31 protein-coding genes and 1 riboswitch are annotated in these 42,352 nt (G+C 72.7%); of the genes, 23 read left to right on the top strand and 8 right to left on the bottom strand.

The window, feature by feature from the left end; all coding sequences use genetic code 11:
* Positions 1-185: 185 nt before the first annotated feature.
* The 6 genes from ABVB68_RS21415 (at position 186) to ABVB68_RS21390 (ending at position 9,562) form a co-directional block, all read left to right on the top strand.
* Positions 186-2,126, top strand: coding sequence for a glycogen debranching N-terminal domain-containing protein (locus ABVB68_RS21415; protein ID WP_353602770.1), 1,941 nt, complete (start codon positions 186-188; stop codon positions 2,124-2,126).
* Between the two features lie 151 nt (positions 2,127-2,277).
* Positions 2,278-3,036, top strand: coding sequence for an NUDIX hydrolase (locus tag ABVB68_RS21410; protein WP_353602703.1), 759 nt, complete (start codon positions 2,278-2,280; stop codon positions 3,034-3,036).
* A 162-nt stretch (positions 3,037-3,198) separates the two neighbouring features.
* Complete coding sequence (locus ABVB68_RS21405) at positions 3,199-5,562, top strand: ABC transporter ATP-binding protein (RefSeq protein ID WP_353602702.1); 2,364 nt, start codon at positions 3,199-3,201, stop codon at positions 5,560-5,562.
* A gap of 162 nt (positions 5,563-5,724) precedes the next feature.
* The gene (locus ABVB68_RS21400; RefSeq protein ID WP_353602701.1) at positions 5,725-6,612 is read left to right on the top strand and encodes a FadR/GntR family transcriptional regulator; all 888 of its coding nucleotides are present in this window, start codon (positions 5,725-5,727) and stop codon (positions 6,610-6,612) included.
* 456 nt (positions 6,613-7,068) lie between these two features.
* Positions 7,069-8,610 carry an RNA polymerase sigma factor gene (locus ABVB68_RS21395; protein ID WP_353602700.1) on the top strand — a complete coding sequence of 514 codons (1,542 nt, stop codon included), beginning with the start codon at positions 7,069-7,071 and terminating at the stop codon, positions 8,608-8,610.
* Positions 8,611-8,731: 121 nt separating this feature from the next.
* Entirely contained in the window at positions 8,732-9,562 is an 831-nt protein-coding gene (locus tag ABVB68_RS21390; RefSeq protein ID WP_353602699.1) for a serine protease, read from the top strand.
* Positions 9,563-9,694: 132 nt separating this feature from the next.
* Here the strand turns inward: ABVB68_RS21390 and ABVB68_RS21385 are convergent, their stop codons facing one another.
* On the bottom strand, positions 9,695-9,922 hold the full coding sequence (locus ABVB68_RS21385; protein WP_353602698.1) for a DUF7455 domain-containing protein: 228 nt from the start codon (positions 9,920-9,922) through the stop codon (positions 9,695-9,697).
* A 442-nt stretch (positions 9,923-10,364) separates the two neighbouring features.
* Between ABVB68_RS21385 and ABVB68_RS21380 the strand changes: the two genes are divergently transcribed.
* The 6 genes from ABVB68_RS21380 (at position 10,365) to ABVB68_RS21355 (ending at position 17,490) form a co-directional block, all read left to right on the top strand.
* Entirely contained in the window at positions 10,365-12,488 is a 2,124-nt protein-coding gene (locus ABVB68_RS21380; protein WP_353602697.1) for a DNA gyrase/topoisomerase IV subunit B, read from the top strand.
* 449 nt (positions 12,489-12,937) lie between these two features.
* Positions 12,938-13,459: a DUF1453 domain-containing protein gene (locus tag ABVB68_RS21375; RefSeq protein WP_353602696.1), complete on the top strand. Its 522-nt coding sequence runs from the start codon at positions 12,938-12,940 to the stop codon at positions 13,457-13,459.
* Complete coding sequence (locus ABVB68_RS21370; RefSeq protein WP_353602695.1) at positions 13,456-14,607, top strand: sensor histidine kinase; 1,152 nt, start codon at positions 13,456-13,458, stop codon at positions 14,605-14,607. Before ABVB68_RS21375 ends, ABVB68_RS21370 begins: the two co-directional genes overlap by 4 nt.
* Positions 14,604-15,287, top strand: a complete 684-nt coding sequence (locus tag ABVB68_RS21365; RefSeq protein WP_353602694.1) for a response regulator transcription factor — start codon at positions 14,604-14,606, stop codon at positions 15,285-15,287. The genes ABVB68_RS21370 and ABVB68_RS21365 overlap by 4 nt, the downstream gene beginning before the upstream one ends.
* Before the next feature lie 68 nt (positions 15,288-15,355).
* On the top strand, positions 15,356-15,901 hold the full coding sequence (locus ABVB68_RS21360) for a DUF485 domain-containing protein (RefSeq protein ID WP_353602693.1): 546 nt from the start codon (positions 15,356-15,358) through the stop codon (positions 15,899-15,901).
* Positions 15,898-17,490 carry a monocarboxylic acid transporter gene (locus ABVB68_RS21355; RefSeq protein ID WP_353602692.1) on the top strand — a complete coding sequence of 531 codons (1,593 nt, stop codon included), beginning with the start codon at positions 15,898-15,900 and terminating at the stop codon, positions 17,488-17,490. The genes ABVB68_RS21360 and ABVB68_RS21355 overlap by 4 nt, the downstream gene beginning before the upstream one ends.
* Positions 17,491-17,647: 157 nt before the next feature.
* On the opposite strand, the gene ABVB68_RS21350 is transcribed toward ABVB68_RS21355, so the two are convergent.
* The 4 genes from ABVB68_RS21350 to ABVB68_RS21335 form a co-directional block, all read right to left on the bottom strand.
* On the bottom strand, positions 17,648-18,328 hold the full coding sequence (locus ABVB68_RS21350; RefSeq protein ID WP_353602691.1) for a response regulator: 681 nt from the start codon (positions 18,326-18,328) through the stop codon (positions 17,648-17,650).
* On the bottom strand, positions 18,325-20,022 hold the full coding sequence (locus ABVB68_RS21345) for an ATP-binding protein (RefSeq protein WP_353602690.1): 1,698 nt from the start codon (positions 20,020-20,022) through the stop codon (positions 18,325-18,327). Before ABVB68_RS21345 ends, ABVB68_RS21350 begins: the two co-directional genes overlap by 4 nt.
* 338 nt (positions 20,023-20,360) lie before the next feature.
* On the bottom strand, positions 20,361-21,302 hold the full coding sequence (locus ABVB68_RS21340; protein WP_353602689.1) for a ferredoxin family protein: 942 nt from the start codon (positions 21,300-21,302) through the stop codon (positions 20,361-20,363).
* 178 nt (positions 21,303-21,480) lie between these two features.
* The gene (locus ABVB68_RS21335) at positions 21,481-22,737 is read right to left on the bottom strand and encodes a citrate synthase (protein ID WP_353602688.1); all 1,257 of its coding nucleotides are present in this window, start codon (positions 22,735-22,737) and stop codon (positions 21,481-21,483) included.
* Between the two features lie 110 nt (positions 22,738-22,847).
* Here ABVB68_RS21335 and ABVB68_RS21330 point away from each other — a divergent pair, with 110 nt between their 5' ends.
* Positions 22,848-24,014 (top strand): citrate synthase/methylcitrate synthase, encoded by a 1,167-nt coding sequence (locus ABVB68_RS21330; RefSeq protein ID WP_353602687.1) that lies wholly within the window; start codon positions 22,848-22,850, stop codon positions 24,012-24,014.
* A 236-nt stretch (positions 24,015-24,250) separates the two neighbouring features.
* Positions 24,251-25,435 (top strand): CobW family GTP-binding protein, encoded by a 1,185-nt coding sequence (locus ABVB68_RS21325; protein WP_353602686.1) that lies wholly within the window; start codon positions 24,251-24,253, stop codon positions 25,433-25,435.
* A gap of 265 nt (positions 25,436-25,700) precedes the next feature.
* Here the strand turns inward: ABVB68_RS21325 and ABVB68_RS21320 are convergent, their stop codons facing one another.
* Entirely contained in the window at positions 25,701-28,160 is a 2,460-nt protein-coding gene (locus ABVB68_RS21320) for a DNA gyrase/topoisomerase IV subunit A (protein WP_353602685.1), read from the bottom strand.
* Between the two features lie 319 nt (positions 28,161-28,479).
* Between ABVB68_RS21320 and ABVB68_RS21315 the strand changes: the two genes are divergently transcribed.
* The 4 genes from ABVB68_RS21315 to ABVB68_RS21300 all read left to right on the top strand — a co-directional run bounded on the left by ABVB68_RS21315 (position 28,480) and on the right by ABVB68_RS21300 (position 33,407).
* Positions 28,480-29,874, top strand: coding sequence for a M16 family metallopeptidase (locus ABVB68_RS21315; RefSeq protein ID WP_353602684.1), 1,395 nt, complete (start codon positions 28,480-28,482; stop codon positions 29,872-29,874).
* A complete protein-coding gene (locus ABVB68_RS21310) occupies positions 29,871-31,259 on the top strand; it encodes a M16 family metallopeptidase (protein WP_353602683.1) in 1,389 nt (462 codons plus the stop codon). The genes ABVB68_RS21315 and ABVB68_RS21310 overlap by 4 nt, the downstream gene beginning before the upstream one ends.
* A 226-nt stretch (positions 31,260-31,485) precedes the next feature.
* Positions 31,486-31,645, top strand: a riboswitch (cyclic di-AMP (ydaO/yuaA leader).
* 12 nt (positions 31,646-31,657) lie between these two features.
* Positions 31,658-32,413 carry a M23 family metallopeptidase gene (locus tag ABVB68_RS21305; RefSeq protein WP_353602682.1) on the top strand — a complete coding sequence of 252 codons (756 nt, stop codon included), beginning with the start codon at positions 31,658-31,660 and terminating at the stop codon, positions 32,411-32,413.
* A 307-nt stretch (positions 32,414-32,720) separates the two neighbouring features.
* On the top strand, positions 32,721-33,407 hold the full coding sequence (locus ABVB68_RS21300) for a GntR family transcriptional regulator (protein ID WP_353602681.1): 687 nt from the start codon (positions 32,721-32,723) through the stop codon (positions 33,405-33,407).
* 356 nt (positions 33,408-33,763) lie between these two features.
* On the opposite strand, the gene ABVB68_RS21295 is transcribed toward ABVB68_RS21300, so the two are convergent.
* Entirely contained in the window at positions 33,764-34,045 is a 282-nt protein-coding gene (locus tag ABVB68_RS21295; RefSeq protein WP_353602680.1) for an HPr family phosphocarrier protein, read from the bottom strand.
* A 176-nt stretch (positions 34,046-34,221) separates the two neighbouring features.
* Between ABVB68_RS21295 and ABVB68_RS21290 the strand changes: the two genes are divergently transcribed.
* Genes ABVB68_RS21290 through ABVB68_RS21275 form a run of 4 tightly spaced genes read left to right on the top strand, consistent with a single transcriptional unit; the run spans position 34,222 to position 40,004 of the window.
* Entirely contained in the window at positions 34,222-37,476 is a 3,255-nt protein-coding gene (locus ABVB68_RS21290; protein WP_353602679.1) for a bifunctional acetate--CoA ligase family protein/GNAT family N-acetyltransferase, read from the top strand.
* 41 nt (positions 37,477-37,517) lie between these two features.
* A complete protein-coding gene (locus ABVB68_RS21285) occupies positions 37,518-38,105 on the top strand; it encodes a DUF5998 family protein (protein ID WP_353602678.1) in 588 nt (195 codons plus the stop codon).
* Positions 38,105-39,295 carry an alkaline phosphatase family protein gene (locus ABVB68_RS21280; protein WP_353602677.1) on the top strand — a complete coding sequence of 397 codons (1,191 nt, stop codon included), beginning with the start codon at positions 38,105-38,107 and terminating at the stop codon, positions 39,293-39,295. The genes ABVB68_RS21285 and ABVB68_RS21280 overlap by 1 nt, the downstream gene beginning before the upstream one ends.
* Positions 39,296-39,353: 58 nt before the next feature.
* Positions 39,354-40,004 carry a thymidine kinase gene (locus ABVB68_RS21275; protein WP_353602676.1) on the top strand — a complete coding sequence of 217 codons (651 nt, stop codon included), beginning with the start codon at positions 39,354-39,356 and terminating at the stop codon, positions 40,002-40,004.
* Positions 40,005-40,274: 270 nt separating this feature from the next.
* Here ABVB68_RS21275 and ABVB68_RS21270 read toward each other — a convergent pair whose 3' ends face one another.
* Positions 40,275-41,066 carry a VOC family protein gene (locus tag ABVB68_RS21270; RefSeq protein ID WP_353602675.1) on the bottom strand — a complete coding sequence of 264 codons (792 nt, stop codon included), beginning with the start codon at positions 41,064-41,066 and terminating at the stop codon, positions 40,275-40,277.
* A 319-nt stretch (positions 41,067-41,385) separates the two neighbouring features.
* Between ABVB68_RS21270 and ABVB68_RS21265 the strand changes: the two genes are divergently transcribed.
* Complete coding sequence (locus ABVB68_RS21265; protein ID WP_353602674.1) at positions 41,386-42,237, top strand: sulfurtransferase; 852 nt, start codon at positions 41,386-41,388, stop codon at positions 42,235-42,237.
* Positions 42,238-42,352: the final 115 nt, after the last annotated feature.

The following is a 42,352-nucleotide window of genomic DNA, read 5'->3' as shown; positions in this document are numbered from 1 at the left end:
AGCCCACGTATGCGGTGCCCGAGCGGCAACCCGCGAACCCCGCGGCCGCACGACAACCCACGCACCCGGCGCCCGGCCGGCAACCCATCCGCACCCCGCCCGGACGACAACCCACCCACACCCCGCCTGGCTGGCAACCCGCGCACACCCCGCCGGGACGACAACCCGCCCACACCCCGTCCGGGCTGCCCGCCGCGCACAACGCGCTGATCTGTGTCGCCCTGCCCGGCCTCGCCGTCTCCAGTGAGCTGGGGCAACTGTCCGGCCGGGGGCTGGACGGCTTCTACCGAGGCGGCAGGCGGTTGCTCTCGCGGTGCCAGGTCAGGGTGGCCGGCCGTGAGCCGCTTGCAGTGCAGGCCCGGATGACCGCGGCCGACAGCGCCCGCTTCGTGGGCACGCTGCGCCTCTCCCCGGCGGCGGGACCGGATCCGGACGTGGTCGTCGAGCGGACGCGTTGCGCCGACGGGACCGAACGGATCACGTTCCGCAACGCCGCCCTGCGCCCCCTGCGTCTGCCCGTCGAAGTCGCCCTCGGCACGGACCTCGCGGAGCTCGGAGCCATCGCATCCGGCGCGGCGGGCCCCGAACTCCCGGCCACCGTCCGTGACTCGGGCCTGCGCTGGACCACGCCGGGCGCCGCGGCCTGCGTCACCGCCGACCCGCCACCCGCCGACGCCCTGGCGTCCGCCGGACTGCTGCGCTGGGAACTCGACCTGCCACCGAGCGGGACGGCGGTCGTGGAGCTGCGGGTACGGGCCGACGGAGCGGCTCCACTGCGGGCGGTCGGGCATGCCGCGACCCATCCGCTCGCCCCCGCCCGGGCGGCCGGCGACGATCCCCGGGTGGCCCCTCTGCTGGAGACGGCCGTCGCCGACCTCCAGGCACTGCTCCTGCGCGACCCCGCGCACCCCTCGGACACCTACCTCGCGGCGGGCGCGCCTTGGCGCTGCGGCATGGCCCCCGCCGACGCCCTCGCCGCCGCCCGCATGGCGCTGCCCCTGGGCACCCGCCTCGCCGCGGGCACCCTGCGGGCCCTGGCCCGCACTCAGCTGCCGGGGCCCGGCCCCCGCAGCGGCATGATCCCCGGACCGCGACGCGACGCAGGCCCCCTCCTTCCGCCGGGCTGCACGGGAACCGAGGCCACACTGCTCTTCCCCGTCCTGCTCGCCGAGGCCCGCCGATGGGGTCTCCCCGAGCAGGAGATGCAGGAGCTGCTGCCCGCGGCCGAACGCTGCCTGACCTGGCTGCGCACCACCGTCGGCGACGGCACCTACCTTCCCGATCCGCAGCCCGCGGGGCCGGCCCGGTGCGAGACGCAGGCCCACGCACATCGCGCGGCGCTGCTGGGGGCCGACCTCCTCGACGCGTACGCCCGCCCGGGCGCCACGGAGCTGCGGGAGTGGGCGGCCGCCCTGCGGTCCGCCTTCCGGACCGGCTTCTGGATCGACGATCCCGGCGGCGGCCGCCCCGCCGCGGCGCTGGCACCGGACGGCCGCCCCGTGCCGCACCTGGGCTCGGCCGCGGTCCACCTGCTCGACACCGGGCTGCTCGGCTCCGGCCGGCTCGCCCCGGGCCTGCTGGACAAGGTGCAGACCGAACACCTCGCCAGGTTGCTCGGCGGCCCCGCCATGGACGCGGGCTGGGGGCTGCGTGGCCTCGGCAGCAAAGAGGCGGCGTACAACCCGTTCGGCCACCGGACCGGAGCCGTCCGAGTCCACGAGAGTGCGCTCGCCGTCGCCGGACTGGCCGCCGCCGGATACGAGAGAGAGGCGGCCGGCCTGCTGCAGGGGCTGCTGGAGGCGGCGGCGCACTTCGACCACCGGCTGCCCGAGATGTTCGGCGGTGAACAGCGCTCCGTCGGCAAAGCGCCCCTGCCCCACCCGGCGGCCTGCCGCCCGGCAGCCACCGCAGCGGCCTCCGTGATCCTGATGCTCACCGCGATCGCCGGTGTCCGCCCCGACGCCCCCGCCGGCACCGTCACCCTGCGCCCGGTGAGCGGTGCGCCGCTCGGTGAACTGGGGCTGACCGGGCTGCGCGTGGCGGGCGCCCCGTTCGCCGTGCGGATCAGCCGGCTGGGACTGGCCATGGTCGAGGAGGCCGCGGCCGGCCTGCAACTGGGGGTGTGAGCCCCGGCGCCGGGGCGTGTGACCCCGTACGACGCGACCGGCACGGCGAGCGGGAGCCGGCTCCCGCTTCGTTCGGGAACGAGGCGGAGGCACGACCTGCGCGACCGGCGAAGGGAGTGTTTATCGTCAGGCAGACGACTATGATCGCCGCATGCCCTACGACCCGTCAGCGTTTCCGCCCTTCGCCGTGACCGTGGACCTGGTCGTGCTGACCGTGCGCCGCCATGCCCTGTGCGCGCTGGCGGTACGCCGGGGCGAGCCTCCCTTCCAGGGACGCTGGGCGCTGCCCGGCGGTTTCGTACGGGCCGACGAGGATCTGTCCCAGGCGGCGGCACGCGAGCTGGCCGAGGAGACGGGGCTGCGTGCCCACGATCCCTCGGCCCCGGCCCAGGACAACGGAGCTCACCTGGAGCAACTCGCCACCTACGGCGACCCCGAGCGGGACCCGCGCATGCGGGTGGTCAGCGTCGCGCATCTCGCGCTCGCGCCCGACCTGCCCGCACCACGCGCGGGCGGCGATGCCAGCAACGCGCGCTGGGTGCCGGTGGAGGAACTGCTCGAGAAGGGCGGGTACGGCCGCGACGGCGAGCCGGTGGCGCCGCTGGCGTTCGACCACGCCCAGATCCTCGCCGACGGGGTGGAGCGGGCCCGGTCCAAGATCGAGTACTCGTCGCTGGCCACCGCGTTCTGCCCGTCCGAGTTCACCGTCGGAGAGCTGCGCCGGGTCTACGAGGCGGTGTGGGGTGTGGCCCTCGACCCGCGCAACTTCCACCGCAAGGTGACCGGGACTCCCGGATTCCTGGTCCCCACGGGAGGTACGACCACCCGCCAGGGTGGCCGGCCGGCCCAGCTCTTCCGGGCCGGCGGAGCCACCTTGCTCAACCCTCCGATGCTGCGCCCCGAGGTCTGAGCCGCCGCGCGGCCGGCCGCCGGTAGCCAGGTCGAACCGGCCGTGAGAGCCGAGCCCAGGATCAGTCGAACGGCGGACACGGACGGGGCTCCGCGCGCCGCACATGGCGACAGAACGCGCTATACACCAAAAAATGGGACATAGCGCGCTATCTTGCTGCAGGTGATCCAGGCCTTCGGACTGACCAGCAACGCCCGCAAGGCGCACCCGCCCGCCATCGACGACGTCTCCTTCGAAGCGCGCGCGGGGCACGTCACCGCGCTCCTCGGCGGGGCCGGCGCGGGCAAGACGACGGCGCTCAGACTGATGCTCGAGCTGCAACCGGGCCGTGGCGTCACCTACTTCAAGGGGCGGCCCCTGCACCGGATCGCCCACCCCGCGCGCGAGGTCGGCGTGCTCCTCGGCGACGTGCCAGGGCATCCGGCCCGCTCCGTCCGCGGTCATCTGCGGATGCTGTGCGCGGCGTCGGGGCTGCCCGCCCGGCGCGCCGACGAGGTCCTCGAGGTGGTCGGCCTGGTCAGCCTCCGCGAGGAACGCCTCGACACGCTGTCGTGCGGCGTGGACCGCAGACTCGGCCTGGCCTGCGCCCTCCTGCCCGACCCGCACACGCTCGTCCTGGACGAACCCACCGACGGGCTCTCCGCCCGTGAGGCGCAGTGGCTGCACGAGATGCTGCGCGCGCACGCCCGCCAGGGCGGAACCGTGCTCTTCACCACGGCCGACCCCAAGGAGGCCGCGCGCACGGCCGACCGCGTCGTCACCCTCGACGGCGGCAGGCTCGTCGCGGACCAGGACGCCAAGGAGTTCGCCCGCACCCGGTTGCGCCCGCGGGTCGCCGTCCGCAGCCCCCACGCGGCGCGCCTGGCGGCCCTGCTCACCAAGGAGGCCCGCACCGCCCGCCGATCCGTGGAGGTCGTACGGGAAGGCGGCAACCGCCTCTCGGTGTACGGCAGCACGACCGCCGACGTCGGCGAGACGGCGTTTCGCAACGGCATCCTCATCCACCAACTTGCCGACGAAGTCGGCGACATGGGTCCCGGTGCCGAACCCGGCGGCGGCGCGGGAGCCGACGGCGTGCGGTCGGCTCGGCGCGAACCGGTCGCCTCCCACTCGTCCGTGGCCTCTCAGGAACCGCCGGTCGCGCAGGCCGGTCCGGCGGAGCGGAAGTCCGCGCGATCCGGCTCGTCGTCGGCCGACCGGCAGAGCGCGAGCCTCGGCGCACCGGTGACGGATGCGGACGACGCGGAATCCTCCCGGGCCGCGCGGCCGGGTCGTGCGGACACCTCCCCGGCGGCAGCGAAAGCGGTTGCTGTCCGGGGGGCTGCGCAGGGCGGCCGCGGCGAGAGGCCATCGGCCGGGGAAGGCCCCGGCCGCGCGCCGGGGCCGGAGCAGCCGGAGGCCACGTCCGCCACCTCGGCGCAGGCCGGGGAGGTCGCCCCCGGCGGTGGGAAAGCGGTGCACGACGCCGGCGGCCCCGGCGGGGCGGCCTCGGCCAGGGCGGCCACGGCGGCCGGCCTCGACGGGTCCGCCGACGCGACGACCGCGTCGGACACCGGCCGGGCCGGGGCCGCGGCGCCCTCGGAGTCACAGGCCGGCAGGAACGGCGTGGCGGCGGGCGTCCTCGCCACCCGCACCCGACTCCCCGGCGCCAGGAACGGCACCGGCAAGCCCCGAGCCGGCCACGCCGTACGTCCCGAAGGTGCGCGCGCGCCCGATACGCTCTCCCCCCTCCCACCCCCGATCTCCGTCCTCCCCGCCCCCGCCCCGCTCCGCCCCCTGCGTTACGAGATCCGGCGCGCCTCCGGCGTCGGTACCGGCTTCTTCACATGCGGGGCCGCGCTGGTGGTGTCCGTGCTCATGGCCGTGGTGCTGGCGCGGCTCGGCCACACTCCGCACGAACGGCTGTTCGCCGCATGGCCGCGGGAACTGCCGCTGCCGCCCGCGGCGCTCGCGGCGGGACTGCTCGGGGCGCTGGCCTTCGGGGACGAGTTCCGCCACCCCGCCCTGGCGGCGGACCGCGGTACCGTGCCCCGCCGGCTGGGGCTGCTGACCGCGAAACTGCTCGTCTCCGGAGCCACCGCGCTGCTGCTCGCCTTCCTCACCGTGGGCTGCGACGCCGAAGTGCTCTATCTCGTCTACGGACGGGAGCTGACGCAAGTTCCCGCGGACTGGCTCTCTCTCGCCGCGAGTTGGTTCGCACTGGTGGTCGGCTGCGCCTGGGCGGGTGTGCTGGCGGCCGGGGTGTTCCGGTCCACGACGGCGGGTCTGGCCGCGGTCCTCGCCGTACCCGTTCTCGTCGTACCGCTCGTACACCAGGCGCTGCGGGGTTCGGGTGTGCGGATGGCGGCGGGGTTCCCGATGCGGATGCGGGAACTGCTGTTGCTGCAGTGGCCCTTCGGAGGAGAGCGCTATCTGGTCGCGGCGGTGCGGGTGTTCGCTCAACCCATGGGCGCCGCACTGGCGTTGGCGCTGACGGGACTGCTCTGCGCCTATCTGTCCACGACCCTGCGCACCCGGATCCGATGACGACCGTCCGAGCGCTTCCGGTCTCTCGGTGCGCACAACTCCCCACGGAAAGCACATTTCTTTCCGATAAGGCGTCAATTGCGATGTGGTGAGCGATCACCCTTTCGTGTGCTTTTCACCAAAGACCTCAAGGGAGTTGGAGACGACGCCGACAAAGGATCCGTGAGTACCCTTGCGCACACCATGATGACCGCCGCCCGCCCCGCAGACTCAGGTCTGACCGGCCCGGGCGATCTCGACCGCTACCACTACGCCGAGGCCCCGATGGCCGACCGCGTCGGAGCGCCCTCCTGGGAGGGCACGGAGCCGGAGCTGGGCCGCGTCGGCCGGCGCGCCACGGGCAGCCGCGGGCGCGGGCTGCACGGACAACTCGTCCAGCAGCTGGGGCAGATGATCGTCTCCGGCGACCTGGGCGCGGACCGCCCGCTGGTGCCCGAGGAGATCGGCCAGCGGTTCGAGGTCTCCCGTACCGTCGTCCGCGAGTCCCTCCGGGTGCTCGAGGCCAAGGGCCTGGTCAGTGCCCGCCCGAACGTCGGCACGCGCGTGCGTCCCGTCAGTGACTGGAACCTTCTCGATCCGGACATCATCGAGTGGCGCGCCTTCGGACCGCAACGCGACGACCAGCGCCGCGAGCTCAGCGAGCTGCGCTGGACGATCGAGCCGCTCGCCGCCCGCCTCGCCGCCGGGCACGGACGCGAGGAGGTGCAGCAGCGTCTGAGCGACATGGTCGAGATCATGAGCCACTCCATGGCGCAGGGTGACGCCCTGACCTATTCACGCGCCGACAACGAGTTCCACGGTCTCCTCATCCAGATCGCCGGCAACCGCATGCTGGAACACCTCTCCGGGATCGTCTCGGCGGCCCTCCAGGTCTCGGGCGGTCCGGTCACCGGCTGCGACCGGCCCAACGAGGCGTCTCTCGCGCACCACGCGCGGATCGTGGACGCCCTCGGCACCGGGGACGGCGCGGCGGCGGAGTCGGCCATGCGCCAGCTGCTCACCGTCCACCCCGAGGTGGAGCGCGTGGTCCCCGCCCCGCGCGAGCACTGACCCGTGACGAGGCGGCGCGGTCGCCGGTGTGCGGCGTCCCCGTGGTTCTCGTAGCCGCACCGGACCGGTTCTCGAGGCCGCACCGGCCCCGGGTACCGGACCACGCCGGACCCGCAGGATTCCCTGGAGTCCGGCGGGTCCGGCGGTGCGACGGGCCGCCAGGGTGCTGTTCACTGGCCGGGTGTGCGTCACCGGAGTCCCGGTCTGCCCATCTCTGACCGTTTTTGAACGCTTACGGGGTGTGACTCGGGCCACGCAGATTGGGCGTAACGCTCGCCGGAACAGTGCGATGACCTAAGAGGTGACAGCCGCGGAGGGAATACGGGCGCCATGACAGGCGCTGTGCATTCTCCCCGGCGCCGCCCGTGCCGTCGGCCCATCCCCAGGTCGGTGGTCGGCTCCTGTCCGCAGTGGACGGTGCCGGAAGCCGTTTTCCAACGTTCCGAGAGGTTGTTCGTGTCGGCCAGCACATCCCGTACGCTCCCGCCGGAGATCGCCGAGTCCGTCTCTGTCATGGCGCTCATTGAGCGGGGAAAGGCTGAGGGGCAGATCGCCGGCGACGATGTGCGTCGGGCCTTCGAAGCTGACCAGATTCCGGCCACTCAGTGGAAGAACGTACTGCGCAGCCTCAACCAGATCCTTGAGGAAGAGGGTGTGACGCTGATGGTCAGTGCCGCAGAGCCCAAGCGCACCCGAAAGAGCGTCGCAGCGAAGAGCCCCGCGAAGCGCACCGCCACCAAGACGGTCGCGGCGAAGACGGTGACCACCAGGAAGGCCACCGCCACCACGGCCGCTCCGACCGCGCCCGCCGCCCCGGACGATGCCGATCCCGCCGAGGAAGCCGCGCCCGCGAAGAAGGCAGCCGCCAAGAAGGCGACCGCCAAGAAGACCGTCGCGAAGAAGACCGTCGCGAAGAAGACGGCCGCCAAGAAGACGACGGGCAAGAAGGACGACGGCGAGATCCCCGAGGAAGAGGTCCTCGAGGACACCAAGGTCGCCGACGAGCCCGAGGGTGCCGAGAGCGCCGGCTTCGTCCTGTCCGACGAGGACGAGGACGACGCGCCCGCGCAGCAGGTCGCCGCCGCCGGCGCCACCGCCGACCCGGTCAAGGACTACCTGAAGCAGATCGGCAAGGTCCCCCTGCTCAACGCCGAGCAGGAGGTCGAGCTGGCCAAGCGCATCGAGGCGGGCCTGTTCGCCGAGGACAAGCTGGCCAACGCCGACAAGCTCGCCCCGAAGCTCAAGCGCGAGCTGGAGATCATCGCCGAGGACGGCCGCCGCGCCAAGAACCACCTCCTGGAGGCCAACCTCCGACTGGTGGTCTCCCTGGCCAAGCGCTACACGGGCCGCGGCATGCTCTTCCTGGACCTCATCCAGGAGGGCAACCTCGGTCTGATCCGCGCGGTGGAGAAGTTCGACTACACCAAGGGCTACAAGTTCTCCACGTACGCCACCTGGTGGATCCGTCAGGCGATCACCCGCGCCATGGCCGACCAGGCCCGCACCATCCGTATCCCGGTGCACATGGTCGAGGTCATCAACAAGCTCGCGCGCGTGCAGCGCCAGATGCTCCAGGACCTGGGCCGCGAGCCCACCCCGGAGGAGCTGGCCAAGGAACTCGACATGACCCCGGAGAAGGTCATCGAGGTCCAGAAGTACGGCCGCGAGCCCATCTCGCTGCACACTCCGCTGGGCGAGGACGGCGACAGCGAGTTCGGTGACCTCATCGAGGACTCCGAGGCCGTCGTCCCCGCCGACGCCGTCAGCTTCACCCTCCTACAGGAGCAGCTGCACTCCGTGCTGGACACCTTGTCCGAGCGCGAGGCGGGCGTCGTCTCCATGCGGTTCGGCCTGACCGACGGTCAGCCGAAGACCCTCGACGAGATCGGCAAGGTGTACGGCGTGACGCGCGAGCGCATCCGCCAGATCGAGTCGAAGACCATGTCGAAGCTGCGTCACCCGTCGCGTTCGCAGGTGCTGCGCGACTACCTCGACTAGGTCGCGGCCCTACGACGGCGAAGGCCCGGTCCCCCTCGCGGGAGCCGGGCCTTCGTGCTGCGCGCGAGGACGTGCTGGATGACTCTGGGTATTCCGGAAAAACTCAGAGTAAGGACCTTGCATGCGTGGTTCCGTTGTCCGGGCACTGATCCGGCCGTTGGCCCTGGCGGCCACGATGACCGTCATACCCCTGATGGGCGCGGCGCCGGCTGCCGCCGACGGCGTGGTGGTCGGGGGGTTCCCCATCGAGATTTCGCAGGCTCCGTGGACGGTGGCGCTGTCCAGTCGTGACCGGTTCGGAGGTACGCGGGCGGGCCAGTTCTGCGGCGGTGTGGCGATCGCGCGCACCGTGGTGCTCACCGCGGCCCATTGCATGGCCGACGAGGTCCTGGGCGCCCCGCCGGACCGCGTGCGCGACCTCAAGGTCATCACGGGCCGTACGGACCTGCTGGCGGACGAGGGGGAGGAGGTCGCCGTCCGCGATGTCCGGGTCAACCCCGGGTACGAGAGCGCGACCAACTCCGGCGACTTCGCCGTGCTCACCCTCGCCGGGGAACTGCCGCAGACCGCGGTCGTCGCCATGGCGGGCCCGGGTGACCCGGCCTATACACCGGGCACGGAGGCCCTGGTCTCGGGCTGGGGCGACACCTCCGGCGGGGGCGCCTACCCGCGCCGGCTGGGGGCGGCCCGCCTGCACGTCCTGTCCGACGATCTCTGTTCCCGCGCCTATCCGGGGGGACCGGACGGCACCTACCGCGCCGACACGATGCTCTGCGCCGGAGAGGCCGCCGGAGGTCCGGACGCCTGTCAGGGCGACAGCGGCGGCCCGCTGGTGGCCGGCGGGCGGCTGATCGGGCTGGTGTCGTGGGGGAGTGGCTGCGGACGGCCGGGAAGCCCCGGTGTCTACACGCGCGTCTCGGAGGTCGTGCGGGCGCTGCAGCCGGGCGCTTGAGGGCCCGTGGAGGCCGTACAGCCGCGCCTGAGGCCCCGCACGCGGGCATGAGCACGGGCGGCCGCTCCTTGGGAGGGAGCGGCCGCCCGTTCACCGGCCTGTGCCGGGGCTGGCTCGTCGTGTGTGCGAGATTCAGCGCTCTTCTTCAGCGGTGTTCGGTGCGGAGGTCAGCCGCTCCGTCTCGTCCTGTATCTCAGCGGCGATCTTCTTGAGTTCCGGCTCGAACTTGCGACCGTGGTGGGCGCAGAAGAGCAGTTCTCCGCCGCTGAGCAGGACCACGCGCAGGTATGCCTGGGCGCCGCAGCGGTCGCAGCGATCGGCGGCCGTCAGTGGGCTCGCGGGGGTCAGAACAGTAGTCACGTCGCCTCTTCTCTAGCTCGACGAGCTGTCGTACCAGGGTCAACATCCAACCAGCCCGAAAACGTTCCCGCTCGTGGCTTTTCCTCGAAAAAATCTTTCGGGGCGGCTGTCTGCTGCCGGTTGGCGGCGAATGTGCCGTAGTGCGTATTCGGTGTGCTTACGGGTTCGCGCTCTTTTGGGGGTCTTCGTCCTCCCCGGCTGGCTTGCCGGTTGTTCATGAGGACGTGCCCGGAGCCTAATTGGTTCATGCCTCCAAGGGAACGTGATGTGTACTTCACCCCATCGAGGGATCGAACAGATATGCGAGACTGGATTAGGGTGGGTTCCCGACGAGGGTGGCGTTACACCGGCTCTACCAGGCCTCGGTACCCTCTGAGCGGCGACCGAAGCCGACCCCTTACCCAGAAGGGGGCCATCTGAAATTCAGCGAGGAGCGAACCGCGTGACCGCCGATACGTCCGTGCCGTCCACAGCGCTGCTGGCAGGAGCAGACCGGGACGGTTCCAACTACACCGCGCGGCACCTGCTCGTCCTCGAGGGCCTCGAAGCCGTGCGCAAACGCCCTGGCATGTACATCGGCTCGACCGACAGTCGCGGCCTGATGCACTGCCTGTGGGAGATCATCGACAACTCCGTGGACGAGGCCCTCGGCGGCTACTGCGACCACATCGAGGTGGTCCTCCACGACGACGGCTCCGTCGAGGTGCGGGACAACGGCCGCGGCATCCCCGTGGACGTGGAGCCCAAGACCGGGCTGTCCGGCGTGGAGGTCGTCATGACCAAGCTCCACGCCGGCGGTAAGTTCGGCGGCGGCTCCTACGCCGCCTCCGGCGGTCTGCACGGCGTGGGTGCCTCCGTGGTGAACGCCCTCTCCGCCCGCCTCGACGTGGAGGTGGACCGCGGAGGGCATGTGCACGCCATCAGCTTCCGGCGTGGCGTCCCTGGCGCCTTCGCGGGTGCCGGCCCGGACGCCAGGTTCGAGGCCAAGAGCGGCATGCGCAAGACGAAGAAGATCCCCAAGACGCGCAGCGGCACACGCGTGCGGTACTGGGCCGACCGGCAGATCTTCCTCAAGGACGCCAAGCTCTCGCTGGAGAACCTGCACCAGCGGGCCCGCCAGACCGCCTTCCTGGTGCCCGGCCTGACCATCGTCGTCCGTGACGAGCTCGGACTCGGTGAGGGCGGCAGCAAGGGCGAGGAGTCCTTCCGCTTCGACGGCGGCATCAGCGAGTTCTGCGAGTACCTGGCGAACGACAAGCCGGTCTGCGACGTCGTCCGCTTCTCCGGCCAGGGCAGTTTCAAGGAGACCGTCCCGGTCCTGGACGAGCACGGCCAGATGTCGCCCAAGGAGGTCACCCGAGAGCTGGGCGTCGACATCGCGCTGCGCTGGGGCACGGGCTACGACACCACGGTCCGGTCCTTCGTCAACATCATCTCCACGCCCAAGGGCGGCACCCACGTCGCCGGCTTCGAGCAGGCCCTCACCCAGACGATGAACGACGTCCTGCGCGCCAAGAAGATGCTGCGCGTGGCCGAGGACAACATCGTCAAGGACGACGCCCTCGAGGGCCTCACCGCCGTCGTCACCGTGCGACTGGCCGAGCCGCAGTTCGAGGGGCAGACCAAGGAGGTCCTCGGCACCTCGGCCGCCCGTCGCATCGTGAACGGCGTGGTCACCCGGGAACTGAAGGCGTTCCTGACCGCCACGAAGCGTGACGCCGCGGCCCAGGCCCGGGTCGTCATGGAGAAGGTGGTGGCAGCCGCCCGTACCCGTGTCGCGGCCCGCCAGCACAAGGACGCCCAGCGGCGGAAGACCGCTCTGGAGTCCTCCTCCCTGCCGGCCAAGCTGGCCGACTGCCGCAGCGACGACGTCGACCGCAGCGAGCTGTTCATCGTCGAGGGCGACTCCGCGCTCGGCACGGCCAAGCTGGCCCGGAACTCCGAGTTCCAGGCACTGCTCCCGATCCGCGGCAAGATCCTCAACGTGCAGCGGTCCTCGGTGACCGACATGCTGAAGAACGTCGAGTGCGGCGCGATCATCCAGGTCATAGGAGCGGGCTCGGGCCGCACCTTCGACATCGAGCAGGCCCGCTACGGCAAGATCATCATGATGACGGACGCCGATGTGGACGGCTCCCACATCCGCTGTCTGCTGCTCACGCTGTTCCAGCGCTACATGCGGCCCATGGTCGAGGCCGGTCGTGTCTTCGCCGCGGTGCCGCCGCTGCACCGCATCGAGATCGTCCAGCCGAAGAAGGGCCAGGACAAGTACGTCTACACGTACTCCGACCGTGAGCTGCGGGAGAAGCTGATGGAGTTCCAGAGCCAGGGCATCCGGTACAAGGACTCGATCCAGCGCTACAAGGGTCTCGGCGAGATGGACGCCGACCAGCTGGCCGAGACGACGATGGATCCGCGCCACCGCACGCTGCGCCGCATCAACCTCTCCGACCTGGAGGCCGCCGAGCAGGTCTTCGACCTGCTGATGGGCAACGACGTGGCACCGCGCAAGGAGTTCATCTCCGGCTCGGCGGCGACGCTGGACCGCTCGCGCATCGACGCGTAGCCGCTCGCGCCGGCCTTCGGCCGATCGGGGCCGCCCCAGGGCGGTCCCGATCGCCGACGCCCTTGCTTACAGCGGGCCGGAGCGGCGGCCGCACCCGAACAGCCGGCGTCGATCCGTACGGCGGCCGGGTTCAGATGGGGACGATCTCGTCCCGGCGGGCCGCCTGCCTCTCTCCGAGCGGCCACTTGCCCCTTCGAGTGGCCACTTGCCCCTTCGAGTGGGCGGCCTGCCACCTGGGACCGACCCACCGCTTCGCGCCGGGACGGGTGCGACCCGTCCCAGCCCACCCTCCGATCTCTGGGTATCCACCCCCGGGTGGAGACCCACCGCTTCAGGGATCCACCCGTGATCCACCTCCGAGCCGATCCCCTGACCTGGCAATCTCCGTAACTTCGAAGGCGTCGGCAGTACTCGCTTCCGGCACCACCTTCTCGCTCACGGAGGCTCTGATGTCCGGGTTCGTCAACGCGCTCATGATCGTGGCCGTCGCCGGCGTCGTGATCGTGCGGCAGTTCCGTGCACGCCCGATCACCACGGACCGGCGCTGGTGGCTGGTGCCCGTGATCCTCAGCGTCGTCGCCCTGCGTGAGCCCGGCCTCCTCGACACCCACCACCGCACCGAATCCGTCGTACTGCTCGGCGCCGAGCTGCTCATAGGCCTGGCCATCGGTGCCGGATGGGCCCTGACCACCCGCGTCTGGACGGCCGCCGACGGCGTCGTGTGGACCAAGAGCACCAAGGCGAGCGGCGCCGTGTGGGCCGGCGGCATCGTCCTGAGGGCCGGTGCCTTCGCCGTCGGCGCCTGGCTCGGCCTGCACCAGGACAGCGCCGGCCTGATGCTCGGCCTCGCCGGCACCCTGCTGGTCCGCGGCGCCATCCTGACTCTGCGGGCGCAGTCCCTCGGCTCCGCGGGCCGTCCCGTCGCGGCGTACGGTGCCGGCAACGGCCCGGCGTGGAAGGAGAGCGTGTGACCGAGAACGCGTGGACATGCTGGCCCTCGCGCGAGGCCCTCGGCCGCCAGGCGGTCACCCGGCCCCGGCGGGTGCTCGCCTGGACCGTCAGGCTCTCGGCGCTCGCGGTGCTGCTGTGGGGCGCGTTCGGCCACCGGCAGGTCGGGATCTGGGGAGCGCTCGCGGCGGTAGCGGGAGTCGTCGTCACCGCTCTCGCCGCCTGGGCCGTCTTCCGGACGACCTACGAGCACCGGCTGCTGCCGTCCCTGGCGCTCATGGGCGTGCTCCTGGCCATCGCGGTCGCCGCCCAGGCCACAGGGTTCCGGATCGCCGCTCTCGTGATCTTCTGCGCCTGTGGGGTCAGCGCACTGCAGAGATTCCCGCTCGCCGCGGCCGGCCCGCTGGCAGCGATCGCGCTGGCCGCGTACTGCGCGTTCAACAACGACGCCTGGCTGACCACGGCCGTCACCGTCGCCGGCATGGCGCTCGCCGGCTATGTGCTGCGCCTGGACGCGGAGGCACGCGGCAGCGCCCAGCGGCTGCTCGCCCAAGAGCGGGCCGCACTGGCCGCCGAGGCCGAGTCCGCGGCTCTGACCGAGCGGGCACGGATCGCCCGCGAGATCCACGACGTGCTCGCCCACAGCCTCTCGGCGCAGCTCGTGCACCTGGAGGCGGCCCGGTTGCTGATCGAGAACGGCGCCGAGCGCGAGCGGATCCTGGAGCGGGTGGTGGCCGCCCGCGGCATGGCCCGCGACGGCCTCGCCGAGACCCGGCAGGCCCTGTCCGCTCTGCGGGGAGAGCTGACCCCGCTGGAGGACTTCCTCACCGAGCTCGTCAGCCCAGGGGGCAACGCGGAGGTCACCGTCACGGGTGAGCGCAGACCCCTGCCGGCCGAGGCGTCCCAGGCCGTACGCCGGGTCGCGCAGGAGGCGCTGACGAACGTCCGCAAGCACGCCCAGGGCGCGAAGGTGCTCCTGCGACTCGACTACGGCGAGCACGAAGTGACGCTCGACGTACGGGACTCGGGGGGTTCACCGGGCGAACTCACCGGCTCCGGAGGCGGGTACGGTCTGCTGGGTATGCGTGAGCGCGCCGAACTGCTCGGCGGTTCGCTGGACGCGGGACCGGACGAGGAGGGGTTCGTGGTGACGCTGAAGGTGCCCGTATGACGCAGACGGAAGGGGAGAAGAAGCCGGCGCGGGTGCTGGTCGTGGACGACCAGACCGTGGTCCGCGAAGGCATCGTGATGCTGCTGGGCCTGCTGCCCGGGGTGGAGGTCGTCGGTGCCGCGGGCGATGGCGAGGAGGCGGTGCGGCTGGTCGCGGAAGTCGCCCCGGACGTCGTCCTGATGGATCTCAGGATGCCCCGCTGCGACGGCGTGGAGGCCACCCGGCGAATTCGGGCCCAGTACCCCGGCACCCAGGTCGTGGTGCTGACCACGTATGCGGACGACGAATCGCTGTTCCCCGCGCTGCAGGCCGGGGCGCGGGGGTATCTGACCAAGGACGCCGGCGGCGACGAGATCGTACGCGCGGTGGAGAGCGTGCTGTCGGGACACGCGGGGCTGTCGCCGAGCATCCAGCGCCGCTTGCTCGAGCGGCTCTCGCAGCCCGACCCGGAACCGGTGGCCGCCGAGGCACCCGACGGGCTGACCGCGCGCGAGACCGAGGTCCTGGTGCTCATCGCCGAAGGCCTCACCAACCAGGAGATCGCCCGCAGGCTGCACGTCTCCACCGCGACCGTGAAGACCCACATCAACAACCTGTTCGCCAAGACAGGCCTCAAGGACCGGGCCCAGGCGGTGCGTTACGCCTACGGCAAGGGCCTGGTGCGACCGCCCGCGCGCTGAGTCACCTGATGGGATGAAGACCCGGGGAAGAAGAGTCAGGGAAGTTCCCGATCTGTCCATCCTTGGGCATGCAGTCAAGCAACGATCGTGCCCACGGAGTCGGGGACGGTCCCGAGAGCTCCCCCGAGCAACGGGAAGAGCACGGCGCGGCCGCCCGCGACGTGAGGTACGAGGACCCCTGGTACGACGCCCTGGCCACCGGCTGGGGCGAACCGGACGGCATCGGCAGGCCCGTGGCCGTGCCGTCCGCTCGTCGGGAGCAGAGCGTCACGGGGCTGCGCGCCCGTGACGTCTGCCTCGAGGTGCAGCGCAGCGAGGCTTTCCAGGAAGTGCGGGGCAGGTACCGGCGGTTCGTGGTGCCCGGTGTCATCGCTTTCCTCGCCTGGTACGTGGGATACGTGGTCATGGCGACGACCGCGCCCGGGCTCATGGCCCACCCCGTGGCGGGCGCGGTGAACGTCGGGATGCTCGCGGGGCTCGGACAGTTCCTCAGCACCTTCCTGCTCACCTGGGCCTACTCCAGGCATGCCCGGTTGCGCCGGGACCGCGCGGCGCTGGAACTGCGCTGGGACACCCAGGAACTGACCCGCGGCGTACAGGGAGGTGCCTCGTGACGGGCGGCCATCAGACTCTCGCCCTGCTGCTGTTCAGCGGCTTCGTGGCGATCACCCTGGGCATCACGACCTGGGTGAGCCGCAAGCGGCACGGTTCGGCGGAGGAGTTCTACGCGGGGGGCCGGCTGTTCTCCCCTATAGAGAATGGTTTTGCCATCTCGGGCGACTACATGTCGGCCGCCTCCTTCCTCGGGGTTCCGGGGCTCATCGCGCTGAACGGGTACGACGGGCTGCTGTATGTGGTGGGCTTCTTCGTGGCGTGGCTGGTCGTGCTGTTCCTGGTGGCCGAACTGGTCCGCAACTGCGGGAGGTTCACGCTGGCCGACGTGGTGGCGGCGCGGATGAGCGAACGCCCGGTGCGGATCGCCGCGGGAACCTCCTCGGTCACGGTGTCCGTTCTGTATCTGGTGGCGCAGATGGTCGGCGCGGGCAGCCTGGTGGCGCTGCTGCTGGGGCGGTCGAGCGGCGCGGCCCAGGCCTGGATGGTCATCGGGGTCGGCGCGCTCATGGTGATCTATGTGACGTTGGGGGGAATGCGCGCCACCACCTGGATCCAGATCGTGAAAGGGGTCCTGCTGCTCTGCGGGACGGTCGCGCTGACCGTTCTCGTCCTGGTCCGCTTCCACGGGGACTTCGACCGGTTGCTGATCACGGCCGCGGAGCGCAGCGGTGAGGGGAAGGCGTTCCTGGCCCCGGGCCTCAAATACGGCGGGAACTGGACGGCCCGCCTCGACTTCATCAGCCTCGGGCTCGCCCTGGTGCTGGGCACGGCGGGGCTGCCGCACATCCTGTCCCGCTTCTACACGGTGCCCACGGCGCGGGCCGCACGCCGGTCCGTGGTGTGGTCCATCGGCCTGATCGGCGGTTTCTACCTGATGACGATCGTCCTCGGCTTCGGAGCGGCGGCCGTGGTGGGTCCGGCGGCCGTGCGCGGTTCGAACGCGGCGGGGAACACGGCCGTCCCTCTCCTCGCCCTCGATCTGGGCGGTGGAGCGGGCTCCACCGGTGGAACCGTTCTGTTCGCTGTGGTGGCCGCCGTCGCCTTCGCCACCATCCTCGCGGTGGTCGCGGGCATCACGCTCGCCTCCTCCGCCTCGGTGGCCCACGACCTGTACGCGTCGCTGCGCCGGCCTGACCGCAAGGCACGCAGCGAGGTGGCGGTGGCGCGCTTCGCGGCGGTCGGTATCGGCGTCGTTGCGATCGCGCTCGGTCTGCTGGCCCGCGATCTGAACGTCGCCTTCCTCGTCGGTCTCGCCTTCGCGGCCGCCGCCTCGGCGAATCTGCCGGTGCTGCTCTACTCGCTGTTCTGGGGCGGCTTCACCACGCGCGGCGCGGTGTGGGCCGTGTACGGCGGACTGGTTCCCGCGCTCGGGCTCGTGCTGCTGTCCCCGGTGGTGTCCGGCAGCCCGGGTTCGCTCTTCCCGGACGTCGACTTCCAGTACTTCCCGTTGCAGAACCCGGGCATCGTCTCCATCCCGCTCGGCTTCCTGGCCGGCTGGCTGGGCACGGTCACCTCGGACGAGGTCGCGGACGAGGCCAAGTTCGCCGAGACCGAGGTGCGGTCGCTGACCGGGGCGGGAGCGGTGTAGCCGGGCACCGGTGCGACTGCGGCGCGCCCGCGGTGTGGCGGTGCTCCGGCCGGCCGGTGCCGCCGTAGGTCCAGGGTGAGCCGGAGGCGGCCGCCCGAGGTGCGGGCGCCGCCTGTTCCACGGCCCTACCGGCGTTGCCGTGGGCGCGGTCGTCCGGTCAGCCGCGGGTGGCCCACAGGTAACGGTGTTCCGGGCGGCCCGCGTCGCCGTACTTCAGAGTCAGCCGGGCCCGTCCCGTGCGCTCCAGCAGCTTGAGATAGCGCTGGGCGGTCTGCCGGCTCACTCCGGTCCGCTCGGCGATCTCCTGGGCGGACAGCGCGCCTTCGGCCTTCATCAGCGCCTGGCGCACCAGTTCGGCAGTGGTGGGGGAGTGCCCCTTCGGCAGCCCCGGCTCCGACGGGGCGGACAGGGCGCCGAAGATGCGGTCCACCTGCGCCTGTTCGGCCTCTCCACCGCCGTCCAGGGTTCGCCGCAGTTCTGCGTACGCCTCCAGCTTCGCCCGCAGCCCGGCGAAGGCGAACGGTTTCACCAGGTACTGCAGCGCCCCGTGCCGCATGGCGGCCTGGACGGTCGTCACGTCCCGCGCCGCGGTCACCATGATCACGTCGGTCTGGTGGCCGCGCCGGCGCATCTCCCGTACCACCGCAAGGCCCGTGCCGTCGGGCAGATAGTGGTCCATCAGCACCAGGTCGAGCCGGGGCAGGGCTTCCACCTGGCGCAGCGCCTGCGCCGCGTCGTGGGCCTCGCCGGCCACGTGGAACCCGGGCACCTTCTCGACGTAGGCGGCGTTGACCCGGGCCACCCGGGTGTCGTCGTCGACGACCAGGACCTCGATCACCGTGTCTCCTCCTGTGCGGTGGCCGCACTGTTCGTGGCGGCCGTACCGGACTCGGCGTGCCGGTGCCGTGCCGGTTCCAGATCGGGCTCGGTCAACGCCTCGGGCAGGATCACGGTGAACTCCGCACCGCCCCCGTCCGCCGCGTCCACGCGCGCGCTACCGCCCTGCCGTTCGGCGAGCCGGCGCACCAGGGAGAGCCCGATGCCGCGCTTGCCGTGCGCAGGCGGCTTCTTGGTGGACCACCCCTCCGTGAAGATCAGCTCCCGCTGGTCCGCGGGGATGCCGGGGCCGGTGTCGCGCACGCGCAGGGCGACCGTACGGCCCTCGGTGCGCAACTCGACCTCCACGCGCGCGTGCGGGGTGCCGGCGACCGCGTCGAGGGCGTTGTCCACGAGGTTGCCGACGACCGTGACCAGACCCCGCGGGTCGATCAGCCGGTCCGGGAGGCCGGTCCGCTCCGACACCCACAGGGCGACCTGGCGCTCGGCGGCGACGGTCGCCTTGCCCACCAGCAGCGCGGCCAGCAGCGGGTCGTGGATCCTCTCGGTGACCTGCTCGGCGGTGACCCGGTGGTCGCCGACCACTTCGCCCACGAACTCCACCGCGTCGTCGTACATCTCCAGTTCCAGCAGTCCGAGCAGCGTGTGCATGCGGTTGGCGTGTTCGTGGTCCTGGGCGCGCAGCGCGTCGATCAGCCCGCGCGTGGAGTCCAGTTCCCGCCCCAGCTGTTCCAGTTCGGTGCGGTCGCGCAGCGTCGCCACGGCGCCGCCGTCGTCGGTGGGCATGCGGTTGGCGACCAGGACGCGCTGGCCGCGCACGGTGAGCAGATCGGTGCCGGCCACCCGGCCGGCCAGGACGTCCGTCGTACGGCCCGCGCCGAGCGCCTCGTCGGGGGTCTGCCCGAGCGCCTCGTCGCCGATGCCGAGCAGCCGCCGGGCCTCGTCGTTGAGCAGCCGGACGCGGCCGCCGCGGTCGAGGGCCACCACGCCCTCCCGGATGCCGTGCAGCATCGCCTCGCGTTCCGCGAGCAGTGCCGAGATGTCGGAGAACGCCAGGTCCCGGGTCTGCCGCTGGACCCTGCGGGAGATCAGCCAGGCGGCCAGGGCGCCCACCGCGAGGGCGCCGCCCGCGTAGGCGAACAGCCCCGGGATCGCGCTGATCAGCCGCGCCCGCACACTGTCGTAGGCGATGCCGACCGAGACCGCCCCGACGATGCGGTGGCCGGCGTCGTACAGCGGTACCTTGCCGCGCGCCGAGCGCCCGAGGGTGCCCCTGTCGATCTCCATGACCTCCTCGCCGGCCAGGGCGTCGGTGGGGTCGGTGGAGACGCGCCGGCCGATCTCCGAGGCCGTGGGATGCGACCAGCGCACCCAGTTGCGGTCCAGCACCACGACGTACTCGGCGTGCGTGGCCCGCCGGATCCGCTCCGCCTCCCGCTGCACCGGGCCGTCCCCGGTCGGCCGGGTGGTGCGGACGCCCTCGGCGATCTGCGGGTCCTGGGCGGTGGTCGCGGCGATGGCGAGCGCGCGCCGCATGGCCTCCTGGTCCAGCTGCTTGCTCAGCGGCGCGAGGAACAGGCCGGTCGCGAGCACCGCGACCCCCGCCGCGATCGCCACCTGCATCAGCAGCACCTGCGAGAACGCCCGTCGCGGCAGACGGAGGCGCAGACGGCGGGCGGGGGAGGTGGGGCGCATGCCCCCGACGGTACGTGTCCAGGACCGACGCGCCCCAGGGGTGTGGTGTGGATCTCCTGACCGGGTTCCCGGGGGAACGGCGACTCCTCCAGGCGGGGCCTGAAACCCGTCTCGGCGGACTCGGCCCGGACCGCCGTTCCAGCCGGCCGGCTCCGTCGGCCGCGGTTCGCGCGCGTGCGAACGCCGCTCCCTCTGCCGCAGTCCATACGCTGCGAACGCCGCTGCCTGTGCCGCAGTTCATACGCTGCGAACGCCGCTGCGCCGACCGCCTCTCCCGCCTGCGAACGGTGCTCAGCCGGCCCTGCCGTCCGGCCCACCGCGCGGAGCACCGACGCCGCTCAGCCGGCCAACGCCGTCGGCCGCACCTCGCGCACCGCCAGCACGTCCATCCGCGCGGGCGCCCCCAGCACCGTCGCGCCGCAGCTCTCCGGGCGGGGCGGCAGCGACGCCACCTGGGCCACGGTGACCCGCCAGCGCCGGCCGTCGGTGTGTCCGACGGTGACCTCCCAGCGCGGGGCCGCTCCGTCGGTCCGCAGGACGTTCAGCACGCCCGCCCGGTGTTCGCCCGCGGCCGACCGGACGGCCAGTTCTGCCGCCTGGCCGGGCCGGTCCCAGGCGGAGCACCCGCGGCACCCCTCGACGACCACCCGGCCCTCCTGGACGCCGTGCAGGGCCTCCTTGACGGTGTGCGCCTCGGCGCGGCCGTATGCATAGCCGTACGGCAGGACGAGCACCGTCGGGGAGAAGCGATGTCCACCCAGATGGGTGACCTCCCAGACACCGCGCACCCCGGAGGTGATCAGCTCCGCGGCGAGGGGGCGGCCCAGCAGGGCGCAGCAGCGGTCGCGCTTGCCGTTGGTGCACACGAGCGCGAGCGGGTCGCCGCGGTGCGGGCGGCCACCCAGCGCCGAGCCGAAGGAACGGTGGTCGCCCGCGCCGAGGGCGGCGAAGTCGAGTTCGAGCAGCCGCCGCGGGTCGCGGGTGCTGGCGCTGTGCAGCCACACCCGTCCCGGAACCGTGTGGGCGGCGTACACCTGCCGGATCGCGGGCGTGCCCGGGTCGGCGTGGCGCCCGGGGTGCCGGATGAGCGCTACCCGGACGCCGGTTCCCTCCGCCGCCGCCTCCAGGGCGCGGCCCAGTACGGGGTCCAGGTGGCTCGAGGTGAGCGCCCTGGCACCCCACGGTCCGGGCTGTTCCAGCAGCAGCCATGTCGTCGCCGTGGCGGCGGTACCGAGGACCGGCTCGTCGAGGCCTCGGGAAACGGTGGCACACCTACTCACAGAGGTGAGCCTAACCTGAGTCGCCCCAGGGCGACTTCCGGCCGTGCCGTGTCCCTGTGCGCCCCGCCCCGTCACGATCGCTGCTCCGTTCCGCTCCGCCCTGCCATATCTGTCACGTCCTGATCCGCCTGCTACATCCTGCTCCGTTCTGCCCGGCCCTTGTCCGTCCTGCTCCGCCCTACTCCGGCAGGGGCTGCGGCGGCCGCGGACCGACGTAGTGACCGCTGGGCCGCATCCGCAGCGGCCGCTCGCCGTACTCCTCCAGGGCGTGCGCGATCCAGCCCGCCGTCCGGGCGACGGCGAAGATCGTCTCGCCCGCCGTGGCCGGCATCCCGCAGGAGGCGGTGAACACCGCGAGGGCCAGGTCGACGTTGGCGTGCAGGGGGGTGTGCCGTGCGGTCGTGGCCACGACGTCTCGGGCGGCGAGCAGCGCGGGCTCCGCGCGCGGGACGTGTTCCAACAGGTCGAAGAGCACGCGCGCGCGGGGATCCTCGCCGGGGTAGAGGCGGTGCCCGAGACCGGGGACGCGGCGGCCGGCGCGGAGTTCGTCGGCGATCACCGGAACCGCCGTGCCCTGGTCGAGCACGTCGAGCAGCATGCGGTGGGCCAGTCCGCTGGCGGCGCCGTGCAGCGGGCCCTCCAGGACGCCCAGACCGGCCGAGACGGCGGCGTAGGCGTGCGCGCGTGCCGAGGCGGCGACGCGGACGGCGAGGGTGGAGGCGGCCAGGTCGTGGTCGGCGAGCAGGCCCAGCGCGGTGTCCAGGACGCGCAGGGAGGCCTCGTCGGCGGGACGGCCGGTCAGCCGGCCCCACAGGCGGTGGGCCAGCGGGCCGTCGTCCCGGTGACCGTGCCGGGCCGGCGGCAGCGCCGCGACGAGCGTGGGGATGAGGAGGCGCGCCGTGTTCAGCACGGTCTCCTCGGACAGGTCGAAGCGCAGCGGGTCCTCGGCCGCCGCGGCGATCGCCGCCACCCGCAGGCGGTCGGCCGGGGAGGCGTGCTCGGACAGGGCGTCCACCGCGCGCCGGGCGACCCGGACGGTGGTCCCGGGCGCCGTGAACGTCACGCCCGGCGTCAGCCGGCCCGTCCACAGCCACTCCGCGACCTCTTCGTAGGAGTGCCGGGTGGCCAGTTCCACGGCGTCGACGCCGCGGAAGAAGTACCGGTCCTTCTCGATCAGCGTGATGCGGGTCCGTACCGACAGGTCGCTCCCGGAGCCCGGGCCTCCGGCGGCCTCGCGCCGGTTGCGCCGGGCGAGGGCCTCCACCTCCTTGGCCTCGAAGGTGCTGGCCCGGCCACCGGGCTCGCGTCTGCTGCTGAGCAGGCCGCGACTCACGTACGCGTAGACCGTCTCGGGCTTCACGCCGAGCACCTCGGCGGTCTCCTTGGTCGTCAGCCGCCCCCCGGGGCGGCCGGGCAGAGGTTCGTGATCGCGCATGGGGTCACCGTAGCCGTCTCTGCACAGCTTGATGGCTGAATGTTGATCGAATCAATATTGACAGGAAAAGAGTCAAGCATGGACAGTCTGATCAAGTCAGGGAGGACAACATGGCCATCAACAGGACCGCCCCGCCCCTCATCGACGCTCCGCGCGGTCTCGCCGGCGTCGTCGTCGCCGAGACCCGCATCGGTGACGTCCGGGGAACCGAGGGCTTCTACCACTACCGCCAGTACTCGGCCGTCGAACTCGCCCGGACCCGCGGCTTCGAGGACGTCTGGCACCTCCTGGTCCACGGGGAACTGCCGGACGCGCGGCGCGGCGCCGCGTTCGCCGCCGAGACCGCGGCGCTGCGGAGACTCCCCGGGGACGTGCGCGCGGCGCTGCCGGTCATCGCCGCGGCCGGCCGGGTCTCCGGCCCGCTGGCCGGGCTGCGCACCGCCCTGTCGCTGCTGGGCGCGGCACGGGGACTGCGTCCGGTCTACGACATCGACGCGGGCCGGCGCCGGGACGACACCGTGGCCGTCTGCGCCGTCGTGCCCACGCTGCTCACCGCACTGCACCGGCTCGGGCAGGGCCTCGATCCGGTCGAGCCGCGCGAGGACCTCTCCCACGCGGCCAACTACCTGTACATGTTGACGGGTTCGGAACCGGATCCGCGCCGGGCGCGTGCGGTCGAGCAATACCTCATCTCCACCATTGATCACGGATTCAATGCGTCAACCTTCACGGCGCGGGTCATCGCGTCCACGGGGGCCGACGTCGCGGCCTGCCTGGCCGGCGCGGTCGGCGCACTGTCCGGACCGCTGCACGGGGGCGCTCCCAGCCGGGCCCTCGACACCCTGGACGCGATCGGCACGCCGGACCGGATCGATCCCTGGATCCGGGAACGCGTGCTCGCCGGGGACCGGATCATGGGCTTCGGGCACGCCGTCTACCGCACCGAGGACCCCCGTTCGCGGATGCTGCGGGAGACGGCCCAGGCCTTCGGCGGTCCGCGCGTGGACTTCGCCATGGAGGTCGAGCGCCGGGTCGAGGCGATACTCGCCGAACTGAAGCCCGGCCGCGAACTCCACACGAACGTGGAGTTCTACGCCGGTGTGGTCATGGAACTGTGCGGTCTGCCCCGGGAGATGTTCACTCCCACCTTCGCGGCCGCACGGGTGGTGGGCTGGAGCGCCAACATCCTGGAGCAGGCGGCCGACCCCAAGATCATTCGCCCCGTGGCCCGCTATGTGGGGCCCGAGCCGCCGGTCGCGGTACCCGTTACCGGGTGACGGCTCGTGCCACGGCGTGGTCCCTCGCGGGGATTACGGCGATCACGGGGATCACGGGGTTCCGGGGGACCTGGGCGGCCCAGGGGGATGCGGGCCGCGTGGCGGTGGCCGGAGCAGCGCGGCACCGGCCGCTCTTATGCTGGTCGTGTAGTCGATCCCCCGCCCCTGCGCCGGGCCCGAGCCGGCCGGCGCCGCGGAGGGGGATCCGTGTGGAACCGCAGGAAAGAGGCCGTTCGTTGGGGAGCAGCAGTCCGCAGCAGATCCCGGTCGTCGTGCTCGCCGGATTCCTGGGCTCCGGGAAGACCACGCTCCTCAACCACCTGCTGCACCGCAGCGGAGGCAGCCGTATCGGGGCGATCGTCAACGACTTCGGGGCCATCGAGATCGACGCGATGGCCGTGGCCGGCGCGCTCGGCGACTCCACCGTCTCGCTCGGCAACGGCTGCCTGTGCTGCGCCGTGGACCCCGGCGAACTGGACGTCTACCTGGACCGGCTCGCGGCGCCCGCCGTCGGCGTCGACGTGATCGTCATCGAGGCGAGCGGGCTCGCCGAACCGCAGGAACTCGTGCGCATGGTGCTCGCCAGCGAGCATCCCGGCATCGTCTACGGAGGGCTGATCGAGGTCGTCGACGCCGCCGAGTTCGACGAGACGCGCGCGAAACACCCCGAGATCGACCGGCACCTCGGCCTCGCCGACCTGGTCGTCGTCAACAAGCTCGACCGCGCGGACGGCCCCGACCGCATCATGGGGCTCGTCCGCTCGCTCACCGACCGCGCCGCCGTCGTCCCCGCCACCTACGGCCGCATCGACCCGGAGTTCCTCTTCGACTGCAGGCCGAGCGAGGAGCGCATCGGCCAGCTTTCCTTCGACGACCTGCACGACCACACGGCGCATGACGACACGGCACAAGCGCCCACGGAGCACGGCCCCACCGGCCACCTGCACACCGGCTACGACAGCCTGGCCTTCACCTCCGGCGTGCCGATGGAGCCCCGGCGGCTCATGCGGTTCCTGGACAGCCGGCCCGACGGTCTGTACCGGATCAAGGGGTACGTCGACTTCGGGCCGTACGACCCGGCCAACCGGTACGCGGTGCACGCCGTCGGCCGGTTCCTGCGCTTCTACCCGGAGCCCTGGACACCTGCCGACGCCCGCCTCACCCAGCTGGTCCTGATCGGCGCCGGCATCGACGCCGACACCCTCGGCAAGGAGCTGAGGGCGTGCGAGAACGGCGCCCCGCACACCGACGAGCACGGCATGTGGGGCGTCCTGCGCTACGTACAGGGGCCGCAGGAGGCGCCGGACGAGGTGGGCGACCCGGACGAGGTGCACGAGGTGGATGAGGCGGACCTGGAGGATCCGCCCGCCTGGACCACCGGCGAGGACACCGCCTGGAGCACCGCCCGGCGCACCACCTGAAACACCGGTCCGGCCAGGTCACCACCTGAGACCGCGATCAGGGCACCGGCCAGGTCACCGCCTGGAGCACCGCCCCGCCCACCGGCCAGGTCACACCTGAAACACCGCTCCGGCCAGGTCACCACCTGAGACCCCGATCAGGGCACCGGCCAGGTCACCCTGGACCACCGATCAGGACACCGCCTAGAGCACACCCGGTCCACCGGCCAGGTGGCTGCCCGGACCGGCGGCCACGGCACGCCCGGGCCACCGGCCCGGGGACCGGCTAGAGCACCGGCCCCGCGACCACCGCCACCGTCTTGGCCAGCGAGGTGCCCGAGCCGTCCCGGCGGGGGTCCGGCTCCGGCAGCTCGACCGGCGTGCCGTTCTTCTGCGCCGCGTGCGCGGGGACCGGGCCGGCCCAGCCGAGCGACAGGCAGTCCTCGCCCTTCAGGAACCGCTGGCAGCGCACGCCGCCGGTGGCCCGGCCCTTGCGCGGATACTGGTCGAACGGGGTCAGCTTGGCCGTCGTCTGCACCGAGTCGTCCAGCGTGCCGCGCGAGCCCGCCACCGTGAACACCACGGCGTCGACGGCCGGGTCGACCGCCGTGAAGCAGATGACCTTCGCGCCCTCGGCGAGCTTGACGCCCGCCATACCGCCCGCCGGACGGCCCTGCGGGCGCACGATGGAGGCCTGGAAGCGCAGCAGTTGCGCGTCGTCCGTGATGAACACCAGGTCCTCCTCGCCGGTGCGCAGCTCCACCGCGCCGACGATCCGGTCGCCGTCCCTGAGGGTGATGACCTCCAGCTCGTCCTTGTTGGACGGATAGTCGGGCACCACACGCTTCACGACACCCTGCTCGGTGCCGAGGGCCAGGCCCGGGGAGGACTCGTCCAGCGTGGTCAGGCAGACCACGCTCTCGTCGCCCTCCAGGGAGACGAACTCCGCCAGCGGCGCACCGCCGGAGAGGTTCGGCGCGCCCGTCGCCTCGGGCAGCTGCGGCAGGTCGACCACGTTGATCCGCAGCAGCCGGCCCGCCGAGGTCACCGCGCCGATCTCACCACGCGCCGTCGCCGGGACCGCCGAGACGATCACGTCGTGCTTGACCCGCTTCGCGCGGGCCGCCTCCGGGAAGGGCTCGGCGGTCGCCGTACGGGCCAGCAGACCCGTCGAGGACAGCAGCACCCGGCACGGGTCGTCGGCGACCTGCAGCGGCACGGTGGCCACCGGGACGCCCGCGGACTCCAGCAGGACCGAACGCCGGTCGGTGCCGAACTTCTTGGCCACCGCGGCCAGTTCGGCCGAGACCAGCTTGCGCAGCTCCGTGTCCGAGTCCAGGATCCGGGTCAGCTCCGCGATCTCCGCGGTGAGCTTCTCCCGCTCCGCCTCCAGCTCGATGCGGTCGTACCTGGTGAGCCGGCGCAGCGGCGTGTCGAGGATGTACTGCGTCTGCACCTCGCTGAGCGAGAACCGCTCCATCAGGCGCTCCTTGGCCTGCGCGGAGTTCTCGCTGGACCGGATCACCCGGATGACCTCGTCGATGTCGACCAGCGCGGTGAGCAGGCCCTCGACCAGGTGCAGCCGGTCCCGCTTCTTGCCGCGGCGGAACTCGCTGCGGCGCCGGACCACGTCGAAGCGGTGGTCGAGATAGACCTCCAGCAGCTCCTTCAGGCCCAGGGTGAGCGGCTGGCCGTCCACCAGGGCGACGTTGTTGATGCCGAAGGACTCCTCCAGCGGCGTCAGCTTGTACAGCTGCTCCAGGATCGCCTCGGGCACGAAGCCGTTCTTGACCTCGATGACCAGGCGCAGGCCGTGCTCGCGGTCCGTGAGGTCCTTGACGTCGGCGATGCCCTGGACCTTCTTCGCGTTGACCAGGTCCTTGATCTTCGCGATGACCTTCTCGGGGCCGACCGCGAACGGCAGCTCGGTGATCACCAGGCCCTTGCGGCGGGCGGTCACGGTCTCGACCGAGACCGTCGCGCGGATCTTGAAGGTGCCGCGGCCCGTCGCGTACGCGTCCCGGATGCCGTCCAGGCCGACGATCCGGCCGCCGGTGGGCAGGTCCGGGCCCGGGACGTGCTTCATCAGCGCGTCCAGGTCGGCGTTGGGGAACCGGATCAGATGGCGGGCGGCGGAGATCACCTCGCGCAGGTTGTGCGGCGGCATGTTCGTCGCCATGCCGACCGCGATGCCCGAGGAGCCGTTGACCAGGAGGTTGGGGAAGGCGGCGGGCAGCGCGACCGGCTCCCGCTCCTGTCCGTCGTAGTTGGGCGTGAAGTCGACCGTGTCCTCTTCGATCGACTCGGTCATCAGGCTCGTCGCCTCGGCCATCCGGCACTCGGTGTACCGCATGGCGGCCGGCGGGTCGTCGTTGCCCAGCGAGCCGAAGTTGCCGTGGCCGTCGACGAGCGGCACGCGCATGGAGAAGGGCTGGGCCATGCGCACCAGGGCGTCGTAGATCGACGCGTCGCCGTGCGGGTGCAGCTTGCCCATGACCTCGCCGACGACGCGGGCGCACTTCACATAGCCGCGCTCGGGGCGCAGCCCCATATCGCTCATCTGGTAGACGATCCGGCGATGCACCGGCTTGAGGCCGTCGCGGGCGTCCGGCAGGGCGCGCGAGTAGATGACCGAGTACGCGTACTCGAGGTAGGAGCCACGCATCTCGTCCACGACGTCGATGTCGAGGATCCTCTCCTCGAACGAATCGTCGGGTGGCGGGGTCTTCGTGCTGCGGCGGGCCATCGCTGCCGGCTCCTCCTGATCTGGTCGCGCACCGAGGGGGCGCGCACCCCCCGGGTTCGCTCTTGCTGAAGCGATTGACGGATCTGTCGCGAACCATTGTGGACCGCGGCACTGACAACGCGGGCCGCGACCCGGTCTCCGCGGGCCCGCCCGGTGCCGGAGAGGCGGCCGGAGACGGGTCGGACGCAGGCTACGCGATCCGCTGTGGGCGTACGTCCCCCGGGAACTTCGCCGACGTCCCGCACGCTTTGCATACAGTGGCAGGAACGGCAGGAAAACCGCGGTTTCGACGACCGCCTCCGCTCGCGAAGGGACGTACATGCCCATGGGTCACACGACCACGGCCGAGGCAGGCTCCGGGGGCCTGAAAGCGACCGAGCACCGGCTGGCCAACGGTCTGCGCGTGGTGCTCTCCGAGGATCACCTGACCCCGGTGGCGGCGGTCTGCCTCTGGTACGACGTCGGCTCGCGCCACGAAGTCAAGGGGCGTACCGGCCTGGCTCACCTTTTCGAGCACCTGATGTTCCAGGGCTCGGCGCAGGTCACGGGCAACGGCCACTTCGAGCTGGTGCAGGGCGCCGGTGGTTCGCTCAACGGCACCACCAGCTTCGAGCGGACCAACTACTTCGAGACCATGCCGGCCCACCAGCTCGAGCTCGCGCTCTGGCTCGAGGCCGACCGCATGGGCTCGCTGCTCGCCGCCCTGGACGACGAGTCCATGGAGAACCAGCGGGACGTCGTCAAGAACGAGCGCCGCCAGCGCTACGACAACGTTCCCTACGGCACCGCCTTCGAGAAGCTGACCGCCCTGTCGTACCCGGAGGGCCACCCCTACCACCACACGCCGATCGGCTCGATGGCGGACCTGGACGCGGCCACCCTGGAGGACGCCCGCGCGTTCTTCCGCACCTACTACGCGCCGAACAACGCGGTGCTGTCCGTGGTCGGCGACATCGACCCGGAGCAGACCCTCGCCTGGGTCGAGAAGTACTTCGGCTCCATCGAGTCCCACGACGGCAAGCCCGCCCCGCGCGACGGTTCCCTGCCGGAGGTCATCGGCGAGCAGCTGCGCGAGGTCGTCGTCGAGGAGGTCCCGGCGCGCGCCCTGATGGCCGCCTACCGGCTCCCGCACGACGGCACGCGCGAGGCGGACGCCGCCGACCTCGCCCTGACCGTCCTCGGCGGCGGCGAGTCCTCCCGCCTGTACAACCGCCTGGTGCGCCGCGACCGTACGGCCGTCGCGGCCGGCTTCGGGCTGCTGCGCCTGGCCGGCGCGCCCTCGATGGGCTGGCTGGACGTGAAGACCTCCGGCGACGTGGAGGTGCCGGTCATCGAGGCCGCCATCGACGAGGAGCTGGCCCGGTTCGCCGAGGAGGGCCCCACGCCCGAGGAGATGGAGCGGGCCCAGGCGCAGTTGGAGCGCGAGTGGCTGGACCGGCTCGGCACGGTCGCCGGCCGCGCGGACGAACTGTGCAGGTACGCCGTCCTGTTCGGGGACCCGCAGCTCGCGCTGACCGCCGTCAAGCGCGTCCTCGAGGTGACCCCCGAGGAGGTCCGCGCGGTCGCCCAGGCCCGCCTGCGCCCCGACAACCGCGCGGTCCTCGTCTACGAGCCGAAGTCCCCGGAAGCCGTCGAGGACACCGGGATCCCGGAGGACCCGGAGCGGGAAGCGACCGTAGAGGCCGGCAACGAGAACGAGGAGACGGCCAAGTGACCGAGCTCGCCACCATGGAGTTCCACCCCCAGCCGCAGGCCGGCGAGGCCAAGCCGTGGGCGTTCCCGGCGCCCGAGCGCGGCACGCTGGGCAACGGCCTGACGGTGCTGCGCTGCCACCGCCCCGGGCAGCAGGTCGTCGCCGTCGAGGTGCTGCTCGACGCGCCCCTGGACGCCGAGCCGGTCGGCCTCGACGGCGTCGCCACGATCATGGCGCGGGCCTTCTCCGAGGGCACCGACCAGCACTCCGCCGAGGACTTCGCCGCCGAGCTGGAGCGCGCCGGCGCCACGCTGGACGCGCACGCCGACCACCCCGGTGTCCGGCTCAGCCTGGAGGTCCCGGCCTCCCGCCTGGCCAAGGGTCTCGGCCTGCTCGCCGACGCCCTGCGCGCCCCGGCGTTCGCCGAGAGCGAGGTCGAGCGGCTGGTCCGCAACCGCCTGGACGAGATCCCGCACGAGCTGGCCAGCCCCGCCCGCCGGGCCGCCAAGGAGCTCTCCAAGGAGCTGTTCCCGGCGACCTCGCGCATGTCCCGCCCGCGCCAGGGCACCGAGGAGACGGTCGAGAAGATCGACGCGGCCTCCGTGCGCGCCTTCTACGACCGGCACGTCCGCCCCGCGACGGCCACCGCGGTCGTCGTCGGCGATCTCACCGGGATCGACCTGGACGAGCTGCTCGGGGGCACCCTGGGCGCGTGGACCGGTACCCCCGGCGAGCCGCGGCCGGTGCCGCCGGTGACGGCCGACGACACCGGCCGCGTGATCATCGTGGACCGGCCCGGCGCCGTGCAGACGCAGCTGCTCATCGGCCGGATCGGCCCGGACCGGCACGACCGCGTCTGGCCGGCCCAGGTGCTCGGCACCTACTGCCTCGGCGGCACCCTCACCTCCCGCCTGGACCGCGTCCTGCGCGAGGAGAAGGGCTACACCTACGGCGTGCGCGCCTTCGGCCAGGTCATGAGGTCGGCCCCGGACGGCACGGGCGCCTCGATGCTCGCCATCAGCGGCTCGGTGGACACCCCCAACACCGGTCCTGCGCTGGACGACCTGTGGAAGGTGCTGCGCACCCTCGCGGCGGAGGGTCTGACCGACGCCGAGCGGGACGTCGCCGTACAGAACCTGGTCGGGGTGGCACCGCTGAAGTACGAGACCGCGGCCGCGGTGGCGAGCACCCTGGCCGACCAGGTCGAGCAGCACCTGCCCGACGACTTCCAGGCGACGATGTACCAGCGGCTGGCCGCGACGGGCACGGTGGAGGCCACCGCGGCCGCCGTCAACGCCTTCCCGGTGGACCGGCTGGTGACCGTCCTCGTCGGTGACGCCTCCCAGATCAAGGCTCCGGTCGAGGCACTGGGCATCGGCGAAGTCACCGTCGTCGCCGCCGAGTAGCCGTCGCGCCGAGCAGCGGCACGCGCGCGTGGGGCCCTGACGGCCTACAGGCCGTCAGGGCCCCACGCCGTTCCACTCCCTTCCCCGGATGCCCGATTGGGGCGGAGGTTTCCTGTCTGCCCTGTGGGATGCGCTACAAAAGCCCGGATCCGTTTGAGGATTGAAAGCAGGCATCCGTACGGTCATGCGGGCTGTTCGTCAGGCAGTGCGCCGCACCCGCGGCACCGGACAGTCATCGCCGAGTCCCCGTACGGCGCGAGCCAGGGGAGCCGGGGACCCACGTCCCTGGGGTGAATCGGACGCCCGCGCGAGAGCGAGGGGGCCCGTAGGAGACCTTCCTGCTCCGAACCCGTCAGCTAACCCGGTAGGCGAGAGGGAAGGAAAGGACCAGCCACTTCATGGCGTTCATGTGCGCCACCGGGAAGCATCGCAAGCCCGGCCGGGTCAAGCGCACCACCGCTCAGGCGGCCGGTATCGCGGCCCTCACCACCACCGGTGTCATCGGCACCCTCGCCGCCTCCCCGGCACTCGCCGCCGAGAACTCCGTGGAGCAGACCGGCCTCACGCCCGTCCTCACGGTGAGCGACGGCGTGGCCGAGCGGATCGACGCGCAGGCGGACGCCCAGCGGCAGGCCGCCGAGCAGAAGGCGGCCGAGCAGGCCGCGGCCAAGGCGGCCGCCGAGCGGGTGAAGCTGGAGCGCGTGGCCAAGGAACGCGCGGCCCGCGAGGCCGAGCGCAAGCGGCTGAACGCCTTCGTCGCCCCGATCGCGCACTCCTACGTCTCCACGGGCTACCAGGCCAGCAGTTCGTTGTGGTCCTCCGGCTCGCACACCGGCATCGACTTCCACGCGGCCAGCGGCACCACCGTCCACGCGGTCGGCTCCGGCACCGTCGAAACCGTCGGCTGGGGCGGCGCGTACGGCAACCAGATCGTGATCCGGATGGCCGACGGCACGTACACCCAGTACGGTCACCTGTCGTCCATCGGGGTCACCGTGGGCCAGAAGGTCGTACCGGGCCAGCAGATCGGCCTGTCCGGCGCGACCGGCAACACCACCGGCCCGCACCTCCACTTCGAGGCCCGCACGAGCCCCGACTACGGCTCCGACATCGACCCCGTCGCCTACCTCCGCAAGCACGGCGTGAACGTCTGACGCCTCGGCGAGCACGGCGGCGACGTCCGACCCCTCCGCGGGCACGGCCTCGGCGTGGCGTCCGACGCGCCCGCCGCACGGGATCCGAAGCCTCGCACGGCACCCGAAGCCCCGGCTCACCGAGCCGGGGCTTTCGCCGTTCTCCGCGGGGTCCCGCCGTTCTCCGCAGGGTCCTGCTGGTCCCCCCCAGGGCCAAAAAATATCCATGAATTCCGGCCCGCCGTCGGAAATTCCCGCGTATTGGAATAGAGTCGCGGAACACGCGTCCATCGTCGACGTTTCACGGGAATTAAGGCGGAGGTCGGGCATGCGTATTCCGGCGCACTCGGTGTGCACGGCGATCAGGGACGACATCGTCGCCGGTGTCCACGAGCGCGGCGGCCGCCTCACCGAGGAAGTCCTGGCCCGCCGCTACGGCGTCTCGCGCGTCCCCGTCCGTGAGGCCCTGCGCACCCTGGAGGCGGAGGGGTTCGTGGTGACCCGCCGGCACGCGGGCGCGTGCGTGGCCGAGCCCACCGAGGAGGAGGCCGCCGACCTGCTGGAGATGCGCGTGCTCCTGGAGCCGCTCGGCGCCGGCCGGGCCGCGCAGCGGCGGACGGAGGCCCACCTCAAGGTGCTGCGAGGCCTGGTCAGGCTCGGCCAGGAGCGGGCCAGGAGTGGTGGCAGCGAGGATCTGCGCTCGCTGGGCGGCTGGTTCCACGAGACGCTCGCGCAGGCCTCCGGCAGCCCCTCGCTGACCTCGACGCTCACCCAGCTGCGCCACAAGATCGCCTGGATGTACGCGGTGGAGGCGCTGCCGAGCCCCCAGGAGGCCTGGGCGGAGCACGGCGCGATCGTGGACGCGGTGGCGCGCGGCGACGGTGAACGCGCGCGGGCGGTCACGGCGCTGCACGCCGAGCGCTCGGCGGCCGCACACCGGCTTCGGTTCTCCGGCGGCGCGGAGCGTGTGAGGACTTCGCAACATGCCGTAAACGTGCCGGGGCGGCGGCATTAACACGCAGGCCGTATACAAAGAAGAGCAATTCCGTGGCGACGCTTTTTCCGGCGACCTCATTCCGGCGTGCCGTAATTCACGCGGGAGGCGAAAGCCGCTCGATGAAGCAATAGCAGACTGACCGCTGACCGCTGACCGCTGACCGCTGACCGCTGACCGTGGACCGTGAGCGCGGGCTGTGGAGCGCGGGCGTTGACCGTGCCGGGCGAACCGTCGAGCGCAGGCGCCGCCCGGACCGTCGGGTGCAGGCGGCGCGCGAATCGGCAGGCGGTGGCCCGGACCGTCGAGCGCAGACGGCGAAGCCGCGCCGCCCCCGGAGGGGCGACGCGGCTCGGGCCCGTGCGCGCGGGGCGCGCTCAGACGGTCTCGGGCAGCTCTTCCAGGCCCTCGGCGACCAGCTTGGCCAGCCGGTCGAGGGCGGCGTCCGCGCCCTCGGCGTCGGACGCGAGGACGATCTCCTCGCCACCCTGGGCGCCCAGGCCCAGGACGGCCAGCATGGAGGCCGCGTTGACGGGGTTGCCCCCGACCTTGGCGATCGTCACCGGGACGCCTGCGGCCGTGGCGGCTCGGACGAAGATGGAGGCGGGACGGGCGTGGAGGCCCTCGGCCCAGCCGACGTTGACGCGGCGCTCAGCCATGTGTTGCTGCCCTTCAGTCTTCAGGTTGTCTAGACCAGTTTCCCATACGGTGAAGCATGCCCGGAGCGGGCCTTCGCCCCCTCCGGTGCGACGCCGGACCGCGGCCTCGGTCCGGGGTGTCGTCCTCCACAGACTGCCTCGCGCCGTTGTCATACGCGAGCCGTACTCTGGGGCCCATGCAGACCCCGGCGGACCGGCAGGACCGGCACGAGTACCCCGCCCACTGGGAGGCGGACGTGGTACTGCGCGACGGTGGCACCGCGCGTATCCGGCCCATCACCGTCGATGACGCCGACCGCCTGGTCAGTTTCTACGAGCAGGTCTCGGACGAGTCGAAGTACTACCGCTTCTTCGCGCCGTACCCCAGGCTCTCCGCCAAGGACGTCCACCGCTTCACGCACCACGACTTCGTGGACCGGGTGGGACTCGCGGCCACCGTCGGCGGCGAGTTCATCGCCACCGTACGCTACGACCGCATCGGTGCCGGCGGGATGCCCGCCTCCGCGCCCGCCGACGAGGCCGAGGTCGCCTTCCTGGTGCAGGACGGCCACCAGGGCCGCGGGGTCGCCTCCGCCCTGCTGGAGCACATCGCGGCGGTCGCGCGCGAGCGAGGGATACGCCGCTTCGCCGCCGAGGTGCTGCCCGCCAACACCAAGATGATCAAGGTGTTCACGGACGCCGGTTACACCCAGAAACGCAGCTTCGAGGACGGTGTCGTACGCCTGGAGTTCGGCCTCGAACCGACCGACCGCTCCCTCGCCGTGCAGCGTGCGCGCGAGCAGCGCGCCGAGGGCCGCTCGGTGCGGCGCCTCCTCGTGCCCGGCTCCGTGGCGGTCGTAGGCGTCGGCCGCGCCCCCGGCGGGGTGGGCCGCAGCATCCTCGGCAACATCAGGGCGGCCGGTTACGCGGGCGCCCTGCACGCCGTGAACAGGGCCTTCCCCGAGGACCTCGAGGAGGTCGACGGGGTGCCGGCGTACCGCTCGGTGCGGGAGATCGACGGACATGTGGACCTCGCCGTCGTGGCCGTACCCGCCGAGCACGTGCCCGCGGTGGTCGCCGAGTGCGGCGAGCACGGCGTCCAGGGACTCGTCGTGCTCTCCGCCGGGTACGCCGAGAGCGGCGCCGAGGGGCGGGAGCGGCAGCGGGCCCTGGTCCGGGCCGCGCGCGCGTACGGCATGCGGCTCATCGGCCCGAACGCCTTCGGGGTCATCAACACCGCCCCGGACGTCCGGCTCAACGCCTCCCTCGCCCCGGAGATGCCCCGCCCCGGGCGCATCGGGCTGTTCGCCCAGTCCGGTGCCATCGGCATCGCGCTGCTGTCCCGGCTGCACCGGCGCGGCGGAGGAGTCACCGGGGTCACGGGCGTCTCCACCTTCGTCTCCGCCGGCAACCGCGCCGACGTCTCCGGCAACGACGTCCTGCAGTACTGGTACGACGACCCCGAGACCGACGTCGTCCTCATGTACCTGGAGTCCATCGGCAACCCGCGCAAGTTCACCCGGCTCGCCCGGCGGACGGCGGCGGCCAAGCCGCTGGTCGTGGTGCAGGGCACGGGGGCCGCGCCGCAGGGCCACGCCGTGCGCGCGACGCGGCTGCCGCACGCGACCGTGTCCGCGCTGCTCCGGCAGGCCGGGGTGATCCGGGTCGACACCATCACCGAACTGGTCGACGCCGGCCTGCTGCTCGCCCGGCAGCCGCTGCCCGCCGGGCCGCGCGTGGCCATCGTCGGCAACTCGGAGTCGCTGGGCGTGCTGACGTACGACCGCTGTCTCGCGGAGGGGCTGCGTCCCTCGCGACCGCTGGACCTGACGACCGCGGCGACGGCGGGGGACTTCCACCGGGCGCTCGCCGCCGCGCTGGCCGACGACACGAACGACGCCGTCGTCGTCACGGCCATCCCCGCGATCGGCGAGGGGTCACCGGGGGACGCGGAGCTGGCGGAGGCGTTGCGCTCGGCCGCGGCGGCGGTCCCCGGCAAGCCGGTGCTGGTGGTGCACGTGGAGCTCGGAGGGCTCGCGGAGGCGCTGTCGGCCGCGGCCAGCACCGCCCCCCAGGCCACCGGCAGGACACCCGTCCCCGGAAACACCACCACCCACCCACTCCGCCCCACGGACCCACCGCGCTCCGCGGAACACCCACCCACCATGGGACCGACGCCCGGGAACCGCGCCTCGGCCGGGGGAGCGGTGCCCGGGGACGGCCTTTCGGCGGGGGGAGCGGTGCCCGGGAACGGCGTTTCGGCCGGGGGACCCACGCCCGGGAACGGCGCCTCGGCCGGGGGAGCGGTGCCCGGGGACGCCGCATCCGGCCGGAGAGCGGTGCCCGGGGACGGCAGGCCCGTGGGAGAGCCGGCGGCCGGGGACCACTCGCCCACCGGGGGAGTGGTGGCCGGGGACGGCGGACCGCTCCCGGGAGCGGACAGGGACGGCGGGCCGGGCGTGCCGGCGGCCGCCGGGAGCGGCGGGTCTGTGGCGGGTGCGGCGGGCGGGAGCGGCGGGTCCGTGGCGGGTGCGGCGGGCGGGAGCGGCGCACCGGACGTCGCGGCCGCTTCGTCCCCGGTCGAAGGTGCCCGGCTCATTCCGGCCTACCCCGCCGCCGAGCGCGCGGTACGGGCCCTCGCCGAAGCCGTGAAGTACGCGCAGTGGCGGCGCGAGGCCGTCGACCCCGGGAAGGTGCCGGAGTACGACGACGTCGACGAGAAGGGTGCCGCACGGCTGATCGGCGAGCTGCTCGCACGCGACGAGGGGCTCACCATCTCCGACGCGGAGACCTGCGAGTTGCTCGGCAGGTACGGCGTGCACGTGCGCCGCGCGTTCCCCGCGCCCACCCCGGACGCCGCCGCCGAGGCCGCCCGCACCCTCGGCTACCCGGTGGTCCTCAAGGCCACCGCCCCGCACCTGCGGCACCGCGCCGACCTCGGCGGCGTCCGGCTCGACCTCGCGGACGAGGAGCAACTGCGCCGCGCGTACACCGAGTTGACCGAGCTGTTCGGCAAGCCGGAGGAACTGCGGCCGGTGGTGCAGGGCATGGCGCCCCGAGGGGTCGACACCGTCGTGCGCGCGGTGATCGACCCGGCGGCGGGTGCCGTGCTGTCCTTCGGCCTGGCCGGTGCCGCCTCCCAGTTGCTCGGCGACATGGCACACCGGCTGATCCCGGTCACCGACCGCGAGGCGACCTCGCTCGTGCGGTCGATCCGCACGGCGCCGCTGCTGTTCGGCTGGCGTGGCTCCACCCCCGTCGACACCCCCGCGCTGGAGGAGCTGCTGCTGCGCGTCTCCCGGCTCGTGGACGATCACCCGGAGGTCGTCGCGGTGACCCTGGAGCCGGTCGTCGTCGCCCCGCGCGGCGTGAGCGTCCTCGGCGCCACCGTCCGGCTCGCCCCGCCACCCGCCCGCGACGACCTCGGCCCGCGCACGCTGCCGGCCTACTGACTGGCCCGGACCGCCCTTGCCCACGGATTAGGATGGACGCCATGGCCAAGACCAGTACGACGACCCAGGGGCTGCGCGCGGCGATCGAGCGCAGCGGCTACTACCCGGCCCTCGTGGCCGAGGCGGTGGAGGCCGCCGTGGGCGGCGAGCCCGTCCGGTCGTACCTGGTCCACCAGGAGACGACGTTCGATCAGAACGAGGTGCGCCGGCACGTCACCGTGCTGGTCCTCACCGGCAACCGCTTCATCGTCAGCCACACCGACGAGCAGGCAGCCGACAGCACCTCCCCGACGCCGTACGCCACCACCTCCACCGAGTCCGTGAAGCTCGGCCGGATCTCCTCCGTCGTGGTCAGCCGCGTGGTCGCGAACCCGGAGCAGTACACGCCGGGCACGCTGCCGCGTGAGGTCGTGCTGACCATCGGCTGGGGCGCGGTCAGCCGCCTCGACCTGGAGCCCGCCGCCTGCGGCGACCCGAACTGCGACGCCGACCACGGCTACACCGGCAGCTCCACGGCGGACGACCTCAGCCTGCGTGTCAGCGAGGCCGGGGACGGCCCGGAGACGGTGCGCCAGACGCTCGCCTTCGCGCAGGCCGTCTCGGAAGCGACCGCGGACCTCACGCGCTGATGTCCCAGCTCTCCGCCTGGGACCACCCGGAACCGCTCGCCCTGGACACCGCGCCACTGCCCGAGTACGGCAGCGGCTCCCTGGCCGATCTCCTGCCCACCCTGGCCGCCGGCATGGGCGTCCCCGGTCTGACCGCGACGATCGGGGAACTGACCCCGGCCGACCGGGTCTGCGTCTTCCTCGTCGACGGGCTCGGCTGGGAGCAGCTGCGGGCGCACCCCGACGAGGCGCCGTTCCTCAACTCCCTGCTCGGCAGCTCCCGCGGCGGCACCGGCCGGCCGCTGACCGCCGGCTATCCGGCGACCACCGCGACCTCCCTCGCCTCCGTCGGCACCGGCCTGCCGCCGGGCGCCCACGGCCTGCCCGGGTACACCGTGCGCAATCCGGCCACCGGCGAGCTGATGAACCAGCTCCGCTGGCAGCCGTGGACCCCGCCGCACCCCTGGCAGCCGTACCCCACCGTCTTCCAGCTGGCCCACGAGGCCGGTGTGCACGCCGCCCAGGTGTCGTCGCCGACGTTCGCGCAGACCCCGCTCACCAAGGTCGCCCTCAGCGGCGGCGCCTTCCACGGCCGGCTGACCGGCGAGGAGCGGATGGATCTCGCGGCCGCGCAACTGGCCGCCGGGGACCGCTCCCTGGTGTACACGTACTACGCGGAACTGGACGGCGCCGGGCACCGCTACGGCGTCGCCTCCGACACCTGGCGCGGCCAGCTCATGTACGTCGACCGGCTCGCCCAGCGCCTCGCCGAGCAACTGCCGCCGCGCAGCGCGCTCTACGTCACCGCCGATCACGGCATGGTCGACATCCCGTTCGACGAGGATCACCGCATCGACTTCGACACGGACTGGGAGCTGCGCGCCGGGGTCGCCCTGCTGGGCGGCGAGGGGCGGGCGCGGCACGTGTACGCGGTGCCGGGCGCGCAGAACGACGTGCTGACCGTCTGGCGCGAGGTGCTCGGGGAGCAGTTCTGGGTGGCCTCGCGGGACGAGGCGATCGAGGCCGGCTGGTTCGGCCCGCACGTCGACGAGCGGGTGTACGCGCGGCTCGGGGACGTGCTCGCGGCCGCGCACGACGACGTCCTGATCACCGCGTCCGAGCGGGAACCCAAGGAGTCGGCGCTGGTCGGCAACCACGGTTCGATGACCCCCGCCGAGCAGCTCGTGCCGCTGCTCGAAGTACGCTCCTGAACCGCCCCGCCCGCACGCCGATCCGCCGAACGACTCGCCGAAAGGTGCTCAACCCCTCATGCCCGAGCTGGTGTTCTTCTCCGGAACGATGGACTGCGGGAAGTCGACGCTGGCTCTGCAGATCGAGCACAACCGCTCCGCGCGCGGCCTCGTCGGAATGATCTTCACGCGGAACGACCGTGCCGGCGAGGGCAAGCTGTCCTCCCGGCTCGGCCTGGTCACGGACGCCGTGGAGGTCGCGGAGGCCCAGGACCTGTACGCCTACCTGGTCGACCACCTCTCGCAGGGCCGCCGGGCGGACTACGTGATCGCCGACGAGGCGCAGTTCCTCGCGCCCGCGCAGATCGACCAGCTCGCGCGCGTGGTGGACGATCTCGGGCTCGACGTGTACGCCTTCGGTATCACCACGGACTTCCGCTCCAAGCTGTTCCCCGGCTCGCAGCGGCTGGTGGAGCTGGCCGACCGCGTCGAGGTGCTGCAGGTGGAGGCGCTGTGCTGGTGCGGCGCCCGTGCCACGCACAACGCCCGCACCATAGACGGCGAGATGGTGGTCGAGGGCGCCCAGGTGGTCGTCGGTGACGTCAACCATTCCGCGGGCGAGGTCGGCTACGAGGTGCTGTGCCGCCGCCACCACCGGCGCCGGATGACCGCCGCCTCGGCCCGCGCGGCGGCCCTGTCCCCGGACGTCCTGCCCGTGTCACCGGCCTGAGAACCCGCACCCGGCGGCACAACCCGACGGCACACCGGGGCCGACGGCACCTCCGCACCGCGACGGGCGCAGCCGCGCCCCGACGGCACCTCCGCGCCCCGACGGCACCTTCGCGCCCCGGGACTGCCCTCGCACCCCGGGACTGCCCCGCGCCCGGGGCTGCCCCCGCCCCCGGGACTGCCTCCGCGCCCCGGCACTGCCCCCGCACTCCGGTTCCCCCGCCGGGCGTCCCGCCGGAGTCGGCGTCCCGCCGGAGCGGCGGCGGGGTGCTCAGCTCGGGTCCTGGACCACCGAGAACTCGGCACCCTCCGGGTCCGCCACTCTCGCCACCCTGCCGTGCGGGCTGTCGTGGGCCGGCCGCAGCACGCGGCCGCCGAGATCGACCACCTGCCGCAGCGTCGCGTCGGCGTCGGTGACCTCGAAGTACGTCTGCCAGTGCGAGCCCCGGTCCGGGGGCAGCGCATGGCCCACGCCGTGCAGGCCGGCCACCGGGCGACCGCCGAGGTGCAGTGTCACGTAGTCGAGACCGGCGGCGACCACGGGTTCCCGCTCGTAGCCGAACACGGTGGCGTAGAACTTGGCGACGCTCTCGGTCTCGTAGGTGAGCAGTTCGTTCCACACCGGTGTGCCGGGCACGCCGGTGATCGTCGTGCCGAGATGAGCGGTCCCCTGCCAGATCCCGAACACCGCCCCGGAGGGGTCCGAGGCGATGGCCAGCCGCCCGGCCTCGGCCGCGTCGATCGGGCCCACCGCCACCGTGCCGCCGGACAGCCGTACCGCGTCGGCCGTCCGGTCCACGTCGTTCGTCGCGAGGTACGGCGTCCAGGCGATCGGCAGCCGGGGGTCCGGCGGCAGCTGGCCCATGCCGGCCACCTCCCGCCCGTCGAGCAGGGCCCGCACATACGGGCCGAGCTGCTGCGGGCCAGGCCGGAACTCCCAGCCGAACAGCTCGGCGTAGAACTCCTCGGTGGCGGCCAGTTCGTGCACCATCAGACTCACCCAGCAGGGCTCGCCGGGCGCGCGCTGCGCGTTCGGACCGGCCGATTCCCGTGCCTCGGTCATCGATCACTCTCTCCCCGGCCCCTCGCGGTGGCCGTGTCGCTTCCGCTCTCCGCAGGGGTGTCCACGCCGACCGCGTGCACGCCCGTGCCGGTCCCGCATCCTCCACGGTGCCGGCCGCCCCGCCGCGCCGCGGCCCACCGGTCCCTCCGGGAGAAGGCCGGAACCGCCATGGTTCGCCGCTTCCCTACGACGGCCGGCGGGTGCCCGCCGGCTGTACAGCACGTGCTCGATCACGTACGCGGCGTGATCGAGCCTGTCCGGCCGAGCAGAGTAGCCGTACCTGGACGCGGCGGCCACCCCTGGCGTATGGATGGACGCCATGAGAGCCATCATCACCGCGACCGAACTCGCCCACGAGCTGACCGGTTCGAACCCGCCCCTGCTGCTGGACGTCCGCTGGCAGCTGAGCCTGGCGAAGGCGGCGGGCGCGCCCGACTTCGACGGACGGGCCGCCCATGCGGCCGGGCACATCCCCGGTGCGGTCTTCGTCGACCTGGACCGCGAGCTGGCCGGCACGCCGGGGCCGAACGGCCGCCATCCCCTGCCGGACGTCGCGGAGTTCGGCGCGGCGATGCGCCGCGCGGGCGTGTCGGCGGACCGGCCGGTCGTCGTGTACGACGGCGGCCAGGGCTGGGCGGCCGCGCGCGCGTGGTGGCTGCTGCGCTGGACGGGTCACCCGGACGTGCGGGTCCTGGACGGCGGGTTGCCGTCCTGGGAGGGCGAGCTGTCCACCGACGTCACGGCTGTGGCCGAGGGCGACTTCACGCCGGTACCCGGTGCCGCGGGCCGGTTGGACGCGGACGGGGCGGCGGAGCTGGCCCGTACGGGCGTCCTGCTGGACGCCCGCGCGGGGGAGCGGTACCGGGGTGAGGTGGAGCCGATCGATCCGGTCGGCGGGCACATTCCGGGTGCGTTGTCGGCGCCGACGACGGAGAACGTGGGTCCCGACGGCCGCTTCCTGCCCGCGGCCGAGCTGCAGGACCGCTTCAAGGCGCTGGGCGTGCGTGCGGACACCGAAGTGGGCGTGTACTGCGGCTCCGGTGTGTCCGCCGCCCACGAGGTGCTGGCGCTGGCGGTGGCGGGCATTCCGGCGGCGCTGTACGTCGGTTCCTGGTCCGAGTGGTCCGCGGACCCGTCCCGCCCGGTGGCGGTCGGCGCGGATCCGCAGTAGCGGCACGCGAGAGGGGGGGCCGCGCGCGGGGCCCCCCCACCGCCAGCGCGTAGCCGCCCCGGAATCCAGCAGATAGGAAAAGCGGAGGGTGGGGGTAGAGTGTGTTTAGATAAGT

Source organism: Streptomyces sp. NPDC096012 (genome assembly GCF_040426375.1).
GTDB lineage: Bacteria > Actinomycetota > Actinomycetes > Streptomycetales > Streptomycetaceae > Streptomyces.
Note: the sequence above shows the minus strand (reverse complement) of the source record. Positions and strands in the feature narration are given on the sequence as shown.

What these genes read in the sequence shown, in the direction of transcription:
- ABVB68_RS21410 (WP_353602703.1), top strand. Translation starts at nt 2,278, where the DNA reads ATGCCCTACGACCCGTCAGCGTTTCCGCCCTTCGCCGTGACCGTGGAC.
- ABVB68_RS21390 (WP_353602699.1), top strand. Translation starts at nt 8,732, where the DNA reads ATGCGTGGTTCCGTTGTCCGGGCACTGATCCGGCCGTTGGCCCTGGCG.
- ABVB68_RS21375 (WP_353602696.1), top strand. Translation starts at nt 12,938, where the DNA reads ATGTCCGGGTTCGTCAACGCGCTCATGATCGTGGCCGTCGCCGGCGTC.
- ABVB68_RS21365 (WP_353602694.1), top strand. Translation starts at nt 14,604, where the DNA reads ATGACGCAGACGGAAGGGGAGAAGAAGCCGGCGCGGGTGCTGGTCGTG.
- ABVB68_RS21360 (WP_353602693.1), top strand. Translation starts at nt 15,356, where the DNA reads ATGCAGTCAAGCAACGATCGTGCCCACGGAGTCGGGGACGGTCCCGAG.
- ABVB68_RS21345 (WP_353602690.1), bottom strand. Translation starts at nt 20,022, where the DNA reads ATGCGCCCCACCTCCCCCGCCCGCCGTCTGCGCCTCCGTCTGCCGCGA.
- ABVB68_RS21335 (WP_353602688.1), bottom strand. Translation starts at nt 22,737, where the DNA reads ATGCGCGATCACGAACCTCTGCCCGGCCGCCCCGGGGGGCGGCTGACG.
- ABVB68_RS21330 (WP_353602687.1), top strand. Translation starts at nt 22,848, where the DNA reads ATGGCCATCAACAGGACCGCCCCGCCCCTCATCGACGCTCCGCGCGGT.
- ABVB68_RS21320 (WP_353602685.1), bottom strand. Translation starts at nt 28,160, where the DNA reads ATGGCCCGCCGCAGCACGAAGACCCCGCCACCCGACGATTCGTTCGAG.
- ABVB68_RS21315 (WP_353602684.1), top strand. Translation starts at nt 28,480, where the DNA reads ATGCCCATGGGTCACACGACCACGGCCGAGGCAGGCTCCGGGGGCCTG.
- ABVB68_RS21305 (WP_353602682.1), top strand. Translation starts at nt 31,658, where the DNA reads ATGGCGTTCATGTGCGCCACCGGGAAGCATCGCAAGCCCGGCCGGGTC.
- ABVB68_RS21300 (WP_353602681.1), top strand. Translation starts at nt 32,721, where the DNA reads ATGCGTATTCCGGCGCACTCGGTGTGCACGGCGATCAGGGACGACATC.
- ABVB68_RS21295 (WP_353602680.1), bottom strand. Translation starts at nt 34,045, where the DNA reads ATGGCTGAGCGCCGCGTCAACGTCGGCTGGGCCGAGGGCCTCCACGCC.
- ABVB68_RS21290 (WP_353602679.1), top strand. Translation starts at nt 34,222, where the DNA reads ATGCAGACCCCGGCGGACCGGCAGGACCGGCACGAGTACCCCGCCCAC.
- ABVB68_RS21285 (WP_353602678.1), top strand. Translation starts at nt 37,518, where the DNA reads ATGGCCAAGACCAGTACGACGACCCAGGGGCTGCGCGCGGCGATCGAG.
- ABVB68_RS21280 (WP_353602677.1), top strand. Translation starts at nt 38,105, where the DNA reads ATGTCCCAGCTCTCCGCCTGGGACCACCCGGAACCGCTCGCCCTGGAC.
- ABVB68_RS21275 (WP_353602676.1), top strand. Translation starts at nt 39,354, where the DNA reads ATGCCCGAGCTGGTGTTCTTCTCCGGAACGATGGACTGCGGGAAGTCG.
- ABVB68_RS21270 (WP_353602675.1), bottom strand. Translation starts at nt 41,066, where the DNA reads ATGACCGAGGCACGGGAATCGGCCGGTCCGAACGCGCAGCGCGCGCCC.
- ABVB68_RS21265 (WP_353602674.1), top strand. Translation starts at nt 41,386, where the DNA reads ATGAGAGCCATCATCACCGCGACCGAACTCGCCCACGAGCTGACCGGT.